The following is a 57,671-nucleotide window of genomic DNA, read 5'->3' on the forward strand; positions in this document are numbered from 1 at the left end:
TTTTAGTGCTATTTAACAGATGCAAGTTAATGGTATACTGTGGAGGTTGCTAGGTAATTAGGTTTGAAAATGGTTCGATGATTTTTAATAAGTTAGATACTAATAACTATGAATTATTTGGAGGTTTTGCGTTGTTTAAAATCAATCTTATTACAAATGTACAAGGAGGGTTATATGATATTCTTTTGTTTTTCAAGTAAAGATCGTCATGCCATAGTGGAAGCGATACTTTACCACATTAGGAATTATCGAATTCCCGTCTGGTATGACCGTGATCAGATGCTTTTGGGAGACGAACGTAATTATAAAAATTTTGTTGAAGGAGTAGAAAATTCTTCGTACGGAATTATAATTTTGAGTCCAAATTCAATTCAGTCTCATTGTGCCAACGAAGAAATTGATTTAATGTACGATAAATATTTAAATGGTTCGATGCACATTTTTCCAATATTCTTTAATCTTTCTGCAAATGAAGTTCCCGAAAAATACGGATGGATGAAACAATTAGTCTACAAAGAAATACTGCCTTCCATTGACGTTTATTCAACGTGTAATCATATCATTTGCAAATTTTTATCAGACGAGCTAATACAACATGAAAGTCAAAGCTTAATTTCATTAGAAAAAAGAATGAAATCAATAAAATGTGATCTTTTTATCTTGAGTTTAATTCAATCTTATTTGGAACTTGATGAAAAAAATTTCAATTCTCGAATAGCTTTATTGTATGCGGGTTGTTGTTATATAGAGTTTAATTATGATTTGCATACAATCCCTTCTTACTACACAGCAGGCTTCAAAAAGTTATTTAATGAGACTAAGCTTTCATTAAAAGTCGATCTAAGAGATATATTAATGATTGAGAGTCTCTTCTTATTATTGGTTAGCACTGTTGTTATTAGCAGCTTCACTGAGAATGTGTAAAATAAGTTTTGCTATTGCTTCAGGGTCTTTTTCTGTTCTTAAATTATCTATTGTTTTAGAAAGGTAAGGATATTCATTTATATTTTGTTTAACTTCGTTCCAGATCACTTCTGCCTCGTAACCAGTGCTTCCAACCGGAATTATAATCATGTTGCGTTCTTTTGCAATTAAAAATTCTTGATAAACACCTTCGCTATAATGCCCTGTTTTTTCAACAGAGCCTTTTTCAGTCGTGCTTCTACTTTGACCGAATAAAAATATTGCTGCACTACAATCATGTTGCATGTTGATTCTATACTCTTGTTTTTTATCTTCCGAAAGGTTCGTATGAAATGGGAAAGGTCTCATAGAGAGATAGTTTTCCTTATTCTGGATCCCTTGTTCCGCCAGATATTGGTAAGAATATCCTGTGATTAAAGTGCCTAATCGTTTCCCTACACCAGTAGATATTCTATATTCGTTTTTAAACAACGAAGTCACCAAAGCAAGAGATAAGTCATCAGATTGAGTCACTACAGATTCTGGAACTTTGTCATATGCACCAGATATAAATACTTTTTTTTCTTTGATCTTATTGTTTAAACTTTTTAATAAAGGAATGATTTGATCCTCTGTTATACAAATAACTTGTATGTTGTATCGGTGTTTAAGATCATTGACCATATGCTCAAATTCTCTATTAGTTTTTTCGTTTACTAGCATAACAGCATAATGAGTGTTACCTTTTCCGTTAAGCAACCGATTTATCGAACTGAGGCAGTCAAGCACAAGAGCATCAGTAAAACTGTAACCAACGAAGAGAAAAGTATTTGCAATTAATTCTTTTTTTAAAAATGTCAAAAATAAAGAATGGCTCTCTTCATAACATTCATAATCATTTTTTGTTATAATCATTTTTTCTGAATCACGAATATCACCATTCAACTTATAAATGTTTACCTTCTCATTTCTGTTGATGTTAGTTAAATTTTTTTCATTATATATCATAGTGTGCTTTATGAGACGACGGGTTAATTCTTGTTCAATTAAAGGATCATAATTTGTTGTCCATATATTATTAAAATTCATATCAATCAACTCGCTTAAAACATTATTTCCTGGTTTGATCTTATCAATTTCATCATTCACTTTTTTTCTTAATTTAGTGTCAGTGTATTTATTGGCATAATATTGAGCTATTTTATATAGATCAGTATTTTCATTAATCTCAATTTCCAACTCAATAGCCAATGGTTCAAATAAAGATCCCCAAGTTACATGTCCAGAGTTTCGAGAAACACCTGATCCAATAAATAATGAAGATTCATTATTTATTGTTTGTTTAGAAAACTCATTTAAGAAACTATTGAGTTCTCGTTTTGTTTCTCTGAGTAAACGATCTGCTACTTCGTTATTTTCTATACTCATTATTAACCTCCAAATAATTCATAGTTATTAGGAGGTTTTTTCCTACATTTTCAGCTTATTTCTCGGGTTAAACTTCGACAAAACATTCTTCTTCCTTTTAATTGAAACCTCCGTATAAATCTCCGTCGTACTCACGCTCGAATGCCCCAAAATCTCCTGCACCGATCTTAAATCCGCCCCATTATCCAATAAATGCGTCGCAAACGTATGCCTTAACGCATGCGGCGTCGCCGTCGGCGTAATCCGCGCAGAATCGCGATACTTCGAAAAAATATCCTCAATCGAATAGATCGTCAGCCGATTCCCGTATTTGTTGATAAAGAGTGCATCATCCTGCGGAGCCAGCCTGTCCCTCACCTTCATCCAACTCCGTAATGCCCCCACGACCTCTTTACTCGACAAATACAAAATCCGCTCTTTACGCCCTTTACCGAAAATCAGCAAAGTCCGCTCTCCCACATTCAAATCCCGCAGGTCAATATTGACCAACTCCCCGATCCGAATCCCCGTCGAAAATAAAAGCTCAATAATCGCCAGATTCCGAGTCGCGATCAGCTTCCGATAGTCCGATTTAAGCATGATCACATCATACTCAATACTCCGAAGCAACCTCTGCACCTCATCAATCGGCAGCGTCTTCGGAATCCGCTTAGCCTTCTTAAACTTAGCTCCCAGCGAAAATTCAGACATCTCCCCCAGCAACTCTTGTTCACGCAAAAACTTAAAAAACGTCTTCACCGATATGTATTTTCGTTTAATCGTCGTATCCTTCATCGTGCGCAGACCAATCAATTCCATGAAGTAGGCATGCAACACCTTATGATCCACATAGAGATGATCATTCCGTTCACACCATGCAATGATCAAATTCAGGTCATATTGATAAGCCTGGACGGTAGGACGGGACAAGTTTCTTTCTACAATCAAGTTCTGCGAATAGCGATCTATGTAACTCCGAAATAAATTCAGCTCCAAACCCTCGTCTACCATCTTCGTTCATCCACTTCCCTCTTATGTATACGCGCATCAACTTGTATCTTAAGGGGTACGGGCTTTTTACTCAAATCCAATATATCCCACTCAATCCTTATTAGGTCTATCCTTTGAAACAAATGATCCGTGACAAGAGTAAACCACCGATAAATTCATTACATTTGCATGTTGAAATCGCCACCTCCCCCTCTCACCCAGCAGCGATCCCATTTCGAACCGAAGCGCCTTTGTTCATTCCCCTCACAACGAAGCGCAGGTCGAAATCGGATCGCTGCACCCACCGTGACATTTCTCACATCCCCCGCTCGTCAATATTGATAAAATTAAAAGTTTTAGATACCACATCTTTTACTCGCACACAATGGCTCGAAAGGGTTTTTGTACTCTTTTTCACAAAATTGCCGCAAATCTATGACTCCTTCTTGAAATACCTCTTTCCGATCACCGTTTCGTCAAAAAGCCCCGATATACTGGACTCAATTCACTTGATAAAAATGAAATATGGAGAACGGAAAGGAGATTTACCGCATGGTCGTCGATACGGTGTTGTGGAGCAGGTTGGTCACAGGGCTAACGCTGTCTTTCCACGTTATTTTCGCTACGATCGGGGTCGCGATTCCGCTGATGGTGTCCATTGCCGAATTCGTGGGTATCCGCAAAAAAGATAATCATTATACCTTGATGGCAAAAAGATGGACAAGGGGATTTGTCATCTCCGTCGCTGTCGGGGTCGTGACCGGTACGGCAATCGCTCTGCAACTGGCGCTCGTCTGGCCGAACTTTATGCAGCTTGCAGGCAATGTCATCGCGCTGCCGCTGTTCATGGAAGTGTTCGCCTTCTTCTTCGAAGCGATCTTCCTCGGCATTTACCTGTACACCTGGGATCGTTTCCGCAATCCTTACCTACACTGGCTGTTGACCGTTCCCGTCGTGCTGGGAGCCGCGATGTCGGCGTTCTTTATCACGTCGGTCAACGGATTCATGAACCAGCCGGAAGGCTTTATCTTCGAAGGAGGTCATTTTAGCGCCGTCCACCCGCTGCAAGCGATGTTCAACGAAGCGACGCCGTCCAAAGTCTTCCACGTACTGACTTCGGCTTATATGACGGGCGCTGCGTTGTTGGCTGCCGTCGCCGCGTTCTCGATGCTGAAAAAGGGCGTAACCGAATATGCGAAAAAAGGGCTCAAGCTCATGATGACCGTCCTGCTCGTATTCAGCTTCCTGACCGCGCTCGCGGGCGACGTCTCGGCGAAATTCCTGGCCGAGCATCAACCGGAGAAACTGGCTGCGGCCGAATGGCATTTTGAAACGGAAAAAGGCGCTGACCTGATCTTCCTCGGCTGGCTAACCGCCGAACGCGAGATCGTCGGCGCGCTGCATATTCCGAACGCGCTCAGTTTCCTGGCTTTCAGCGACTTCAACGCCGAAGTGACGGGGCTGGACGAATTCCCTGTCGACGAACAACCTCCGCTGCTCGTGCACTATCTGTTCGATGCGATGGTCGGAGTCGGTTTCGCGCTGCTTGCGATGTCCGCAATCTTTTTCCTGCTGTTGTTCTGGAAAAAACGCAACGAGCTCAACCGATGGATGCTGCGCGCGATCGTGTGCGGTGCACCGCTAGCCTTCCTCGGTGTCGAACTAGGCTGGTTCTACGCCGAAGTCGGCCGACAACCGTGGATGATCCGCGGCTATATGCGGGTCGAAGAAGCCGCGACTACTTCGCCGAGCATCGTGTATCTCTTTTTCGTATTCCTGCTGCTCTACATTTTGCTCGGCACCATGTGCGTGATCGTCCTGCGCCGACTGTTCCGCGATAACCCGGCCGAAGTCGAATTCGAAAAAGCCGCAAAGACCAAAGCAGACGCTTTGCAAGCGCAGGAACAGAAAGCAGGTGACGAGGCATGAGTTATGAAATTCTCGGGATCTCGGTCCTTTGGATTTTCCTATATGGTTATCTGATTGTCGCTTCGATCGATTTCGGCGCCGGGTTCTTTGCTTTTTACGCCCGCATCACCGGCAAAGACCACTTGATCAACCGCCTGATCTCCCGCTATTTGTCGCCGGTTTGGGAAATCACCAACGTCTTCTTCGTGTTCTTCTTCGTCGGTTTGATCGGATTTTTCCCGGACGCGGCGCATTATTACGGCTCCGCCCTGCTCGTTCCGGGCAGCATCGCGATCATCCTGCTGGCGATCCGCGGTTCGTTCTATGCGTTTGAAAACTACGGATCGAAGAAAAATATCGTTTTCCTATTCCTGTACGGCGCGACGGGCTTGCTGATTCCGGCTTCGCTCTCGGTCGCGCTGGTGCTGTCCGAAGGCGGCTTTATCGTCGAAAATAACGGCGTCGTGACGCTGCAATATTTCGAACTGTTCACGAGTCCGCTCGCTTGGAGCATCGTGGCGCTGGCCGTTACTTCCGTATTATTCATCAGCGCGTCGTTTCTGGCTTTCTACGCGTCACGCGCCGAAGACCAGCCTGCGCTCAACCTGATGCGCGGCTACGCGTTGTTCTGGAGCACGCCAACGATTATCGCCGCGTTCACGGCCGTCTTGTACCTGAGCCAACACAACAATCGCCATTTCCAAAACATGATGGATCTGTGGTGGCTGCTCGGCTTATCGGTCGTCTTTTTCCTCATCGTGCTATGGCTGCTCTACAAAGGCCGCCGTTACGGCTGGGCCTTCATCTGCCTGATGCTGCAATTCCTGACGGCGTTTTTCGCTTACGGGATCGGGCATTATCCGTACATTCTTGACCCGTACATCACCATCCAGGGCGGGGCCACGCAGGAAGCAATGGGCATCGCGCTCGTTGTCGTGTTCATTGCGGGTCTGCTGCTGCTGATCCCTTCGCTGGCACTGGTCTTCCGGCTGTTCCTGTTCGATGCGGATTATGTAAAAGGCAAAAAATAAGCCGTTGATCTGATTAAAAAAGGAGGGACTCTCCCGTGAAAAGGGGCGCTAAAAGAAGATCGAACCGCAAAAGCGGCATGCTCTCCGAACTGATGGCTGCGCAGAAAAAACGCACTTCCATGCTTCGGCTCATCTCATTAGCACTCGCTGCAGCGACGATCGGACAAGCGGTTTTACTGGCAGAATCGGTACAGCGCGTGTTTGTGGAAAATGCTCCGCTTGCTTCGATGATCGTTTTGTTCGCGGCTTTGCTGGCCGTGATGGCCGTGCGCACCTGGTTGGCCTACGCCAACGGACGCATCGGGCTCCGAATCGCGGCGGACGCCAAGCGTGACTTACGGGCACGGCTGCTGCGTTCATTGGCCGCCAATCCGCTGCTGACCGCCCGTCAAGGCCAAACAGGCGGCAAAGTCAGCGTGACGCTCGATGCCGTCGACGAAGCCGATAGTTATTTTAGCCAATACACGCCGAAAATGGCCGAAGCTTCGATTATTCCGCTGCTGATTCTCGTTGCCGTGTTCATTCTGCATGTGCCTTCGGGTCTGATCCTGCTGTTCACGGCGCCTTTTATTCCGTTATTCATGGCGCTGGTCGGCATTCAAACCAAGCACAAGTCGGAAGAAAAATTCGAGCAGCTCGCCCAATTTTCCGGGACCTTTCTGGATTCGTTGCAAGGTTTGGTGACATTGAAGCTGTTCGGACGGGCCAAACGCCAGGAACAAGAAATCCAACGCAGCAGCCTGTCTTACCGCGACGCGACGATGAGCATTTTGCGCGTCGCGTTCACCAATACGTTCGCGCTGGAAACGATCGTGATGCTGGGTATCGGGATCGTGGCGCTGGAATTGGCATTACAGCTTGTCGTGTTCCAAACCATGCAGTTCCATACGGCGTTTCTGATTCTGCTGCTCACGCCCGAGTTTTATAATATGCTCAAAAACATGGGTACGGCGTTCCACGGCGGGCGTACGAGCCTGGGGGCGATTCGCAATATCGAAGCGGCGCTGGCGGCAGACGCTCCGGCTTCGTCGCAATCGAATGCTTCAGCATATTCGGAGATTTCTGCTGACGGTTCCGAATCGACCAACGCTAACCCAACAGGCGATCGCGACAACGTGATTCAATGGCCTGTAGGGAGAAACGCCAAAGCCTCCTCCGCCACACCGCCCGTTATCGAATTGCATGAACTTGCTTTCGACTACGGCGCGGACACCTTTGCTCTGAACGCCGGATCGTTAACCATTCAACCCGGCAAACAGGTCGCAATCGTAGGCAAAAGCGGCTCCGGCAAAACGACGCTGCTCCATCTGATTGCGGGACTGCTGCCTCCTTCATCCGGCGAAGTCACGGTGAACGGTCAGCCTCTTACCGCAGGAGCAGGCGAGGAAGAATGGTTCCGGAACGTCAGTTATATCACGCAGCACCCGCATATTTTCTCGGGCACGTTCGCCGAAAATATCGCGATCGGCGCAGACCGCGACGTCTCCCGGGAAGAAATTGTTCATGCCGCCGAATCCGCCGGACTGGCTGCGCTCGCGGCTGAACTGGAGCACGGCTACGATACAGTCGTCGGCGAAGGCGGCAGAGGATTATCCGGCGGCGAAAAGCAGCGTTTGGCGCTGGCCCGTGCTTTTCTGAAACGTCCCACCGTGCTGCTGTTCGACGAACCGACGACGGGACTCGATCTGCATACCGAACGCGTACTGATGCGTGCCATGAACGAGTTGTCGCGCAAAGCGACCGTCATCACGATCGCCCACCGCCTGCATACGATCCGGCACGCGGACGTTATCCTGTTTATGGAGCAGGGAACGTTGATCGGCAGCGGCACGCATGACGAACTACTGAAAAGCTTGCCGCAATACGCCGAGATGGTGGATATCGGACGTCAGGGGGTCGGATCATGAACGAACGCTCTATTTTTCTCAAAGCCATGCTCCAAGAACGCAAAGACATTTTACTTTCGATTCTGGGCGGCTTTATAGCAGGCATTTTCGGGGTTATTCTGTTCTCGACCAGCGGCTATCTGATCTCGAAAACCGTCTTCGTCCCTCCGCTGTATACATTGATCATTTTAACGTCACTGGTCAAAATACTCGGACTGGCGCGCGCGGCAAGCCGTTACGGTGAGCGACTGTTCTCGCACCGGGCGACCTTTTCCCTGCTGAGCCGTCTACGTACCGATTTCTTCGGCAAACTGGTTCCGATGACGCCGCGCATCCTGAACCGTCAGCGCAGCGGAGATCTGTTGGCACGGATCGTCGGGGACGTCGAAAGCTTGCAATTTTACTTCTTGCGCGTGGCGTATCCGCCGATTATCGTCGTATCGGTGTTTCTCGCCACGGTGATTTTCGCTTCCTTTTTCTCGATCTGGATCGCCCTGCTGCTTGTCGTCGGCATGCTGATCACAGCGTTCGTTGTACCGGCTATCGTGCGCGGCAGCCAGCGTAAAGCAGACGGGCGCGTACGTCGGCAACGGGCCGAACTGTCCGCCGAGACGACCGAGATGCTGCAAGGTTTTATCGATCTGAAGGTGTACGGTCGTCTGAAGCAGCGTGAACAGCAACTGCTGGCAACCTCCAACGAACTGACCGATGCCCAGCAGGAAGATGCCCTACGACTGCTGCGCGGACAATCGCTGCATAGCTTTATGACGTTTTTCGTATCCTGGGGCGTGTTGGTGCTCGGGGCGTATCTGATCGTGCAAGGGTCGATGGCTGGCGTGTTTCTGGCGATGTTGATCATGGCTTCGATGACTGTATTCGACGAATCCGGCGCGATGGCGACGCTGCCTGCTTACAAACGGGACAGCGAATTTGCAGCGAAGCGTCTGGCGGAGACTTTTGACGAGGCAGAAGAAGCGAACATCGAACCGCCAGGAACGTTGGATGGTAGCCAAGCGATCTCGGTCGAACTAGAAAATGTCACGTTCCGCTATGCGGAAGACTGGCGTCCCGTGCTAAGCGAAGTCTCGCTGAAGCTGGATGCCGGATCGAAAACCGCGATTGTCGGACCCAGCGGTTCGGGGAAAACAAGCGTGCTGGAACTGCTGCTTAAGCTGCATGATCCGACGCAAGGTCAGGTACTGTTGAACGGAACGTCCGTAGCAGACCTGAACGACGAAGACCTATGGCGCAAAAGCAATGTGGTGCTGCAAGAAGGACACTTTTTCCGGGGAACGATTCGGGAGAACCTGCTGCTCGAAGACGAATCGCGCGATGATCAGGAATTGTCCGCTGTGCTGGAACAGGTTGATTTGCCAACCAAAAAGCTGGACGACCTCGTGTTGGAAAAAGGCGAAAACTTATCCGACGGCGAAAATCAGCGGCTGGCGATCGCCCGCGCGCTGCTAAAATCCGGCCGACTCTGGTTGCTGGATGAACCGACCTCCTCGCTCGATTACGTGACAGAACGCCGGGTGTTGAATCTGCTGCTGGAACGTTCGAAGAACGATACGCTCGTGATGGTGAGTCACCGCCTGGCGGGATTGGAGCAGATGGATCAGATCATCGTGTTGGATCGCGGAACAATCGTGGAGACCGGGACGTACAACGAACTGTTGGAGCGAAAAGGCTACTTCTACGAGATGAAAAAGTTGGAGCAGCAGATGGTAGGAGAAGATTTTACCGACCGCGAGAGGGAAAGTGAAGCTCGTCGATCCGGTTGAGAACGAGCATTAAAGTAACGAGACAAAAAAGCGCGACTCGGCTAACGGATCGTATGTCCGTTACAAGCCAAAATCAACCCCTTCCGCAAATTTAACGGATCGTATATCCGTTAGCCGCTTTTTTCGCCGTTTTTTCCGTCAAAATCAAGCCAACTCCTGCTCTAAACGTCACCTGAATCCGTTAGAATTTTCAAATCCTCAAAAACAGCTTTTAAGCGTCGTCTCGATCCGTTAAAGTTTAACGAACGTGACAGCGGCAGCGAAACCGCACGCTTCGGCTTGCTTCAGACCGATTGCGTGCTCTTTCCTTTTTTAATCAGAGATACGGTTTATGAACTCGACCGTGATGTTGCACGATTCAAGACCAGAAGCCCGAACCTTCCTTCGCGGAAAGTTCGGGCTTCTTTTTCATGCCGATTTTTTAGTTAATACCGGTCAATGTCCGAAATTCTCTTCTTCCGGCACGTCCGTCTCCAGATAACGGATAAACTGACGCAGGCGGCCCGCCAGTTCGCGGGAAATCTCGCCTTTCTCGAACAAACGCTGCACGTGGTCACGCTGTTCCTGAATCGCGGCGAGACGTTCTTGCATCCGCTCTTCCCGTTCTTCGCGTTCTTCCGCCGTTTCTTCCTCGATCAGACCGAAATCGGCTTTGGCGAGACGGCTAATCAACTGGTTGTAGCCGTCGGTCAGACGCTTCGCTTCGGCGCGGTTAAAATCGTTCGTTCGTTTGTTGATCGCTTCGATCGCGGCCTGCGCCATGCGCGTTTTGGCAGTCTGAAGCGAACAGTACGCGCGCTTATCCGTCAATTCGCCGCGGCGACCTCTGGCGAACAGGGCAGCGGCGAAGCGGCCGATATCAGCCGCCGGAGCCGTAACCCGCGCTTCCAAGCGACCCGGAATACTTTCTTCGATCCGGGCGAGATGCTCGAAGATCGGAGTCGCTTCTTCCTGGCCGAGATCGCCGTCCTGCACCATTTTGCTCAGTTCCCTGCGCTGCGCGCGAATGCCCGCGTACATCAAGTCGGCCTCGCGGCGCGGCGCTTCGGGATCGGACGCGTAAGCGGTCGTCGCTTCTTCCATCCGCTGCAAATACTTCGTGAAATCTTGAATTTCCGTCGCGGCGACGCCCGAACGGCCTTCGTCCAGTTCGTCCTGACCGATCCGCTGCGCGATCGCGCTCAAGATCCGGCGCTTGAGCGGCTGTTCGGCCTTCGGCGCTTCGGCCGCTTCTTTACCCGATAACAGCGGCAGCAAGATGCTGGCCGCCAGCAGCGTGAACAAGATGACGCCGGCCGCCAGGAACAAGATCAGATTGCGTTCCGGGAAAGCCAAGCCTCCGTTCAAAACAAGCGGAATCGAAAACGCGCCCGCAAGCGTAACGGCTCCGCGCACGCCGGACAAAGCCGTTTGCAGCGCCGCTTGGAACAGCGGCTTGCCGGTACGCCCGAGTCCGCCGCCCCGACTTGTGAAAAACCAATACGCATAGATCCACAGGAACCGCAGCACGATCAGCCCGACCGATATCCAGGTCACGTGCCACAGCGCGCCGAAGCTGCTGATGGCCGGATCTTCGAAGACCGTGCCCAGCACTTCCGGCAGTTGCAGGCCGAGCAGCACGAACACCAGGCCGTTCAGCACGTACAGGAAGACCGACCAGGTGCTGTTCGAGACGACTTGCAGCTTGACGCGTACCGACTCGGCGCGGTCGCGCTCGATCGCGTGCACGACGCCGCCCGATACGGCGGCAAGAATACCCGACAATCCCAGATGCTCGGCGACCAGGTATAGCACGAACGGCGTGACGAGCTGAATCAATACATGCAGCGTCTCGTCTTCCATGCCCAGACGGCGCAGGAATACCCGAATCCGGATCACGATGAAAGACAGTACGGCCCCGATCAGGAGACCTCCGACCGCGATCAACAGGAAACTGAACGAAGCCTGATAGATCGAGAACGCGCCCGTTACCGCGGCAGCCACGGCGAACTTGAACGCGACGAGACCGGACGCGTCATTGACCAGCGCTTCGCCTTCCAACAGGCGCATGATGTCTTTCGGCAGCTTGATTCGTCCGGCGATCGAACCGACCGCCACGGCATCCGTCGGCGACAAGATCGCCGCCAAAGCAAATGCCGCAGCCAAAGGAATGCTCGGGATGACCCAATGAATCAAGTAGCCGAATACGATGACGGTGACGAAGACGAGTCCCAGCGCCAGCAGCAGGATCGGCGCTCTGAGATTCCACAACTCGCCTCGCGGAATAATCCGGCCGTCGTTAAACAACAGCGGAGCGATAAACAAAACAAGGAATAACTCCGGTTCCAGCGGCACATGGATATGCGGCGGAAGCAGTTCGGCCGCAACGCCGAGACCGATCTGAATGATCGGCACGGGAACGAACGGAAGGAATCGGTTGATTACGTTCGAAATCCCGATGATCGCGAGCATGACCAAAATACTGATAAAAAGCTCCATGCGGCATTCGCTCCTTTGGATGGGATAGGCCGCGAATACGGGCAACGTCCCGTATTCGCGGTCAGGTACTATACATTCGGACCTCAATCAATGCTGTTTACTCCTGTCGAACTTGATCTTTTAACGCGGCAATACCCGATGCACGGCCTTCGCCAACTCCTCGGCAACGACGTCGACGCCGGAAGCGATCTCCTCGTCGCGCACGCCGGAGACGTTCAATTTCAGCATCGCTTCGGCGCGAAACCCGGACAAATAGTGGCCTTTCGCGCTTTCTGCATGAATACAGCGGCTGCGCAATTTTTCCACGGCCGAAGACAAAGCAGCGGGAGCCCGCGGCAGAAGATGCGTATGAATGCCGCCCGCGGCCGGAAGCGGACCCGTCAAAACATCGGGGTACGCCTTTTTCGCCCGCCGAACAGCTTCGCCCAGCAGTTCCGAGCGCCGACTGTATCGGTCGCGGATTTTTTCCCGGTGCCTCGCGAACATGCCGCTTTTCAAATACAACTCCAAAGCGGCCTGCGACAGCATCGAGCTATCGATATCGAGCAGCTTTTTGTAACGTCCGAACGCTTCCGCCAATTCGCCCGGCAGCACCGCGACGCCTACTCGCAGACCGGGGAACAGGATCTTCGAGTAGCTTTTCAAATAAATAGTTCGCTCGGCCCGATCGTACGCATATAGCGGATCCGACTTCGCGTCCTGCTCCAGATCGGCCATATAGTCGTCTTCGACAATATAAACGCCGTACCGCGCAGCCAATTCCGCGATCGCTTCCTTCTGCCTCCGGGTATACGAGCAGCCGAGCGGATTATGGAAACGGGGAATCGTATAAAAGAATTTGATCCCGCCGCCCCGAAAAATCCGTTCCAGCTCGCCGAGATCGATACCGTCCGCATCCCGCCTGATCCCGACAGCCGGAATGCGATGCGCCTCCAAATAATCCGTGAACAACGGGTAGCTCGGCTGCTCAACCAAAACGGTCTTGCGCCCATCCGGGAACGGCATGCCCGCAAGCAGCGTCAGCGCCTGCTGCACGCCCGAGGTAATGAATATTCGCTCCGGCTCCGCAAACACCTGATAATCCGCCAAATGACGCTGCATTTCCTTGATCAGCGAAGGAAGCCCTTTTGGCGTTCCGTAAATAAACAGCTCGTTTCGATACGTATCGATCGCTTTGTTCAGGCACTGTTGAAAGTCCAGATACGGGAAAATGTCCGGGTCCGGCGCGGAACGAACGAAGTCGATGGTCTCGCTCGGCCGTTCTTCCTTTTCCGCGCTGCCCAACACGTAGTAGCCGCTTTTCGCCGACGCGTAAATCAGATGAGAACGTTCCAGCTCGGACAGCGCACGGATCACGGTGCTTTTGCTGCACGCATAACGTTCGGACAAGGTTCGGATCGAAGGCATCTTGTCTCCTTCCTTGAGCGATCCGGCGATCATCCGTTCCAACTCGTTCAGCAGCTCCATGTATTTGTACATCCGCGACTTCCTCCTTTCAATCTGTACCGGTACAGATCATGAATATGTACATTGTAACATGGGATCGCCGTCTTTAAAATAAAGATTACAGATGCGGCCGCGTCATAAGATCTGAAAGCTCGGAGGTTAAAAAATTATGCCCAATCCCTCGGTTAAACGTGCCTATGCGGCCGCGAGCGGTAGTGCTCTTATTATCGGCTTCTCCTTTTTATTCGTGAAAATTGCTCTGCAAACCGAAGATCCTCTGGATATTTTGGCTTATCGTTTTCTGTTTGCTTTCATTGCTGCTACGCTGTTTGCCTTTCCGGGTCGAAGCGGCGTGCGAAAAATTCGAAGCGGTGCTTTGAAACTGATTCCTTTGACCGCTTTATACCCGATCGCGTTTTTCAGCTTCCAAACGTTCGGCCTGCTTTATGCGACTTCCGCCGAGGCCGGGATGATTCAGGGTGCGGTTCCCGTATTCACGCTGCTGCTGGCAGCCCTTGTTCTTCGTGAACGTACGGGCAAAGTGCAAATGTTGTTCACTTTACTGTCGGTTGCCGGGGTTGCTTGTTTGTTTGCCGGACGCGAAGGCGCGGCGTTCACGGCCAGCATCGGAGGCATTTTGCTCATCGTATGCTCGGCCTTCTCGCAAGCCGGCTACAATGTGTTGGCGCGTCGCCTCAGCCAGAGTTACACGCCCAAAGAATTGACTTATTTCATGAACGGGCTTGGTTTTGTCGGCTTCGGGCTGTTGGCGGTTATTCGACACACCGCGAGCGGTACGCTGCCGGAACTGCTTGCACCTCTGTCCTCGCCTTCGTTCTTGATCGCTATGCTGTATCTGGGCGTGCTGTCTTCGCTGGTGACTTCGTACCTGTCCAACTACGCGCTTTCCCGGATCGAAGCTTCGCGCATGAGCGTCTTCGGCAGTCTGTCTGCTGTCGTCGCCTTGGCTGCGGGAGCGTTGATCCTCGGCGAACAAGTCGGTCTGGCTGCTTTACTCGGAGCGGCGGCTATTGTGGCAGGCGTAATCGGAGCCGCGATGGCGGGACGCAAATCGAAAGGCTCGTCCAGCGTTCCAAAAAGCGCGAGCCCGCATTCTTCCAACGGAGACTGAGACAGCACGTGCCTGGTCAACGCTAAAAGCAAATGCGGAATGCATATCGTGAAAAAAAGCTGTTCGGCGATTCGCTGTGGGATAACCCCTCCAGCGAAAGCCGTACAGCTTTTTTTCAGTCTTCCAGTTTGGTCGTGCCCGTACCCGAACCGTCGATACTGAGCGAGACTTCGGTTTTATCCGCTTTCGGAGCGCCGGGGTACCACGGATTCAAATGAATCATCACTTCGCTGACATTGGGATGGGTCGATAGAATGGCTTTTTTGATCTTGCGAATGACGTCATGCCCCTGCTGAATCGTCATCTGTCCGTCCACGCCGACCCGCAGGTCGATAATGATGTATTGGCCGTGTTCGCGAGCCCGAATGCGATCAATCCGCTTGACTTCTTCCACGCCGCGAACGATGCTTTCAAGCGCCGCAAGCTCTTCGGTCCCGATTGCTTTTTCCATTAAAATATCGATCGACTCGCGCGCCATGTCCGCTGCCAGCTTCAGCACGAGCACCGCCACGATAATCCCCGCGACCGGGTCGGCGTAAGACAGCATCGGCATGTTCAACGATTGTCCGAGCAAACCCAGCCCGATCCCGATCACCGCCGCGCCCGACGCATATACGTCCGCCAAATGATCCTGCGCCGTCGCGATCAGTCCCTTGCTATTGACCCGACGACCGATTCCGATGGTATACACGTACAGCCACAGCTTCCAGATCAACGATACGACGGCAGCGATCAGCGCCACGATATGGGCTTCCGGCATCGGTTCAAACAAAGCCACAATCGAATGATACCCGACGTACAAGGCTGCCAACAGTAAAATGGTCGCGACGACGCTTGCCCCGATCACTTCTGCTTTACCGTGTCCGTACGGGTGGTCCTCGTCCGGCGGACGGCTCGATATTCGCATCGAACCGAGCGCCGCCGCCGATGCGATCACATCCCCCGCATTATGCACGCCGTCGGCGATCAATACCGGGCTTTTGAACAGCAACCCCACGACAATCTTGATGATCGTGAGCAGCACATTACTGATCAGGCTGATCCACGCCGCGAAGATCGACTGATTTTTCTCCTGCTCCATAACTTCTTCCCTCCGTCACTTTTCTTGCCTTAAGGAAACAAAAAAAGTTCGATCTGTTGTAGCTACTCGAACTTTTGCAAAAAAACGCGATATTCTATTGGTTCCTCGTTTGATTTCTTCATGATTCTGCTCCGAACACTTTGAATTTGTATAGATCGCGGGCTGCATATTGAGCGCGGTGAACATATCCGTAACCTGTCTCAAATAGACGTCAAGATTGTTCATTATACGTCATCGGGAGCTGTTTGGGAATCCTTTTCTTGGTTTTCTGCATCTTTACAACATACGTCAAAACTTATATACTTGCTCAAGTGAAAGAACCAATCATCCTACCTTTAGAAAGGAGTCTTCATGTTCGAAAAAGTAGAAAAACAAACATTGTCCGGCCAAGTCTACGCAAGACTGGAACGGCTGATTACGAACGGCGAATGGGAGATCGGCAGCCGCATTCCGCGGGAAGCCGACTTGATGGAAAAGCTCGGCGTCAGCCGCAATACGCTGCGCGAAGCGATTCGCGGGCTCGTTCAAGTGGGATTGCTGGAAACGCGTCAAGGCGACGGAACCTTCGTCACGGCCAGCAGCGAACTCAGCGCGATTCTTCATAAACGCATGAGCCGCTCGTCTGTGATCGAAGCGCTCGAAGTCCAACATGCTCTTGATCGCGAAGCGGCGGCGCTGGCCTGCTTGCGTCGTACCGACGAACAGCTTCTTCAAATGGATCAGTATTCCAAGCAGTGCTTTGAAACGATTGAGCGCAACGATCACGAAGCTTACCGGGACGCGGATTGGCTTCTGCATCGGACGATCGTGGATGCTTCGCATAATCAACTGCTGATCGATCTTTACGAGAATCTGTTCGAAAAACTGCAAATCTCGTTCTTCTTCAACCGCTTTATCCCGGAGCGTCATTCCGAAGTCGGTCACCCTGCGCTGATTGCCGCGATCCGAAATCGCGATGCCCGAGCCGCAGTGAGTGCCGTCGACCATTATATCGCGCTGTTCAAGTCTCCCCACGAAGAGACGGACGGCTCTATGCTATTGAATTTATCTGGAAACGGAGAATAATCTAGTTATGAAAAAAAATGAATTTCTGCGCACGGAAGACGCGTCGAACCGCGTCTACTATCTGCTGCTGATCGGCATCCTGCTGGTCGCGGCGAATCTGCGTACCCATATTACTTCGCTCAGTCCGATCATTGATACGATACGAGGCGCGCTGTCGCTGTCGAGCACGACCGCGGGCTTTTTAACCACGCTGCCTCTGCTTGCTTTTGCTTTGTTATCGCCGTTCGTAGCGAAATGGGCACGGCAGTACGGAGCTGAACGCATGATCTTCGTATCGCTCGTCCTGATCGTGATCGGCAGCCTGTTCCGTCCGTTCGGCGGCGCCGTGTCGCTGATGGCGGGTACCTTCCTGATCGGTCTGGCCGTCGCGGTGTTCAACGTGCTGCTGCCGAGCATCATCAAGCGGGAATTCCCGCAAAAAGTCGGCGTCATGACCGGGCTGTACTCGATCATGATGGGGATCTTCGCTTCGGCAGCCGCAGCGCTCAGCGTACCGATCTCGAATACGGGCATGGGTTGGCGCGGTTCGTTGTTGATCTGGACGATCTTGTCGGTCATCGGCCTGATCGCCTGGCTGCCTCAGCTCGCCCGTAATACGCGTGCTGCCAATACCAATGCGCCGGACGTGCCGAAGCGCAGTATCTGGCGTTCGCCGCTGGCTTGGATGATCACGGTGAATATGGGCATGCAGTCGTCCATCTACTACATCATGGTCGCCTGGATGCCGAATATGATGCACGCGCAAAATCTCGATCCGGTCGTGGCCGGGTACATGCTCTCGCTGTTCCAGATGCTGATGATCCCGATCAACTTCATCGCGCCGATCGTGGCTTCGAAAATGAAGGATCAGCGCATACTTATTATTATGACCTCGGCTTGTTATATCGTCGGCATTCTCGGCTTCTTGTTCGCGAGCGGTTCGCTGCCGATCATTATTGTCGCGATCGTATTCTTCAGCATCGCGGGCGGATTCTCGTTCAGCTTGATTATGATGTTCTTCTCGCTTCGCACCACGAGTGCTTCGGAAGCAGCCGATATTTCGGGGATGGCGCAATCGGTCGGTTATTTGCTCGCAGGTTGCGGGCCTCTGCTGTACGGGGCTTTGCATGATGCGACAGGCGGATGGACCGTGCCGTATTACGTGATGTTCGGCATTACGGCGGCTTATCTGTTGACAGGGCTGGTTGCGGGTCGAGGCGGAAAATTCGTGCATGAGTGAGTGAGAGGAAGTCCTGTTCGTTTGGAAGGAAGCTGGGGGCGGCGGAGGGGGAAGTTCGTTCAAGACGCTGTCTCACTCGGAAAATGAACGGATTGAATAAGGAATTTTCCGAGTTCAAAGGCGTCTTTCACTGAACTTCCCCCTCCGCCGCGAGCTTCGCCGCGAAAAGGCCTTTCCTCTTTGGGTTAAAGGGAGGAAAGAAGGGATTAAAGAATGATTGATTAGGGTTGATGAATTTGTTAGTTCATCTCGATAAAAAAGGCTCGCCTGCGAAAAGGATATTCGCGGGCGAGCCTTTTTGGATGGTTGCCATGGATAACAACGGCTTCGTGTTACATGCCTGATTGATTTTTATAGTTTCTCAGAATCATTCCGCCGGACGGGTGCATGCCGATTTTTTCGTAGAAACCTCCGAGCTCGGCATCGCACATCAGATCAATCATGTAATGTCCGTTCAACAACTCCAGCATACGGCGAACCAATTCCTGACCGATGCCGTTGCCTTGATACATGGGAATGACTTCGAGCAGCGGAATATACGCGCTCAGCACGCCGTCTGACAGCGCGTTGATAAAGCCGACCACTTTGCCGCTGTTTTCTTCCACGGCAAGTACCACATGAGACGAACCGTGCAGCAAGCGAATAAAATTCGGATAGCTCGGCGGGTCCGGCCAGCCTTCGAAAAACCCCTCGGCCAAATCGGATTCGCTGATGTTATCGAGGGTGGTCAGATAACGGATCTTCATGATGGACGCCTCCAGTTTCTGTTCGACTCGAAAATCGCCTATGCTTATAAAGAATACCCCATACAAACGCATTTATCTCCTTTTCTCCCCTTTAACATTGACGCCGCCCGCAAGGCTTGCGACAATGGAAGGAATCAAGAAACCGGCAGGGGCGGAGCGTCCGGCGGGCGATCATTTCATAGAAGGATGGTTAGCGATGAATTATTCCAAAGGCACCAATTATGCGCTGCATACGATGCTCGATCTGGCTGCGCGCAAACCGGGAGTCAAGATTGGCGTGCAGGAACTGGCGGCTAGACAGAACGTCTCGCCTACCTATCTCTCGAAAATCCTGACCAAGTTGGCAAAAGCCGGTCTGGTCGATTCTTACTCCGGCGCGCAAGGCGGCTATTGCCTGCGCCGCAACAAAGACGATATTTCTTTCCTCGATATCATTCAGGCGATCGAAGGCAATACGCCGCTGTTCAAAGGGTGCGAATCCAACGGTCCGGGCTGTCTCGTGGAGTCGGTCATGCGGGAATCCGAACGCAAGATGGATGATCATCTGCGGGCGACCACGATCGGTCAGCTTGCGGACAAAATGGCTGCCCATCTCGCCGAGCACGGAGCCGTGTCCAAGGAAGATTAATGCTTCACACATAAGGACTCCATTGCATTTTGGCGTTCCTATCAAAAAGATCCGACCCGGTTTTCAAACAGCGGGGCGGATCTTTTTTTGTTGATTTCGTCATAGACGATACCGTCAACGAGCCGCTCTCCATGCCTCCAGCAATTCCGCCACCGTCTCCCACCGCTCGGATCGATCCGGCGAAACGGCTCGCGTCGCAAGTTCGAACAACGCTTGCCCCGCTTCCCACCGCTCGCGGGAACGATCCGTTTCGCTGCCGAGCAGACAGAACGCCATGGCACCCATTCCGTACACGTTCGTCCTCGAATCGATGACGGCTCCCAATTCGTACTCTTCCGGCGACATAAAGCGCGTAGATCCCCACATCCGGCCCATTTCGTTCGTATACGGCGCCGGACTGTAAAAATCGATATCGCAGACCGTGATTTGTTTGCGTTCGAAATCATAGATCAGGCTGCCGTCGTAAAAGTCGATCGCGACATAGCCGAAAGCCTCCACATGAGCATGGAAATCCAGGATACGTTCCACCGCGTCGATCCGTTCTTCGATCGGAAGCCTGCGGAATCTCGAAATCGGGGAAGAAGGAGAGTCGTCGCGTCGCAGCAATTCGCCTTCCGCCCATTCGAACAGCATCGCATACCCGTCTTCCGTTTCGAAATGGTCGAGCAGCCGCACAAGCGTCGGATGCTCCAATATTTCGTACGCATTGGCCCCTTGCTGCAAGCGACGCACGGCATCGATAGGATGTCCCTCGTAATCGGCCGTTGCCGCTCCCGCATATTTGACAAACACCTGCTGATCTTCAATCTTCAATCCGAAAGCGATATTGCCGGAATCTTGTCGATCCCAGACGCGGAAAACAAGACCGAACGGTGCCAACCAATTGAAATCATGCGGACGCCGCAGCAAAAAGGGAACGCCGTCGATCCGCTGCTCGATCAATCCGCCCAGCGGATCCGGTTCTGCGGCACGCTGAACGCTGACCACCGTACCGAATACCGCGACTGATTCCGCCGAAGATTCGGGCTTCACGCTTTCGCCAAGCGGCGGCAGGACCGGAGCGAACGGCCCTGCCCCTCCAGCTTCACCGATCGCCAACGTCACCTGCGGAACATTCGGATCGAATTCGGGCGGTGCAGGCTGAGGTTCCGTCAGTTCTTCCTCCTGCTGCTGCATTTCGTTATCCGTCAAAGCGATGTCGGCATTTTCCGAAATAAATGTCGGTTCCGCAAGCTCTGTTTCTTTCATTTCCAGCAGGCGCTCCTGCACCCGCCATTCATCCCGAAGCAGCGCGTATACGCATTCGTCTTTCCATTCTCCGTCCACGGTGGGCAAGCTTTGACGGAAAAATCCTTCCATCCGCATGCCCGTCTTCTCCAGCAGCGCGCGCAAAGCCAGATTTTCCGGCGGACAAGTCACCGTGAGCCGATGCAGGCCGAGTTCTCCGAACGAGTGACCCAGCAGTGCGCGGAACGCTTCACTGGCATAACCGTGCCTGCGGTAGTCCGAACGAATGCCTACGCCCAGTTCCCCCGTTAGCGGCTGGGCGCCCGGTCGGCAAAATACGTGCCCCATCACTTCGCCGTCCTCTTCCGAGACCAGTGCGTGCAGATACGGATCAGCCGCCATGTCGCGCAGCCGTTGTTCCGTATAAGCGCCTTCCGGGAAGCTGTCCGCAATGCCTTCATCCTGCAAATAAGCCAGCAGGCGCAACCATTCGCTTTGCGCAAACCTTCGAATCTGCATACGCGGCGTGCGGATCAAGGCTTCCGGCAACGCTTCGTGTTCGACGGCTTCTTTTTCTCTCTCCATCTTGTCCCCTCCCCTGTACAAATAGGCTTGCAGCTTCGACAATCAAGGCTCGTTGCCACCCGGCCTTTAGTCTTCGACTTTCCGATAGCGCGTGTAAAAGAAGCTTCGCCGCATGCAGCGGATATCCTGCTGACGACTCGGACTTCGTCCTGCATATCTTCAAACCTCGTTACGGGGTTGCTTCGGGCGGCGAAACCTCCGGCGTCTTCCTCTTCTTCGTCGCCCGTTCGAAACGGTACGCGATTTCGATCAACAGAGGGTCGGACATCGCGGTTCCCGATAATAAAAGACCGACGGGACGGCCCGATGCGGTATAACCGGCAGGTACGGACACTAACGGGTAGCCCGCGCGCGCGGCCAGATCGGCCCCCGAAGAATCGGCGAAGGCCAACGCGTGCACCTCGTACTGCCTCAACGCCAAGTCTATCCCTTCCTCGCCTGCACGGCGAACGCCGCGCTCTTTGCTCGTTCGATACTCCTCGTCTTCCAGGCTGCCGCCGTCCCGCTCGGACTCTTCCAGCAGATGCTGACCGTAACGCAAGCATTCGCTTTCATTTTCCCGGTTAAAAGCAATGACTTCGCCGAGGTTCGCGGGTACCGTGCCTTCGGGCTGCGCGGCGAGAAAAGCGTCGATCGCGCTTTTGAATTCGCGGCGCATGACCGTTCCGTCCCATTCGTCGTTGTAAGCCGGCATGTCCAAATCGCGTACGATTTCGATTCCCGCAGCTTGCAAACCGCTCAGCGCCTGTTCGAATACGACCGCCGTTTCTTCGTCGAGTTCGTCCGCAAGCTGTTTGGCCACGCCGACTTTGAGCCGGACGGGCAGCACGTCGCGGCCGGGAAGAAACGAGATCGGACGCTGCGGCAGCAGCGTGCAGGCATCCGCTTCGTCGCCGAACGCCATTGCTTCCAGAATCAACGCGGCATCCAGTACCGTGCGGGCGATCGGGCCCAGCGTGTCCTGCGTCAGCGTCAGCGGAACCACCCCGCTGCGGCTGATCAGGCCCACCGTCGGTTTGATCCCTACGACCGATTGATACGCGGAAGGATTGACGATCGAGCCCGATGTTTCCGAACCGATCGCGCCGAGGCAAAAGTTGGCCGATACGGCGGCGGCACTGCCGCTGCTCGATCCGCCGACCGGATAATCGCCGTACGGATTATGCGTTTGCCCGCCTCGCGAGCTGTAACCGGACGGCATTTCCCGCGACATGTAGTTGGCCCATTCCGTCATGTTCACTTTGCCCAGCAATATCGCGCCCGCGTCTCTCAACTTGGCTACGGCGAAAGCATCCTGCTTGGCCCGGCGGTCTTGAAGAGCCAAAGAACCGGCTGCCGTCGTCATGCGATCCGCGGTATCGATGTTGTCTTTGAGCAGGATCGGCACGCCATAGAGCGGCAAAGATCCCAGCTCGTCAAAGTTGTCGTCCAACTGTTTGGCAAGCGCCGCGGCATCCGGGTTGATTTCCAATACTGCGTTCAGTTTGCCGTCCAGCCGCTTGATCCGGTCGAGATACGCTTCAGTCAGCTGTACGCAGGTCCAGTTGCCGCTTTGCAATTTTTCTTTGAACTGTTCAATGGTCAGCTCCAGCAGGTCTTTATCCGTGATTTCTTCCCGATCATGCGCCGCATTATGACTGAGCGCATTGCGGTTGGCGTTTTCCGAAGCGGTCGGCACGTCTTCATTCTCGCCTTTTTTCATCCGCAACTTGAGCTCCAGAGGCTTCAACTCGCGCTGTGGCTGTAACTTGGATTGCGAACCTTTCCATCCGGAAGCCGCTTCCAAAATGGAGGCGAGATCCTGACCTTCGGGATTGGCGACATCGACTTGAGGTTTTACGACTTCGTTCTCGACCGGAATGCCGCGGGGATCGGGACCTTTATTGCCTTCGGCAGCTCCGGCTTCGCCCGAAGCGGACGGTTTCGATTTTTTCTGCATGGATCGGCGACCTCCTTTTCAACCCCTGATTTAATCCCAGACCTCGTTCAGACGATCCGCGTAAAAAGCAATAGCCTTCTGATAACTCTGTACCCCTATATGACTCGAATGATCGGCAATTTCTTTCAATAATAGCTCCATTGCTTCAGCGTGCTTCCCCCTATTATGCAGAACCATCGCCAAAAACACGTGCAGCTCCCGATGCTCGGGGTATTCGGCAATCGCGGCGCGCAGCACCTTTTCCGCTTGCTCGTACTCGCCGAGCACCCGGTACGTACTTCCCAATCCGAGCAGCGCTTCCGCACGATCCGGTTCGCGCAGTCCCGATTCCAAGCTGCGGACATAATACGGAACCGCTTGTCGCTCCAGCCCCAAATTGTCATGCGTCGAAGCCAGTTCATACAGCAGCTTGGCCGATTCGCCGAACTCTGCCAGCAGCTCAAGCATCCGCGACCGAGCTTCTTCGCCCCGGCCGTCCCGGCGAAGCTGCACGGCGGCGTGCAGTCTTTCGGATTGCGTTTCTTCCGTCGGCATCCGCGTCCCTCCAATCATGTCCTAATCTTTCTTTATTAAATGTTAACACGGCGACTCCGGGAATAGTTTGAATTTAAAAAAGCTTCATCGCTTTTCGTATTGAAGCCCTTCGGTTATTCCCCTATGATAAAAAGCGGAAGGAGGTGCTGCGCAGTGGCAAGAACCAAAGCATTCGACCCGAACGAAGTTCTGCTCAAGGCGCTCGGCGTGTTCGGCAGCCGCGGCTACGAAGGCACTTCGCTGCCCGACCTGCTTCAAGGATTGGGCATCGCCAGACAAAGCCTATACGATACGTACGGCACCAAAAGAAACTTGTTTTTGGCGGCCGTCAAACATTATATGAATAGCAAATCTTCGGATTTGTCGGAGCTTGCCGAACAGCCCGGAACGGCGCAAGAACGGATCGGCGCCGCCTTCGGCAGCATCGTGAACGTGCTCGACGATCCGGTTCTTCGGCAGGATTGCTTCATTATCAGCAGCGCGATCGAGCAGGCGCCGCGCGACGCGGAACTGGCCGCCTACCTGCGAGATAACGACCGGGAAATGGAGCAGGCTTTCGCCAAGCTGCTGGAACGGGGCCGAGAACAAGGGGAGCTGACCGCAGGGACGAATATTGCGGAACTGGCCTGCTTTTTGACGCACGAACGCAATGCGTTGGTCCTGACCGCCAAGCTGGGAGCCGATCGAGCCAAGTTGGAAAGCATCGTGCGCATGATTTTGTCCGTGCTGCGATTTTCGTCGAGCAACGTCGAATCGGCTTCGCCGGACATGCGGGTTCCCAACGATTAAGACGCTCCGAGAAACGATGAAAAGCCGCCGCTTATCCCGAACAGCTTTCGGGGCAAGCGGCGGCCTTTTCGTTTTGGATCGATCCATTCGGCGTATTCGGCATAGATTCGGCCGTACTCAGTTTTGTCCGATCGGCTGTTCCGTTTCCGAAACGGCGAACGCGGTCAGATGATCGCGCACGAACGCTTCCAACGAACGCGGCTCCCGTCCCGTCACGAGCAGTACCGTATCGGTCGCTTGATCTTCAATGCCCTCCTTACGAATCCGCGTATCCAGATGGGCCAGAAAAGCCGCATAGTCCTCGGGCACGCCAGCCGCGATCAAGCCGCTGCGCAGTTCTCGCTCCGTGATGTCCGCATGACGGATTTCGCGGCCGCTGATGCGGCCGATAATCTCCGCAGCTTCCGCGTAATCTATAGGCCGAGGGCCCGTGATGATCAGCTGTTCGTTAAAAGATTCGGGACGAACCAACGCTTCCAGGCCGACGGCCGCGATGTCTTCCGCATCCACGAAGCCTACTTTGCCGGAACCCGTCGCGGTCAGAATCTGTCCGGATTGCCGAAGCGTCGCGGCGTGCGCCGCTTCGCTGAAGTTTTGCATAAAGTAAGAAGGGCGAAGCACTGCCCATTCCGGCGCGTTTTCCCGCAAATAGCGATGGACCGGACCGAAAACGGGATCGGTTTCGGATACCGAAGCGCTGGACAACAGGACGAATCGGCGCACCGACAGCTTCAGCGCTTCTTCGATAAACGGAATCATAAGCGCGGACGGGTTCATGCCGACCGGAGCGACCAGATAAACAGCGTCCATTCCGGCCAGCGCGGGCCCGTACGCAGAGAAATTTTCCCAATCGAAAGCGGCGTGTTCGGAGCGTTCAACCGGATGCTCGGGCGCGCGGCGTCCGGCGGTGCGAACGATATGGCCTTTTTGCGAAGCAAGCTGCGCGATCCGGGAAGAGGTTTTTCCCCGACCTCCGGTCAACAGGATTCGAACTTGGGAAGGATGGGATACTTTCGTTTTGTCGGACATGGTGCATTCTCCTTTGAATGGCGGTTTATTTTAATTTTCAGCCAAGCGAAGCGGGTTCCAGTAATCCTGATAACGGATAATTTTGTCGCCTCGCAGCTCGATTACGGAAATGTACTGTTGATCGTAAGGCTTGCCGGACTCCAGCATTCTGCCCCGGCCTTCGAATTCCGCCGTGAAGACCGGACCGTCCGCCGAACGATGGATGACGGGTTCCGAAAACGAAGTGATCTCGAACAAGCTTTTCAATGCCGACACATGCGCTCTCAGTTCTTCTTTGCCGTTCAAGCGCGCCGCATAAGATTCGGGGGCGTAAGGAAATTCGAAACGCACTTCCTCGTCGAACAACTCCAAAAAGGCTTCAAGGTCTTGATGCAGGAAACTTTCTCTGAAAACGGACATGATCTTTTCGGCTTTCTCGCGGGTAACGCTCGTCATCGGACTTCCTCGCTTTCTTTTTGCAGTTTGATGTTCGGTAGTTTTTCGTTTGTCGTCGGGTGACGCGATAACTATAACCTTTTCCGGACTGATTAGTCAAATATATTTTGACCATTCAGTCCGGAAAACTCCAAAAAAATTCCGCCTTGCATCGAATAGACTTCGAAAAAGGCGGAACTGCGCGCTTTGCTGCTATCTTGGTTTGTTTATTGACAGTCGAAAACTTTCTAACCGCGTCCTTCGTTGATCTTGCGGATGATCTCAAGCGGAATCTTCGGAACCCGATCGTAGGTCAGCAGCCCGTTGATTTCTTGTTCGACATCGGTGAGCTGCGTATAGCAATACCCCTGCACCAACTCCGACTTGAGCAGCGGATCGATCACGTTGCGCAGCCGCTGCTCGAAATCGTCATCGCTGGAGGCCCCGGAGTAGCCCCAACCTTCCCAGTCGCTTTTTTTGTAGGCAATGCCGCCGAATTCCGTGACCAGGATCGGCTCGCCGCGATACGCATAGCCGTAAGCGATGATCGGATGGCCGCCGGGGATCAGACTCAGTGCTTTTTCCGCGTCGTCATAGCGTTCTTCGAGCACTTCGCGCTGCCACTCGTAATCGTGAATCGTGATCAGGTCGCTCGTCGTATGCTCCCAGCCGTCGTTCGAGATCACGGGACGCGTCGGGTCGAGCGATTTGGTCAGATACACGAGGGCTTCGGAATGATGCTGCTGAACCTTGTCCCTAGCCAGATCCGGCACGCCCCAACTTTCGTTGAGCGGCACCCAGACGACGATCGACGGATGGTTGTAATCGCGGTCGACCGACTGTATCCACTCCCGGGTGAAGCGCTCCACGTATTCGTCCGAATACGCGTATGCGTTAGCCGCTTCGCTCCACACCAGCAACCCCAGCACGTCGCACCAGTACAAATAACGCGGATCTTCAAGCTTTTGGTGTTTGCGCGCTCCGTTAAAGCCCATTTCTTTCGTCAATTCCACGTCCCGCCGAATCGCGTCATCGCTCGGAGGCGTCAGATTCCCGTCCGGGAAATAGCCTTGATCGAGCACCAGCTTCATTTTGTACGGCATATTATTCAGGCAAAGCTTACCGCCTTCGACGGAAATTTTGCGCATCCCGAAGTAGCTGTTCGCGCGATCCGTCTCCTTGCCGTCTTCGGTCAGGATAAACGAAATATCGTACAAGCTTGGATTCTCCGGAGACCACCAGGTCTCGCGTTCCTGAGCATTGAACGGGTGCAGCCCGATCGCGTGACGCACCGTTCGGCTGGATATCGTGTACGTTTGCTCCGTCACGGGCTTCCCTTTAAAAGAAATCAAAACACTCAACCGCAAAGCTTTACCCGGCGCGAAATTCGCGATATAAGGCACGATTTCCACGCGCCCCCGATCCATGTCCGGCGTGATTTTGACCTTTTCCAAATAAATCGGCGCTACCGCCTCCATCCACACCGTCTGCCAAATTCCCGTGGTACGCGTGTAGAAAATGCTCGCCGAATCCTTTTTCCAAAACTGCTTGCCGCGCGGAAGTTCCAAATTCAAACTCTCGTCCAATGCCTGAACCACGAGCGTATTCGGCGTGCCGTCCTTGTTCAAGGCGTGCGTGATATCTGCTTTAAACGGCGTATGCCCGCCTTCGTGCCGTGCCACGAATACTCCGTTCACCCAAACCTTCGCTTCATAATCCACCGCCCCGAAATGCAGCAGCACATTCTTCCCCGCAAAGTTCTCCGGCACCTCAAACTCCCGGCGATACCAAACATTATCATGAAAATCAGAATCCCCGATCCCGCTCAGTCGACTTTGAAAAGCAAACGGCACCTGAATCTTCTGTCCAAACGATGTCTCCCCTCGCGACCACTCCAACCCTGCTCCGACATGGTCGTCGTCAAACGCGAACTCCCACTCCCCATTCAAATTCGCCCAAGCTTCCCGCACAAACTGCGGCCTCGGATGCTCCGCTCTATGCATCTCCTGCTTCGTGCTCATTTTTATCGCTCCCTTTTCATTAACTTTTGAGTTATAAAAATAACGCTTACATCCTTCGGAAACAGTATGCTTGATCCGATCATTCAAGTCAACTAAAAGTTGATAAGTTAACTTTTAAGTTATATAATCTTTTTATATCTGGTTTTGCTTTTCCCTTCCCTTTCTTCTATCGAGCTTTTCGATTTTGAAAAGGAAGGTTGTTCGCGCAAGCCTAAGGCGGAGGGGAATTCTTGTGTAGGAATGGAATGTTCGCCTTTGAAAACGGAAAATAATCCTACAAGTATTCAATCGAAATTTTCCGTTTTCAACACGCGACCGAAACAAGAACTCCCCGGAGCCGCCACGCTTTCGCAAACAAGACTTTCCCATTGAAAAGGAGAAAACGATGAATATTCCCGTCACCCTCACCAATATGCCTCTCCTCGAATGCTTCGCATCCGAAACCCGCGTGCGCATGATCGAGCTGCTTGGCGAACGTCCCATGAGCGTCGGCGAGCTGGCCGAAGTGCTGGAACTGTCGTCCGCGATCGTCACCAAGCACGTTCAGAAAATGGAAAGCGCGGGACTGCTCACGTCCGAAAGCGTCACCGGCACGCGCGGACGCCGTAAGCTATGCAGCCTGGCGGTGGACAGTCTGGTCCTGAACTTCCGTTCCCGACCTTCGGAAGAGCAGCGCAGCGCCTACGTCGTCTCGATTCCGGTCGGCCAGTACGCGGATCACGAAGTGCAGCCGACCTGCGGCTTGGCTTCGGAAAAGCGCCTGATCGGCATGATGGACGATCCCCGCTACTTTGCCGATCCGCAGCATGTCGGAGCGCGGCATCTTTGGTTCGGGTCCGGCTACGTGGAGTACCGAATACCGAATTATCTGGTCGGCACGCAAAGCGTACGCGAACTAGCCGTCACGTTGGAACTCGGCTCGGAGGCTCCCGGCTATAACGCGAATTGGCCGTCGGATATCTCTTTCTACCTGGGCGGTGTACATGTCGGAACCTGGGTTTGCCCAGGGAACTTCGGCGGCACGCACGGGCTGTATACGCCGGAATGGTGGGATGAGCAGAGCAGTCAGTATGGTCTGCTGAAGACGCTGTCCGTTCGCGAAGACGGAACTTTTATGGATGGTCTCAAACTGTCAGACGTTACCGCGGCCGATCTCGGAATTTCGGCGCCGGGCAGTACGGGGAAACAGCAGGTCAGAAAAACCTCAGCCTCGACAAGCCGCGATATTTCGCTGCGCATCGAAAGCCGATCGGATGCCGCCAATCCCGGCGGCGTCAGCTTGTTCGGCCGAGGCTTCGGCAACTATGACCGGGATATCGAGATATCGGTGAAGTTTTCGGATAACGGCCGGGAAGTTCGATCTTAGCCGAAAACTTCGTGCCCTTTGGGGTTGAACCGTCAATCACGAACTGAATTCATAAAAAACATCCATTTCCACGAAGGCCGCGTAGAGTGAACCTTTTAGGAAACGGATGTTTTTTTGAGCTACATGTAATCGGCCGACCGTTCAAAATGCTATTTGATCGCGAAGCAACCTCAAATGAAAGTGCCGACTCTCCCTGTTCCGTACTTTCATGAGGGTAGGCAAGGCCCAAAAACCAAATCCCCGCCATTTCATTTTCTAACGGAACGAGATGACGCTTAAAAGCCCTAATTCGGCCTTTTCGCTTTTTAACGGAACGAGGCGAAGCTTAGAAAGAAATCCTGTTCTTTTTCGCATCCAATCAAGGAAGTTTTGGCGGTTAAGCGTCTCTGTGTTCCGTTAGAATTTCAAGTAGCATGGAAAAGCGCTTTTAAAGGACATGCGTTCCGTTAGATACGTTTGGGGCGTTGCTTTGCGTCCCCGATCTCCGCCACGGCCATTGCCTCGCATCCAAGGTCATTAGCCGCTTTTCTCCGAACGATACTGTCCCGGCGTCATTCCTTCCTGTTTGCGGAACAACCGGATAAAATACGAAGGCTGGTAACCGACCGCTTCGGCGATCTCGTTGACCTTTAGATCGGTGGTGCGCAGCAGCTCGCGAGCGCGTTCCAAACGCAGGTTCATGACGTAATCGACGAAAGTCTGGCCGTACGTCTGCTTGAACGAGCGGCTGAGCGTATACGGGCTGACGCCGAAGCGTTCCGCGCAGTGCTCCAGCGAAAAATCTGCCTTATAGTTGCGCTCCAGTTCGTCCCGTACCTTTTCCGCCAAGCGATCGGCTTCGATGCCTTGACGTTCTTCAAGTTCCCTGCCGTAAGGCTCCAGCACCCGCGAGCGCAGGAAATCCGCGACGGCTTCCGGCCTGCGCAGTTCAAGCAGCCGTTCGTACAGGCCGGCCGCTTCCAGTCGGACGCCGTTTTCCAACATCGCATGCAGCAGGCTGCCGAGCAGCTGGAGCGCGCCTTCGTGCAGTTCCGACTCGGAAGAGCTGCGCTCCGACAGTCTCGCGACGAACTCGCGGATTTGTCTGCCCGCTTCGTCGGTTCGGCCCAGCCGCACTTCTTGCAGCAGTTCTTTTTCCAAAGCGAACGGGTAAGCGGTCCCGCCGACCGCGCCGGGCAGCAGTTCATCCAAATGCAGCACCCGGCAAGATTCGGTCGCCGGTATGCCGCGCAGCGCGCTTCGCAAAGCTTGCAGCAGTTCCGGCACATCCAGAATGCTTTGCGCTTCGCCGGCACATAAAACCGTCCGCAGTCGCAGCACGTTTCGCAGCGTGTCGGCCATTTCCTGCGCCGTTTTTTTCATATCCGAAATTTCTTTCACGCTTCCGGGTTCCTGCGGCTCTTGCGCATTCGCCGGGTAACCGACAGCTGTTGCAGAGACTGCCGAACCCTCCGCCGCAACAGGAACCAATACCGCCACGCTGCCGTCATGGAAATTGACGATCTCCGCCCGCTCGCAACGTTCCTCGATAAACTCGCGCGCCACGTTTGCCGCAGCGAACGTCATCAGCAGCTCGTCTTCTTCGCGAAATTGCGATTCCGGCGGCGACAGCACGCCGACGCGGAGCAAAAATACGGCTAACCGCTCGCTTCGTTCGATCCGCCAACCGAAACGCTCCAACCGAGATAACAAGTCCTTTTCGCCAAGCAACCCGTAATGACCTTGCATCCATTGCAGCAAAAATCCGGCCCGAAGCTCGGGATAGGTCTGCTCCAATCTTCGCTCGGCTTCGCGTTTGGCGTCGGCTAATCCTTTCCAACTGTCTTCGATCGAGCGCAGCTCGTCGTAAGCGCGTTCGTTCGGTGAACGGTAAGGCGACGATCCGTCCGCGATAGCCGTTTGTCGTGATTTCCTTTTTCCATGACTTGCAACTTCCGGCTGTACGGGCTGTCCATGACCGTCCGTCTCGCCCAACGCTTCCGCCAGCTGCCGGATCGGGCGATGCAAGCGGCGCGAAGTGAACCAGGCCAGCACCAACGCAAGTCCCATGCCCGCCAGACTGACGCCGAGCAGCGAACGCGACAACACTACGACCGGACGGGTCAAAGCTTCCAGCGGCGAGACGGTCGCATACGTCCAGACCGTTCCGGCGCGCTCCAGCGTGCTGTACGAAGCCGAATACGTCTGCCCTTGCCATTTGAACAGGTATGAATCGCTTTCGCTGGCCCCGGCCTCAATCCGCTCGTCCAACTGCCCGCGCAGCGTCTGCTCGAACATTTGATCCTCCGGCATCCCCTCTGATACGCGGATAATCGGCTGGCCGTTTTCGGCATACAGATACGAAGAACCTTTCTCGTCAAACGCGGCTTCACGCACAAACGCTTCCAGCTTCGTTCGATTCAAGCTGAGCAGCAGCGCGCCGTAAGACGGTCCGTAGCCCGGAAGCTTGCGCACGAGCACGATCGAACCGGCATCCGACGCGTTCCAATGGAAGTCTTCCGTCCAATAGATATCCCGTTTTTCTTCTACTAGATTTTGAAATCGCTTACTTTCTTCTCCGAAAGGAATCGTCTGCACGCCGCCCCACTCCGATAACAACAACGGCTCGCTGCGGTTGAGCAGCAGACGGGCTTCTTCCAAACGAGGATATGTAGCTTTCATCAGGCCGAGAAAACTGTATAACTCGTTCGTGCGGTTATAGTCCAACGTCAAATTCGCCCGCTTCAAATCGGCATCCAACCTCGGATCGAGCGACCACTGGCTGGCCGACAACTCCAGCTGCGTGAACAGGTCATCCAGCCGGGCCGACGAGCGCTCAACAAGGGTCCGATGGCTGTTCATCACTTGGCGTTCGACATGTGCCGTGCCGAGCGCATACGAAGACAGGGCAATCACCGCCGTCGGAATGCTCGCCATACAGAGCGCCAAAATCAGGCTATAGCGATAAAAGCGACCTCGCCTTTCCCGGCTCCGTCCGCCCGGCAGCTTTTTTGCCCATTCCCGGATGCTTGCCATCGTCTTCGCCCCTTTTCCGATTTTCCTCTCTGTCATCGTCTCCCATTTTAAGGGAAAGCGTCTTCAAACCGCAACAGCTTCCGAAATCGGCGCATGACCGTTCCGGAAGCATTGCAGGCATGAAAGGCCGTTTTCGTTCAATTATGGCTATGACCGTCGCAAGATCCCCAAATCCGGACCAGTCGCGCATCGCGTTTTTCGCGGCCTCCGCTTTCTTTACGAAGCCGCTTGACGTTGCGCGTAAGCTTCGTTCAACTCCTCCGTAATCTTTTGCAGATCCGTATTGGTCTTCAGTTTCTCGACAAAATCATCCCACGCCGATAAAGGCAGCTTGCCGAGCACGATCTTGGTTTTGATATCCTGAATATCTTTGCCGAGCTCCGGTCCGGCCGATACGTTCGTTTCCGAATACAGCCCGATCGCTTTGTCCGGCATGCTGATCTTCGCGCGTTCGTCGATAATCTGCTTGTTGCGCTCGAAAACGTCCTGCGGCATGCCGCTGCGGTAAGCGCGAAGATAAGGGTCGTATTGGATAAAGACCTGTCCGAGCGCCTGCGAAGCGACGATATCCGCTTTGGCTTGTTCGGTCACTGTTTTGATCCCGTTTTCCTCGTCGTAATGCACGCCTTCCAGGCCGTAGCTCGCCAGCGTCCCGCCTTCTTCCGACGCGCCGTAGTCCATCAGCTCAAGCAGCTTCTTCATCTTGTCTTCCGGCACGCTTTTCGGAATCAGGAACATCCCGAAAAATCCGCCGTCTTTGTTCACGTAGCCGTTCATGGATACAAGAGGCAGGAAGTCGGCGTCCGGGTTGCTTTTGCGCTGGGCTTCCGTCGGTTCCCAAGCCGCTTCCACCGTATTTTGCGAAGCGCCCGCGCGGCCCGCGTTCAATTGGTCTTTGGTCTGGCTTTCTTTGAGCACGGCTAAATCTTCGGAGATCAGGCCGTCCGCGTACGCGTTGCTCAGCCACTCCAGCGCTTCGCGCATTTCCGGCATCAGATTGACATTGACCAGTTTGCCGTCCACGTCTTTCCAATCTCCGTTATTTTGGGTAAACGCGCTGACGATGCCGGAGTAGGTGCCCATATTGCTTTGCGTAACCAGCCCCGTGAAGCCGATTGTATCGTCCTGACCGTTGCCGTCCGGGTCGTCTTGCGTAAACGCGCGCAGCGTCTCGTACAGTTCATCGGTTGTCTGCGGCACGTCCATACCCAGATTGTCCAGCCAGTCTTTGCGCAGGAACAGGAACGATCCGCCGTCGACCGGACGCACGCGCGGGATGCCGTAGTTTTTGCCGTCAGCCTGCTTCGTGTTGATCCAGGATTCTTCGGGGAATTTTTTGAGATTCGGATAATCGTCGAGATAAGGGGTCAGATCCCAGAAAGCGCCCTGCTGCACCATCGTGCGAAGCTGCGCCGAGAACGCGTCGTCGACCAGCATCAGGTCCGGCATATCGCCTGAAGCCAACGTCACGTTCACCTTGTCTCCGTAACTGTTCGGCGATACCCAGGTGATATTCAGATCGGTGTTGGTGCGCTTTTCGAACTCCTGCACCACGACATTGTCCGGGCCGGGCGGTTCGGGCGTAAAATACATCGACATAATGCTGACCGGCAGCGGACTTCCGTCTTCCGGCACGCCCGACGCGGAATTGCTATTGCCGCAAGCCGCTGTCAATAGCGATAACGTTGTAACGGCTGCAAGAATCGCCTTCATTCCCGTTCCTTTTTGGCTCATGCTTCAATCTCCCCTTTATATTCATGATGATTGTCGAGTGCGAATTTCGTTATTCCTTGACCGAACCGACCATGGCGCCTTTGGCGAAGTGTTTTTGCAAAAACGGATAAACCATCAGGATCGGCACTGTCGCGATGACGACCGCCGCCATTTTGAGCGTTTCCGAAGGAATCTGCTGCTCGGCGGTCATCTCGGCGGCGGCGGTTCCTCCCGAAGCGGTGGACGAGTCGATCAGCATGTTTTGCAGCAGGACCTGAAGCGGTTGTTTGTTAAAATCGTTGATATACAGCAGCGCCGTGAAAAAGGTATTCCAATACGCGACCGCGTAAAACAATCCGAACGCGGCGAGAGACGGCAGCGACAGCGGCAGAATGATGCGCCACCAGACGCCGATATCGTTGGAGCCGTCGATCCGCGCCGCTTCCTCGAGACTCGGCGGGATACTGTCGAAAAAGCCTTTCATCAGCAGCACGTACCATCCGCTCGTCAGCACCGGCAAAATGAGCGACCAGATGCTGTTGATCAAATGCAGGTCGCGAATCAGCAGGTACGGCGGGATGATGCCCGGATTGAACAGCGTCGTCAGCAAAATCAGCAGCAGGATAAACCGTCGTCCTTGCAAGCGTCTTCGCGACAGCGCGTAAGACAAGCAGGACGTGACCAGCAGGCTGAGCGCCGTGCCGACCGTCGCCAGAAACGCGCTGTTGCCGATCGCCCGGATAAACGCGTCGGTCGACAGTAAGTATTTATAGGAGTCCAGGCTCCATTTTTGCGGAAAAAGAGTGGCTTTGTTACGGATAAACTCCGACGGATCGGTAAACGAGACGACCAACACGTAATACATCGGGAATAGCGTCACCAATCCGATCACGGTCAACAGCAGCATATTAACCACGTTGAACGTCCGATCCCCTTTATGTTCGACCATTCTTTCTCTCCTCCTTTCGCTTCATGCCCGGCAAATGCTCAATACACGCCGTCCTCGCCGAACTTTTTCGCCAGTTTATTCGCTCCGATGACGAGAATCAGACCCACGATCGACTTGAATACCCCGACCGCCGTACTGAAACTGAGTTGGCCTTGCTTGATGCCGAGCCGGTACACGTACGTGTCGAACACGTCGGCGACGTCGGAGACCGCGCCGTTCATCATCAAAAACACCTGCTCGAAGCCGACGTCCATAATATGACCGATCCGCAGGATCAGCAGAATGATGATGACCGAACGGATGCCCGGCAGCGTGATATGCCAGATCTGGCGGAATCGTCCGGCTCCGTCGATCTTGGCGGCTTCGTTGAGCTGCGGATCGATGCTCGCCATCGCCGCCAAGAACAGCACCGTGCCCCAACCGGCGTCTTTCCAGATCGACTGTACGGTCAGCAGCCCCCAAAAGTAATTCGGATTGGTGAGAAAATCAATCTTGCCGAATCCGGCGGCGGCCAGCAGTTGATTGATGATCCCTTCGCCCGTCGACAGCAGCAGGAACGTGATGCCGACGATGATGACCCACGACAGGAAGTGCGGCAGATACACGATCGATTGAATCGTCTTTTTTAATTTGGTGCCGCGCAGCTCGTTCATCATGACCGAGAGCAGAATCGGCAGCGGGAAAAAGAAAATCAGCGACAATAGATTGATTGCCATCGTGTTGCGGAACAGAATGAGGAAATCAGGATTCGAAAAGAAACGTATGTAATGCTCGAAGCCTACCCACTGACTGGCCCACATGCCTTGATACGGCGAATAATTTTGGAACGAGATCAGAATTCCCCACATCGGCACGTACTTGAATAACAGGAAAAAGACGATGCCCGGCAGCGCCAGCAAATACAGGTAGCGGTCTCGCTTGATACCGTTCCATACGCTTCGTCTGCGTTTTGCGGCCGGACTTTCTTTGTATGCGGTTTCAATTTTGCTTCCGCCGGCTGCTTCGGTTCGGGATGCCATGTCCTTTCCACCTCCGTCGTCTGGTTTTCCGCCCTGCGATTTGGAGCTTTCGAAGCGGTTACCGACAGCATACGCAAGCGCCGGATTTCCGGCAATCGACGCTTTTTGCGCGGGGAAGTCGGTAGGCAGCAAGGCGTGGAAGCATAAGGCTTCAGGGAAATGCAAACATGAAAAAAGCCCGGATTTCCGTCATGAAAAGCACGAATTTCCGGGCATTGACTTTTTTTGCAGAGGTACGAAAACAGCGTAACAGTACGGAAACAGACGACTTATCCTTAAAAATTCTGCTTACGCAGCCTTAACCGTGCACACAACCCGATCAATGCCATAAACTCATCACATCCCGAATTTTCCTGCTATGCGCAAGCACCCCGTAATTCATCCAAGCAAAAAAGTCCATCTCATGCACGCGACCTGCTTGTACGGCAGGCAACCGTTTCCAGCATGGATGATTCAACAGTTGACGTTCGTCACCCGCTTGGCGGTTCTCCGACTTGTCGAACACGATGAAGAGATGATCGGCTCCGAGCAACGCCAGCTCTTCCGGATTCAACAACCGATTGCGTTGACCCTGCGGCAAGCGCCGAACCATTTCCGGCGACTTCAATCCCAACGCTCTATACAATAAGGGACCCGTATAACCGGACTGCTCCGCATAAAGTATAATCGACCGGGCGGTAATGCGCAGACAAGCGACGGTGCCTCGGGAAGCCGCCCCTCCCGGGACAGCTGCCAAGCGCGATTTTGCTTCTGCCGTCTCCTCTTCGTACCGACTTAAAGCTTGTTCGGCCGCAGCTTCGCGGCCGAACAGGGCAGCCGTTCCTCGCAGCTTGTCCGACCATGCTTCACCCGGTTGTTCCAACAGAAAACGCGGGGCGACGCCGGATAGACGATCCAGGCTCCAACGCTCGAAGCCGTCGTCGAACAACAGCAGTTCGGGCTTCAGGCGCGAGAGGTCTTCGCGCGTGCCGTTCGCGACATCGAATGCCGGCACTCCGCCGAGCGGCAGATATTCCTGCACGCCCCAGGCACGGTGGCTATACTGCGCAATCGGCATAATGCCCAGCGCGAGCAAGGCATCTTCGAGATACGGCGCGAACACGCGCACTTCCTGACGCTGCAAGCGCCGATAACGCCCCGGCGATAAACCGGAGAGCTGCTTAAAGCGCCGACTGAAATAATACTCGCTGCTAAAGCCGATTCGCTGAGCGATCTCGCTCAACCGATCTTCGGTCGCCGACAGAAAATGTTTGGCTTGCCTGATCCGAATCTCGTTCAAATAATCGAGCGGAAGCTTGCCCGTGAGGTCTTTGAACAACTGCGTGTAGGCCCAACGCCCGATGCCTGCCGAAGCAGCGAGTGCTTCAACGGTCAGCGATTCGCGATATTCAGTCTCCATCCGTGCTACGGAACGCTTCACGGCTTCGCGACTGTCCGTTCGATCGGATGTCATTGCGGATATGCGATTCGTTCCGGCTCCTTTTTCGACTGCGACCCAAGAATGCTCTTGTCGGCGACGAACAGCAGCCAACAGCAGCTCCTGAAACGCAATTTGCCGTTCCAACGCCTCTGCCGCTCCTGGATGCTCGCGAATTTCATGCAAGCGCCGTGCCCGCTCCGCGCAAAACGAAAACGGCGAAAAATCCAATACACCGCTGAATGGCAATGCCGTATCCGGCGGTACCGGTCTTCCGTCAGCACCCAACATACAAAAGCGCAATCGGTAAAACGACAGCCCTACGCCCTTTTCCGAACAAGCCGTTTCAGTGTCGAGACGATCCTCGTGCCGGAAAACATTGGATTGCTGCGGCTTTTTTCCGCTTAAAAGGCCCACCAGCAAACGACCTGCCTGAAGCGACCAAGTCTGCCCCTCAAGCTCTACCGTTCCGTTTCCCTGGATAACGACCCACAGTTCCGCTTCGTTTCCCTTATATTCAAACTCTGATTCTTCAAAACCGATTTCTTCATACCGAATGTCCGTTAACATATATGTACAAGGCACACGCTCCACTCGCCAGCCCACCTTTTGATGATAATCGTTCTCACTCAAGTCTGGCGCTAGTATACTCCTTTCCGGGCTATACGGCAATCGGTTGGAGGGAATTGCGTTTGCTGCTTAACTATTGTAGGTTCAACACAAAAAACAAACCACCGAGAGTACCCCGGCGGCTTGTTTGTCCGTTGACTTTACCCCTTTTCAAAAATCCTGCTCATCGTATCCGATTAAGGAGCCAAATTCTTCATCACGTCTTCAAACTTCATCAGATTGGCTTGGATGCCGCCGGACTGCCAATAGGAGCGCTCCACCTTGTAGACATGGCCCTCCTGCACGGCTTTGAGCGATTGCCAGATCGGGCGGTCCAGGATCTTCTCGGCTTCTTTGTTCTCGTCCGAATCCCAATCTCCGCTGGCCGGAAAAATGAAGATATGGTCCGCGTCAAGATCGGCCAATCCTTCTTCGGAAATAATCTGCTGGAAGTCTTCCATATCGCCGACTAACGGATGCGGAGTCAGTCCCAGTTCACTGAAAAGCGAACCGGTAAACCGATTTTTGATCCCGAACAACGCCATCGTTTTCTCGCCGCCGTTCAACCGCACCACCGCAACGGTCTCGTCGCCCACGCTTTCTTTCAGCTTCGCTTTGTCGTCCGTGACGGTCTGTTCGTACTTCGCCAGCACCTCTTCGCCTTTCTCGGGAATGCCCAGCGCGTCCGCCACGGCTAGCAGTATCTGTTTCGAATCCTGCAACATGCTTTCCGGCAGTCGGTAGGTGGGAGCGATTTTCGAATACGTCTCGTACGCGGCTTGATCGACGCCGCCGTCGACCATGATCAGATCCGGCTGCTGCGCAAGCAAAGCTTCCGGACTTCCGCTGATGTCGAACCGCGGCACGTCCAGGCTCAAATAATCCTGAATGCCCCAGTTCGGATGATACCACTGCACCACGGGTTCCACGCCGAGCGCCACCATATAGTCTTCCAGATAAATGCCGGCCGGACGCTTGGGATGAGCGGGAATGGTCACGTCTCCGAATTCGCCTTTCACCACGCGAGTGTCGCCTTCCGCTGCTTGTGTATCGCCTTCGGCGGAGTTTGTTTGCGTGTCCTTTTCTGTAACCACCGTCTGCGCAGCCGTCGTATCGTCCGCCGCTGCGGTTTCCGTTTTCGCGTTGGCTCCGCAGCCCGCAAGAGCCGCTCCGAAAGCCAAAATCAACGCTAACACGCTTGTCTTGATCTTTGTCGATTTTCTTTGTCTCATTCCGTATATCCCCCAATTGAGTTTCATTCTCATTCGCCTGTTCCTCATTCTAGCTGTGACTTTTGCGGGACACAATGCACATCGGGGGCAATCTTTTTGCACAAATGGGGTATTCATGCGATGATGCGAAAAAGCACAGCATAAAAAATCCCGATCGCGCACGCATGCGGCAATCGGGATCACGCTGTGCATGAGGCCGTTTCGACTTCTTACTCGTCCAGTTCGCTCAACAAAAAGGCGTACAGCTTGCATTCTTCGAACAACAGCAACCTTTCGCCTCGGGCGTCGTTGGTTACGGTTTGAATTCGCTCGCCATTTTCTTTGACGAAAACGATCTCTTCTCCCGGAATCAACCGCCCCGGTTCCTCCTGACGCAACAGCGTGTAACGGTCGTGTTCGTGGTAGCCGTTGTCCATCAGGAAACGGTAACCGTCGGTCACGATCAAGGCCGAGCCGGATCGGTTCGGATCGAGGAACGATACGTTGGGGCGATCCGCCGGACCGGACAGAGCGCACAGCTTGAAGTCCGCATAATAATAAACCCAGACTTGTTCGTCCGATACCACGTTCAGCGCATAGCAGTCCGCAATATCCGCTTCGCTATTCGTGAATACGCGAATGCCGTTGCGATCCCAGGCGATCAAGCCGCTTTCCCCGACCGGCCGTTCCCAACCGTAATTCCCGAATACGCCCTCATCGAAAAAGCTCGTCCAGATCAAACCGCCCGGCGTCGTCTGCACGTCCTGAATGCCGTCTCCCAGCAAAAAGCGCCGCTGCGGCCGGCCTTCGTGACTGAACACGGCGGCGTTTAAATCATAATTGTCCCGCCCGTAATAATAGCAGCGGGCACCGACCAACAGCAGCTCTTCGCCAAGCGGCTGAACATAGCTGTAATGGAACGTCTCGCCTTCGATCAGGATCTCCCGCACGCGGGCTTCGCCATCCCCTTTTTCTGCGGGCAAACGAAGATCGACGATCAACACTTTATACGTCGGACTCCGCTTCAATTCGGTCTGCATGAACGCGCCTCGATCGCGCTCCGGCACTTCGTCGATCAGCAGGAGATACGCTCGATCCTCATATCCGAGCTGGACCGACACCATGTTCCAGCCTTGCAGTTTTTCGGCCAAATCCGTCACCGGAAATGCCATAATTCGACGCAGACCCGTCGCTTGCTTGTTCTTCATTTTCTGTTCCTCCGTTCGCGGGCGCCTTTTGGCAGGCAGGGTTTATTGTCTTCTATTGTGTACCCGCAAACGGGACGTGAACAGGAGGCAAGTATGGCGGTTCGCAAAAAAAGCTACACCATCACCCGTTTCAACCGGCTCAAGTATCGGCTTCTGACCAGCAGGAAGTATACCGCTTGGGCGATCAGGAAAGCCGAAGACGTCATCAGCACGGGCTTGATGATTCCGCGTACGCTGATCATCGTCAAGATCGGGTCCAACACCACGAAAGTCTGGATCGCGGATACCAAGATCGGCACGAAAAAGAGAATGGCGATTTGCAGCGTGGCCGATCGTTTCATCTCGCCGATGCTGAGCCCCGTTTTGGACAAAGACCGGTACATGTCCGCGTCCCTCGACAATTCGGCGTGCAGTTTGAAGTACAGGAAACTGGCCGACGACAGCGAGAACATCAACGCGACGAAAGCGCCGATAAAACTGAATACCGACATGAACTGCAAGCCGCTCAAATAAGAAGCGCCGCGGCTCGAAACCAAGCTTTCGAACGGCTTTTGTCCGCCTTCCCGCCCTTGACTCAGGCGTACGAGTTCGTCACCGATCCGGGCTTCCTGGCCGTTCGGATCGAAAGAGGCGGCGTCCCAAGCGGGAATCCGATAATACGCCTCGATCGTTTTGAATGCTTTTTCAGCAGCTTCCATTTCCCGGTACGCTTCGTCTGGCACAACCAGCAGGGGCAACCACTGGGCTTCGCTGAATACCGGTCCGCCCGCTGCCGTTTCGACTGCGAGCGGCGTATCGACGCCTTCGAATTTCCACCGTGTTCCGTTATCCGGAGCATTTTTCCAGACGAAGCCGTCCGGCATCAACAGCAAAGCGGACGACTTCGAGTCGTTCGGGTAAGCAGGCGTCTGCCAGTCGGATACGACTTGGCTGTAATTGTCGGCGGATACGGCATAAAGGCTCCGTTCGTCCGGGTCGTTTTCCAGTACGGCATTCACTTTCGCGACTTCCGTGATCTCGTACTCCAAGCCTGCGCTCCGCAGCGTATCCGCGATGATTCGTTCCTCTTCCTCCCTATGCTCCGCGTCGCGGTAATAACTGACTTTAAGCCCGTAAGGGTCGTTCGCGTACGACTCTTTCGCCTGCTGCGAGAGCGCCACCGCGAAACCGGCGCTCATCGACGCCACCGATGTGACTACCGTGACGAGGAACAGCATTCGGGCATTATCCTTGATTTTGTACGCCAGCTCCGAGATCCACAGCAAATTGGTTCCTTTCCAAACGAAAGCGCGACTGCGCTTGAGCATACGCATGCATGCGACCGAAAGCTGCGAATAGAAAAAGTAGGTTCCCGCGATACCGGTGCCGGCCGCGACGAAAATCGAAGCGGGATTCACTTCATCCGTGCGCAGCGCGAAATATCCGGCAGCAAGCAGGGCGATGCCGAGCAGCACGAGCCAGATCGATGCTTGCGGCTCGCTTTTCGGCTTGGCATTTCCTTTGATCAGTTCCAATACGCGATGCTTGCGCACGAACAGCAGCGTCAGCACCGAGATCGCGAGGAACAGCAGCGCGAACGCGCCCGCCGTCAGCAGCATCGCTTTAAGCGGCCAATAGAACGGCAGCGTCTCCTTGCCGGCGATTTGCGACGCCAGCAGCAGGAACAGCTTGGACAGCAGCAGGCCCGTGCCGATCCCGCTGACGATCGCCCCTGCGCCGATCATCATATTTTCCAGAAAAACAAGTCGATTCAGCTGCGAAGGCTTGGCGCCGAGCATCAACAGCAGCCCGAATTCCTTGTTCCGCGACTTCAAAAAAACGCTGATCGAATACAAGACAAAGAAAAACGCGAAGATAAAAATAACGTACTCCGCCGCCTGCATCCCCGCCTTCGCCATCCGATGGATCTCGCCGGACACAATCTGCGGATGAAAAATAAACACGGCGAACGAGAAGAAGATCATCACCATAAACGCGCTGCTGAGGAAATAAGCGAAATACGCCCGCGCATTGCGCTTTACATTGTTATACGCGAATCGAGGAAAGTTCATGCGCGTTCCCTCCCCAGAAAGATAACGTATCGATAATTTTTTGGAAAAAGGCTTGCCGGCTTTCTCCGCGATGAATTTCGGCCGCCAGACGTCCGTCCTTGATAAACACGATCCGGTGGCAGTAGCTCGCCGCCTGCGGGTCGTGAGTAACCAGCATGACTGTCGTCCGTTCGCGCCCGTTCAGGCTTTCCAGCGATTCCATGACGATCCTCGAAGCATTGGAATCCAGCGCGCCTGTCGGTTCGTCCGCGAGCAAGATCGACGGATTGGTAATCACCGCTCGCGCAATCGCCGTACGCTGCCGCTGCCCGCCCGAAATCTCGTAAGTGCGGCTGTTCAGAATTTCCGCGATGCCGAGCCGGTTCGCGATCCGGTGCAAGCGTTCGTCCATTTCTTTCAGTTTCATGTTGTCGAGCGTCAGCGGCAGCACGATGTTTTCTGCTACGGTGAGTGTATCGAGCAGGTTGAAGTCCTGAAAAACGAAACCCAATTCGCGGCGCCGGAATTTCGCCAGCTCGTTGCGTTTCATCGCGTACGGGTCCTGTCCGTTGATCTTGACCGTGCCGGAGCTCGGCGTATCGATGGTGGAAACCATGTTGAGCAGCGTCGTTTTCCCGCTGCCGGAAGGTCCCATGATCCCGACGAATTCGCCCTGCGCGATCGTCAGATGGATATCCGTCAGCGCTTGGGTGGATACTTTGCCGGAATAGACTTTGTTCAGGTTCCGTGCTTCCAAAATGTTCATGCGTTTCTCCCCTTTCCCTTTGCTTCCCAGTCTAAGCGAACGCGCGCGGGGACAACCATCGATTCTTCTTAACGCCGCCTTACATCTTCGTTAAGGTTATGTTCGGAAAAAGCGGCAGCCGCTTCGCGGAACACGATCCGCACCGTCGTTCCGGTTCCCGGCTGCGATTCCAACTCGACGCCGTGATCCAGATTCCGGCAAATTTCGCTCACTAGATAAAGCCCCATTCCCGTCGATTCTTTGTACTGCCGTCCTCTCTGCCCGGTAAAATAAGGATTGAATACCCGGTTGAGGTCTTCCGGCACGATGCCGATCCCTTCGTCCGAGATCTCAAGGACCTGATTCGCTCCCCGGCGGTAAGCCCGAATCCGCACCTTTTTGCCGACGCCTTCGGTATAATGCGCCGCATTGGTCAAAATTTGTCCCAAAATAAACCGCAGCCATTTGCGGTCAGTGTAGACTTCGGTTTCTTGGTCGATCTCGATAACGGGCGAGATGCGGCGTTTGATGAACAATCGGCGCTGTTCGGCCAGCGCTTCGCGAACAGGCACGGCCAGAACAACCCGTTCCACGGCCAGATCCTGTTCGAACCGTTCCAGGCGAGAGGTGTAGATCACCGTCTCCAGACCCTGGCGCAGCCGATCCAACTCCTCGCAGACGCTGTCCGCTAAATCTTCGTCTTCGATCTCCTGCGCGGACAATTGCAGCACGGACAGCGGCGTCTTCATCTGATGCACCCAGCGTCCGATAAACGTCACGTGCCGCTCCATCGCGCTGCGGCGCGCCGCAAGCTCTTCCTCGTATTCGCGGTCGTAGACGCGGATCATCCCCGCGACCGCCTCGGCCAGCGGCGCTTCGCCGAGCGTCTCCAACCGTTCGCCGCGCGGCACGGAAGGATCGGCGAGGCGCCGGTACATGCGCCGCAGCGTAATACAGCGATAAGCCAGGTAACCGGCCAGCGCCGCCGTGCTCAGCAGAAGGCCGTACAGCATGACGGAAATCGGCCGATTTTCCCCGCTGAGCCAATAAAGCAGCGAAACGAGCAGCGCTTGCAGCATAAAAAAAGAGATGAGCGGAATATGCTCGCGCCAAAAAAGCTTCATGGCTCGCGGCCCGCTTCGTTCTTTTCGGAGTCAGGCACGCTTAATACATATCCGGCTCCCCGAACCACTTCGATGCTGGCCGTCGCGTCCAATTCTTTCAGCTTTTTGCGCATCCGGGCGACGTAGACGTTCAGCGTGTTGTCGTCGATGAAATGATGATCTTCCCACATCAGCCCCAGCAGGCGGTCGCGGCCGACCACCCGGCCTTCCCGGCGCATCAGCGCGTCGATCAGCAGCGTTTCCTTCTGGCTCAGCTCGGCCGACCGCTCCCCGCAGACCAGCGACAGACGTTCGGGATACAAAAGAAGTCCGCCCGCCTCCACCTTTTTCTCTTCCGGCCCGGCCGCGTATTCGCCGTAAGCCCGGCGCAGATGGCTGCGGATTTTCGCGAGAACGATCTCGTAATGAAACGGCTTGGTGATATAATCGTCCGCTCCGTTTTCCAAAGCCATCACCTGATCCATCTGCCCTTCCCGCGCGGAGATAAACAAGATCGGACACACGGACTCCGCCCGAATCTGTCGACACCAGTAAAACCCGTCGTACTTGGGCAGGTTGACGTCAAGCAGTACAAGCTGTGCTCCCGATTCGCGAAACGTCTCCGTAATTCGTTCAAAATCTTCCGCCACTATAGCAGGGTAGCCGTATTTTTCAATATTCAAGCGAAGCAGTTCTGCGATCTTGGGATCGTCTTCGACAATCAGAATGGTATACATGTTGAGGTCCCCTCTTACTTTGGTTTAACTTCCTTATGTAGACGACATGAAGCTTCCTTTTCCACGCAAAAAGCGGCGAATAGCTCCGACAACTCGGAAATTCGCCGCCTTAGTTCATCTAACTTCAATCGTTATTTGGAAGGCATGCGTCAACCTGCTTCGGTCTTCACTTTTCCAATCCCACGGAGCGGCAAGCCTTCGCAAATTCCTGATACGTCGCATACCGTCGCTCGCCTGTCCAGGCTTTCTCCGCCATGGCGCGCAGCGGTTCGCGAATGCCTGAAGCGACCGCCTCCACCGTCTGCATCGTGGGCTTGTCGGACCAGACCGAGAAAGAGCAGCCCAGCAGTCCGGTCGGGAAAGGGGTTGTCCATTCCTGCGGCTCGCCTTCGGCAATTCTCGGCAGCACGCCCGGACTCCAGCCTTCGTATACCTTTTCCCCTGTTGGATATTTGTAACCCGCATGCTCGCCGAGCACATAATAGAAGAACGCATCGTTGAAATTGATTAGCTCGTGGCCTTTGTCCAAGAACGTCTGCGCGAGCGCCATTTTCCGATCCCATTTTGTCCAATAGGTAATCTGCACCGACGTCTTGAACGCCACCTTCTGCTCCAAGCCTTCGCGGTATAAGCCGTCATTCCAGACACGCACCGTAAAGCCTTTTGCTTCCAATCGCTGCGCAACGTTGTTCAGATAAGCGACGTAGGCGTCCACGCCCGTTCCGCCTTCGATTCCCAGCTTCTCGCGCGCATGCCCGCCGAGCTGCGGATAATCGTCAAACTTGCTGAATTCGATGAATTCGTCGCCGCCGATATGGAAATAAGGGCTGTCCGCGAACAGTTCGGCATACTCGTCGACCAGATCCATCACGAAGGCCACCGCCTCATGGTTCGTGATATCGAGCGCGCCTTTGGCGATTTCTCCGGCCTTGTTTTTAAGCAGCCATTCCGGACGATTGCGCAGCGCCCAACCCAAATGTCCCGGCGAATCGAGCGAAGGAATCAGCGTAATGCGATGTCTGCGTGCTTCCTCAATAATCTCCCGGATCTGCACCTTGGTCAGGTAACGCTCCGACATCACCTCGGGATGGCGTTCGCTCTCGAAAGTAAAGCCTTCATTTTCGGAAAAATGCAATTGCAGCGTATTCAGCTTCAGCTTGGACATCTCCCGAATCCGTTCCAAAATCCATTCCTGCGGATAAAACTTGCGCCCGATATCCAGATGCAGCGCGCGTTCTCCCATGATCGGTTCGTCCTCGATCGCCCCATAAGCCAGTTCGCATTCCGTCGAAGACAGCAGTTGATGAACGGTACGCAGCCCATACAAGGCCGAACGAGCGTCGGAGGCGATCAGTCGGACATACTCCCCGATCTCCAAACGATACGCTTCGGAATGCGTCGTACCAGGAACCGTTCCCAGCTCGATCAGCAGATCGCCCGATTTCGCTTCACGCGGCAGGCCGAGCCTTGCCGGAGCCGCAAAAACGCCCAGTTCCGCGAATGCAACGCGCAGCGTCTCGGCGGCTTCCAGTACGCCGTGCAGCTGACTTTCGTCCGCTGAGGCCGATTCCTGTCGGGATACGAGCAACGCGGAATTGGCTTCGGGTCTCCAGCGTCCTTCTTCGGTTTTTAAATGTCGCCTGGTTCCGGGTACTGTAACGCTTTCATAAGCTTGTATGTTATTCATCTTTTCACCTCTTGGATTGGGAATGGATGACTCTTTTCCGTTAGTATAGCGCTTGATCGGGAATTTTCCAAAACTGTTTTCGGGAAGATCCTGTTCGTGGGGGAAGCATGGGGCTGCGGGAGAAATTCGCCGTGTAGCTTCGTTTACAGTCAAAACCTTTTGGAAGACGTTGAGCCGTCCCTGAATTGGGACGGCTCATACGAAAGGAAAAGTTTAGTTAAGGATTAGCCGAGTTTGAAAACGAAATAGGCGTAAGGAGCCAATTCGGCGGAGCCTCGGGAAAGGTCCTTTAATTTAGATTCGTCGGAGCAGATGGCGCAGTCGGCGTCGCTTAAGCGTGCGCGAACATCGGAAGGAAGTTCGACCTGCGTTGCGGTACGGGAGAAATTGAGCACGATCAGCCAACTTTCTTCGTCGGTTTCGCGCAGGTAGGCGTAGATGTGTTCGTGGTCGTCCAGGATCGGTTCGTACGTTCCGAGCGTCAGGGCCGGATGATCGCGGCGCAGGCGGATCATTCGGCGATAAAGATTCAGCACGGAGTGCGGATCGTTTTCCTGCTCGGCGGCGTTGATTTCGGATTTGTTCGGGTTGATGCGCTGCCAAGGCTTGCCTGTGGTGAATCCGGCGCCCGCTTCGTCGTTCCACTGCATGGGCGTTCGGCTGTGGTCGCGGTTTTTTTTCAGCACGCGGCGCAGAATCGTCTCGGGGTCTTCGCCTTGTTCATTGACCCTTTGGTTGTAATAGGCCAGCGCCTGCTGTTCTTTGATATCTTCGATCGTGTTGAAAAAGTGCGCGTTCGTCATGCCCAGTTCTTCGCCTTGCAGCAGGTTGGGCGTGCCGCGCAGGGTCATGAGGAAAACGGCCAGCATTTTTGCCGATTGTTCGCGGTGGTTCACGTCGTCGCCCAGATAGGAAACCATACGCACATGGTCGTGATTGCTGAGGTACAGACCGATCCAGGCTTCGTCATGCAGGTCTTTGAGCCATTTGCGCATGATGTCTTTGAGGTGGCTCAGCTTCCACGGCTTGGACTGCCACATGTCTTGCGGATCATCGCAAATTTTGGACGCTTCGATCATCAGGATCAGATCCAACTCGCGACGTTCCGGCAGCGTATATTTTTCGACGTCTTCCAATTCGACTTGCGACGATTCGCCCATGGTGAACACTGGGTATCGGGAAAATACGCGGTCATTCAATTCACGCAAATATTCATGAATATGCGGGCCGTTTTTGTAAAAATGCTCGCCGCTGCCTTGAAGCCGTTCCGTATCGTCGGTATCGGGGAAGCTCATGTCTTTGGACAGCACATTGGCCGTATCGACCCTGAAACCGTCCGTTCCTTTTTCCAGCCAAAAATCCATCGCATTAGCCATTTCTTCTCGCACCTTCGGATTGTCCCAGTTCAGGTCCGGTTGATGGGCAGCATACGTGTGGAAATAATACTCGCCGCTTTCTTCATCCAGCTTCCAGGCGGAGTCGCCGAGGAACGACGTCCAGTTGTTCGGAGGATTTCCGTTACCGTCTCCGGCTCGCCAAATATAGTAATCCCGATAAGGATTGTCTGGGCCCTTCAGCGCTTCTTGGAACCACGGGTGGTCACTGGAGGTATGATTCGGAACGATCTCCATCACCAGACGAATCCCTCGATCATGCAGCGCTTGGAGCAATTCGTCGAAGTCTTCCATCGTCCCGTATTCGGGATGCACTTTCCGATAATCGATCACGTCATAGCCATAATCCCGGTTTGGAGAATCGAAGATCGGGGACAGCCAAACCGCCGTCACGCCGAGGTCGGCAATATAATCAATCTTCTCTAAAATTCCTCGCAAATCGCCGATCCCATCCCCGTTACTGTCATTAAAACTGCGAACATAAATTTCGTAAACGATATTTTCTTTCCAGTGCATATCCGTTTGGAGTTGCTTCATTGACTGGGCTGCATCTAGTTGTTTGGACATGTTGTGCCTCCTTATGAAAACGCTGATTCGACAATAGTAGAGCCTGAATTGCCGACTATGTATGTTCTATTACCCAAAAAACGTAAGTAACTATTATCTTTTCTCGGACGAAAAGATTTCAAAAATAACCAACACAAAAAAGGCGTACTTTCCATAGCGAAAAGTACGCCCTACCCAAAGCTACAACGATCCACTATATTCCGCTGCCCGCCGAAGAATCTCCTCGCGGTATCCTTTTTCAAAAGCAAGGCCATGATCAGCCGCTACCTCGACGATCCTGCCGCTTTTAACCCGTTCATCCAGCCAATCGGACACGAAGCCCGGAGCATAACCCCCTGTCGAAAAAGCCCCTCCCGGACCGAATACCAACATTTTGTCATACGCAGCCAGATAATCGTCTCGTTCAACGGCTCCTTCCGCATTCGCGTACAAAAGAAATTCCAAGTCATACATCAGATGGGATTGGGGATCGGCATGCAGAGCAAAGAATCCTTTCTCCTCAATGATCGACTCGGCCAATCGCCTGATCGTCTGTTCCGCTTGCGGAAAGATCGAATCTGCCGAGACGCACAACTGCTGAAGCAGCGGCGTAAACGGAGCATGGCGCGCTTTTTCCAGATCGAACTGCTTGTCGTCTTCCGAAGTATCATAGACGTCTTCGTGCACAAGTCCGCGAATAAAGGCCTCAAAATCCGAAGCCAAAAAAGTACGCACCGGTTCTTCCCCTTCTCCGACTTCCACGTCCACATGAATGACCTGCGGCTCGCCTTCAGGTCCGCACTGACTGTAGTCGAACATGATCGCGTCATGTCCGGCCGAAGGGCATTCGCCGAATACGATGCCGATGTCCGGATATCCCCAGTTGTCGATCATATGGCGACTGCCGAGCGAATCCGAATCGATCCCCCATTCTCCTCCGATGCCGCAGATCGCGCTAATCGCGACATAGCCGTCGTCTTCATCCATCGGAAAACAAACGTTGACCGGGCTGCCGCCGTTTTTGGTACGAATCAGTTCAATATATGATAGGGGCAACTTGTAACCGAGCAGGCGTTCCGTTTCCGCGATCCGCTCATTCGTCACTTCTTCAGAACTGGTATATCCGTCGTATTCATCCCAAAAATTAGTCAAATCAAAGTCCTGAAAATAAGTACGTTGCGACAAGTCTATTCCTCCATTCGTCAAGTTTGCTTGCACGCCCTAATTCTGCGACTTTTTCTTATCCTATTCAGTGTACGCGAAATAAGGCCTGCCGGGTAAAATAAGATACCCGACAAGCCTCGCTATTCGAGAGCGATTCTTTATGAAGCACTTTCCTCGCTGGATTTCCCGCATAACGCCGTACACTCGCGGAAAGCCGCAGCCCGGCAACCCGCACAGCCCGCTACGCTAACGTGTCGGGACAATGCAGCATCGATCGCTTCTCCCGTATGCGCAAAGCAAGCCTGTTCGCCCAATTCCGCAAGCAATCCCGTCTTTTCCAACATTCGGCGCGGCTGCGATTGAAGACCGGAGAGCAGCAATGTCCCTCCCGAAGTCCGAACCCGCTTCAGCAAACCTTGCAGCGAAGCTTCGCCGGAAGCATCGATCAACGGCACGCCGCCCATACGAAGGAGCAACGTTTGCGAAGGGTCGTGGGAAGCCATAAACTCAGAAGTCTCGAACGGATTCTTTACCCCGAAAAACAAAGCCCCGCGTACATTGAAAATCCCGAGCTGCGGACAGTCGCTTTCGGCGGTGACGCGTCCTGTCGACACTTTGCCGTGTCGGCTGTCGCGATCCGGCAGCACTTTGTCGAGCCGTTGCTCCTCTGCCATCCGTTTGACAAACAGCAATACGGCCAAGGCCAGACCTACTTCGACCGCAGTCGTTAATGTCGTGAACACGGTCAACGCGAAAGTCACGACCAGCACGATCGAATCGCTATTGCGAAGTTTGAACAGCTTGGCGAACGGTTTGCGCTCGCTCATATTCCAGGCCACGATCATAAGGATCGGAGCCATGGCGGCAAGGGGAATAGCCGAAGCGTACGGCGCGAGCAAGACCAGCACAAGCAGCACGACCAAGCCGTGAATGATTCCGGCCAACGGCGAGACGGCTCCGTTTTTGATATTGGTTGCCGTGCGCGCGATCGCTCCGGTTGCCGGAATCCCGCCGAACAACGGAACCGCCATGTTCGCGATCCCCTGCCCGATCAACTCGCGGTTGCTGTTATGCCGGGAGCCGCCCATGCCGTCTGCGACCACGGCGGACAACAGCGATTCGATGCCGCCGAGCAATGCAATGACAACAGCAGGGCCGATCATTAGACGCATGTTTTCCCAAGATAACTCCGGCAGTCGGAACGAAGGCAGAGACGCCGGAATATTGCCGTAAGCCGAGCCGATCGTCGCCACTTTTCCGTTCATGAACAAGACGGCGACAAGTGTCGACAACAACAGACCCACCAAGGACGGCGGCACTTTAGGCAAGAAACGAGGCACGAGCAATAACGATGCCAAACACACTCCCGCCACGATCACCGCGTAAATATTTAACGTATCGATATGAACGGCCAGTTCCTTCATATTGAGCAGAAAGCTTTCATGCCGCTCCAAGCCGCTCAAACCCAGGAAGTTCCCGATCTGTCCCGCAAAAATGGTCACCGCGATCCCTGCCGTGAATCCGACCGTGACCGGCTTCGGAATAAATTTGATCAAAGTCCCCAGCTTGAATACGCCCATCAGAACGAGCAGAACGCCCGCCATGAATCCGGCAACCAGCAGTTTATCGTATCCGTACTGAAGCACGATTCCGAGCAGGATCGGAATAAAAGCTCCCGTCGGCCCGCCTATTTGGAACTTCGAACCGCCGAGCAGCGAGATTAGCACCCCGGCGATAATCGTCGTATAGATGCCCGTTTCCGGCTTGACGCCCGATGCGATCGCAAACGCCATACCGAGCGGAATCGCGATGATCCCGACGATGCAGCCCGCGATCAGATCCCGTCTCAAGTCGCCTTTTCCGTACCCTTCGAACCTTCCCCAACCCTTGAACATGACGCAGACCTTCTTTTCTTTTTTCTCGTGAACCGACGCTTTCTAACGTAACACAGCAGTCGGAACGGGAATATGAAAAAGATCAACGAGCCAAGCGCGCAATTCGACTCGTCGGCTGCAAAAGATCGGATTCCGGGGTTTGGGATATCGGCCTTGCCTAATCGGAACGTTTTTTACGGCTGCACGAAATCGATGACTTCTTGATTGAATTTTTCTTTTTCTTCATAGAAAGGAGCATGTCCGCTATTTTCGAAACGAACAAGTTTTGACGTCGCTACGATTCCGTGTGCTTCTTCGGCAGCCGGGAACGGACATACTTGGTCGTGAACCCCATGCAGCATCAGCGTAGGCACGCGTATCGTTTCAAGATCGGAGCGAAGATCCTCGCTGCCGATCGCTTTTACCGTTTCGATCGTGGCATGAACGTTCGCCTTCATCCCCATCTGCCATAGCCAGTTTTCGATCCCTTGGGAAGGCAGGGTATGGAAAAATCCTTTAAACATATTCGTCAGCGTTTGCGGCCGATCGGATTGAAGCCCGGCGATCAATCCGTTTACTGCTTCTTCGGGAAGTTTGCTCAACGTCGCGGCTCCGAACAGCATCAATTTGGACACTTTATATCCCTGATGCCTGCCCATATACCTCGTGACAACGCCGCCTCCCATCGAAAATCCGGCCAGCGTAACGTCTTCAAGGCCGAGCTGGTCGATCACCGCCTTGATATCGTCTGCCATGCGATCATAGGTGTACCCGTGCAGCGGATGATCGGAACGGCCGTATCCCCGCAGGTCGATTCCGATAAAACGGATACCGTGTTGAGGCAGTACCGATTGTTGATATTCGTAGATCCGATGATTGACGGGCATTCCGTGCACGAATACGACAGGTTTGCCTTCCCCTGCATCTTCCACGTAAAGAGTGACGTTATCCTCGACCTTGACATAATGACCGTTAGCTGTGTGCAGCATGACGTTTCCCCCTTGAAGAAGTTATTGGCTTACGAACTTCCTCATGCTATCATCGATTTATCCATTTTAAAAACGAAAAAACACGATGGAATCCATTTGTTTTTTCGATACCTGGAAGCTTGCAAGACAAGATATTAGGAGGAAAAATCATGTTGGAGACTTTGGAAGGACGGTCGCTGCTTACTTTTTTGGCCGTATTGGAAGAAGGGAATTTTAGCCGTGCCGCAGAAAAGTTGGGTTATGTGCAATCGACAGTGACTTCGCAGATCCAGCTGTTGGAGCAAAACTGCAATCAAAAACTTTTTCACCGGCTTCCGCGCGGCGTAAAGCCGACCGAAGCCGGCGAACAGTTTGCGCGTTATGCGCGCCAATTCGTGCAGTTGGGCCATTCGCTCGAAGAAGCTTTGGAAAATTTGGATCTTCCTCGAGGCACGATGCGCTTAGGGGCGTTGGAGTCTTTTTTGGTGACGCGGATGTCCGGTTTCATGCATGATTTTTTCACGGAATATACCGACATCAATCTGCTGCTTGAAACGGGGTTTCAAGCAGACATCGTGGATCAGGTCCAGTCTCACGCTCTTGATTTCGGAATCGTGCCGATGGACCCGAAACAAGACGACTTGATTTTCGAACCGCTGATCGACGAAGAAATGATCGTGGTCGCCTCCAAGCACCTGGCCGATCTGATCGAAAACCAAGGATGGGACCATATTTCGGGGATTCAGGTGATCGGTTTCGGTTCCCGATGCGTCTATCACACGGAAGGACTCAAACTATTGAGCGAAATGGGGCTGCCTGCCGGTATTCATTCGAACGGATTTGCAAGTACGGAACTCGTGCGGCAGGTCGTAACTTGCGGACTCGGCGTGGCTCTCGTGCCTAAAATCTCGATGGCGCAAGAACTCGCGCAAGGCAGCGTCGTTCCTCTTCCGATGCCCAGAAAAATCACCTTCGCTCACGGGATCGTCCGGCACAAAAAACGCGTATTGAACACGCCCTCCAAAGTTTTTTACCGAGAAATCGTCGAATACTTCTCGAACGCTTCCGCTCCCTGAAAGCTGCTCCGATTGAAACGCAAAAAGGCGTCGATACGGACATTGGAATCGCTCATGTCCGTATCGACGCCTTTTTACTCTAACCGCTCGGAATCGGATTGCCTGGTGTATTCGTGTTAACGATCCGGATTGCTGAAATGCACGAACGCGATATCCGGATTCGGAGACTGGCGTGCATCGGCCTGCACTTGGTCGTTTTCCGCGTCGAAAACATCCGGGTTCAACGCGGCGCAATCCACGGTCACGATCTTTTCTTCCCCCGGAAAAAGAGGGAAATAAGCGTCGTCCGCCAGCAGCCGGTACCCGTCCGTCATTTCCTGCGGATGCACATGCAGCGCAACGGCCGTCCCGGAATTGACCACGCGGTAACTCCGGCGCCAAAACGGCAGATCGGGTTCCGTCCGTTCGCCGCTGCGATTCCGTACGATCTCCCGCCATTCCCCGAGCGCTTCCGCGTCCAGCTTCGCTCCGGCCGAATCCAGCGCAGAACGGTACGGATGCAGCCGGCGAGCGGAAAAGACATACAGATTATCCGCCTGCGCGGTATCGATTTTCGCTTCCGTGTCTTCCGCGCGCAGCCGCACGTAAAACAAACCGTCGGCCGTATGCGGAACTTCGAAACGAAGCATTCCCAATTCCGCAACGCTTGCCCCGCCTTCATCCGCTTGTTGTTCCCAGGAAGCCAGTACCGCGCCGTTCGTATCCAGCAGCTCCGCACGGACGATCGCCGAAGAACGTTGCGCATCGCGGAAAACGAATATCTCGCCTTCGAACGTTTCCCCGACCGAATAATCCAGCTTGCGGTAATGAAGCGCGGCATGATTCGGCGCGAACGCGTTTTTCACCCAATAATACGCCATCTTCGGCTCCAAGCCGTAATCGATCAGATTGGTGCAGCCGGCATTCGGCCACGGCTCGTTCAACTGCCAGACCAGACTGCCGCTGTTCCTGAACTGCCGCCTCCGGTTCGCTTCCAGAATAAAACGCAATCCTTCGGCCTGCATCCATTGACTGGCGCGGGAAAACTCGGTCAAATCGCGGAATTCGCCGAACATTTCGGTATCGCGATCGTAGGTATCCCACCATTCTCCGTGATGCCGCCAAACGGGATCGTCCCGCATCGAGGTCGGCTTCAAATGGGGCTCGCTCAAATATTTGCGCAGCGTTCGCGGCGAACTGACGCCGTCCACGCCGAATTCGCTGTGAAAAAGATGATCCGCTTCGCCGTACAGCGAATAATGCGCCGGATTGCCTTCGTATTTCCAATGGCCGTGCACGTCGTGGCTGACCCCTTTTTCCCGCGTGATGTACTGCACCGGACCGGAAGCCGACGTCGGCAGGAACAACCGCCCCGGATCGTGTTCGGCGACTAGTTCGCGCAGCATCGCCAGATTGGGGTCCGCAAACGTGGAAGGACGATCAGGCTCGCTCATCAGCTCGTTGCCCCCGCTCCAGACGGCCAGCGAGACGTGATTGCGTTTGGTTCGGAGCGCGTGCTTTGCCGTCTCGGTCAGCTTTTCCAGGAATTCCGGCTGTTTCGAAGGCTCGTTGTCGATGCCGGAACTGGATTGAATAAACTCCTGCCAGACCAGCAGCCCCAGGCGGTCGCACCATTCGTACAGGATTTCTTTTTCGATCAATCCTCCGCCCCAGACGCGCAGCATGTTCATATTGGCGCGCGCGGCGGCTTCGGTCATCCAGACATATTTTTCATTTTCCACGTTACCGTACAGATGGTCCAGCGGAGTCAGGTTCGCGCCGCGAATATAGATCGGAACTCCGTTCACGACGAACGTATACGGCAGCGAATCGTCCGGCGCGCCTTCGTTGCGACGATATTCCAGCCGACGGATGCCGGTACGGTGCGTCTGTTCGTCCAGTACGTCGTCTCCGTCCAGCAACCGAAGTCTCACCGTGTACAGCGGCTGCTCGCCGTACCCGTTCGGAAACCACAGCAGCGGTTGCGGAATGTCCACGATAAGCGAGCCGCGTTCTTGGTTGAAAGGCTGTCGCAGCGTTGTGACGATTTCCCCCGACGGCGAAAAGATCCGCGCTTCCAGCTCGCATGCCCCGAACTCACCGTCAGGGATAAACGCTCCGTCCAAAAGATTCGAGACGCTTTCCGCGTCGGCCGCGCATTTGCGGGAAATCGACGCTTTCACTTCGATGCGGCCCCCTTTTTCGTCCGCGTCGGTGAACAGTCCGATCTCGTCGAAGGAAAAAGGCTCGTGCACGCGCAGGCATGCCTCGTCCCATAATCCGATATTAACGAGCCGCGTCGAAAAGTCCCATTTGTAATTGAAGCGGCTTTTCTGGGTAAACGTCTCGGACGTTTTGCCGATCTGCCCCATCTCGTCGGGACTGTGCCGCAGCACGATTCGCAGCTCCGCCGTTTGCCGTCCCCGCAGCGCTTCGGTCACGTCGAACACGGCAGGCACGAACATGTTGGCATGCTCGCCCAGCGTTTCCCCGTTCACCATCACGATCGCTTCATAATCTAGTCCTTTGCAGACCAGCTCGATTTTTTTGCCCGGCTCGTCCGGTACTTCGAACACCGTCTTGTACACCCACCAACGGTTTTCGACCCACTCGCAGTTCAGGCTGTTCATGTCCCGGTACGGATGATCGATCCAGCCCGCCGCATGCAAGTCTTTATGCACGCCGCCGGGCACGGAAGCGGGCAGCCATTCGGTGACGCCCATCAGCTCGCTCCCGATCTCCATGCTTGTTCCTTTGAGCGGGACCCAGGGCCAGAAGCCTTTGACCTCCCACTCGCCGTTGAGTATGATTTCACGCATGTTTTCCCTCCGATGAATTCTGTCTGTTCGGGTTTATCCTTTAACTGCTCCGCTCGTAACCCCGGCGAAGATGTATTTCTGCAAAAAGAGATACAGCACCACGGTCGGAATCATGATGATCAGGATGGTCGCGCAAATATAGCCCCACTGCGCTTGATTGTTGCCCGCAAACCGCATGATCGCCGTCGAGACCACGACCAGGTTTTGTTTGGGCATGTACAGATAAGGGATATACAGCTCGTTGTAGATATTGATCGTTTTCAAAATGACGAGCGTTACCGTGGCCGGGGCCAGCAGCGGGAACACGATCGTGCGATAAATGCGGAACAAGCTCGCTCCGTCGATCATCGCGCTTTCGTCCAGCTCGTACGGAATATTGCGGATGAATTGCAGGTAGATATAGATCTGAAGAACGTCGGCGCCCACGAACAGCACGATCGGCGCGTATAACGAGTTGAACAGCCCGAGCGACTGGATCATGGAAAACAGCACGACCTGCGTGGTGATGTTCGGAATAATGGACGCGAACAGGAACAGCGCCAGCACGATTCCTTTTCCTTTGAAATCAAGCCTACCCAGCGCGTACGACACCATGGTGCCGAATACGATATTGCCCAGCAGCGAGACAGCGACGATGATCAGCGTGTTCAGGAACGCATGGCCGATATCCGCCCGTTCGTACACGATCCGGAAATTGTCGAAGTTAAAAAAACTTTCGGGCAGTGCAAACGGGCTGGAATTTTCGTTTTCCCGTTTGAACGCGTTGACGATCACCACGTACGGCGGAAACAACACCACGAACG

At 53.9% G+C, this 57,671-nt stretch carries 42 protein-coding genes and 1 pseudogene (1 of these 43 cut by a window edge); 12 read left to right on the forward strand and 31 right to left on the reverse strand.

Annotation, left to right across the window (positions count from 1 at the left end):
- Positions 1-174: 174 nt before the first annotated feature.
- Positions 175-924, forward strand: a complete 750-nt coding sequence (locus SACSAC_RS24420) for a toll/interleukin-1 receptor domain-containing protein (protein WP_037291049.1) — start codon at positions 175-177, stop codon at positions 922-924.
- Here the strand turns inward: SACSAC_RS24420 and SACSAC_RS24425 are convergent.
- Both SACSAC_RS24425 and SACSAC_RS24430 read right to left on the reverse strand, forming a co-directional pair.
- Positions 877-2,331 (reverse strand): SIR2 family protein, encoded by a 1,455-nt coding sequence (locus SACSAC_RS24425; RefSeq protein ID WP_037291048.1) that lies wholly within the window; start codon positions 2,329-2,331, stop codon positions 877-879. The two genes, SACSAC_RS24420 and SACSAC_RS24425, sit on opposite strands and share 48 nt — an antisense overlap.
- Positions 2,332-2,373: 42 nt before the next feature.
- A complete protein-coding gene (locus SACSAC_RS24430) occupies positions 2,374-3,321 on the reverse strand; it encodes a tyrosine-type recombinase/integrase (RefSeq protein ID WP_051507386.1) in 948 nt (315 codons plus the stop codon).
- A gap of 531 nt (positions 3,322-3,852) precedes the next feature.
- On the opposite strand from SACSAC_RS24430, the gene SACSAC_RS24435 reads away from it, so the two are divergent.
- From SACSAC_RS24435 to cydC, 4 genes are all read left to right on the forward strand, one after another.
- Positions 3,853-5,229: a cytochrome ubiquinol oxidase subunit I gene (locus tag SACSAC_RS24435; RefSeq protein ID WP_037291051.1), complete on the forward strand. Its 1,377-nt coding sequence runs from the start codon at positions 3,853-3,855 to the stop codon at positions 5,227-5,229.
- Positions 5,226-6,239 (forward strand): cytochrome d ubiquinol oxidase subunit II, encoded by a 1,014-nt coding sequence (locus tag SACSAC_RS24440; RefSeq protein WP_037291052.1) that lies wholly within the window; start codon positions 5,226-5,228, stop codon positions 6,237-6,239. Before SACSAC_RS24435 ends, SACSAC_RS24440 begins: the two co-directional genes overlap by 4 nt.
- 77 nt (positions 6,240-6,316) lie before the next feature.
- Positions 6,317-8,146 (forward strand): thiol reductant ABC exporter subunit CydD, encoded by a 1,830-nt coding sequence (gene cydD / locus SACSAC_RS24445; RefSeq protein WP_037293680.1) that lies wholly within the window; start codon positions 6,317-6,319, stop codon positions 8,144-8,146.
- Positions 8,143-9,906 (forward strand): thiol reductant ABC exporter subunit CydC, encoded by a 1,764-nt coding sequence (gene cydC / locus SACSAC_RS24450; RefSeq protein WP_037291054.1) that lies wholly within the window; start codon positions 8,143-8,145, stop codon positions 9,904-9,906. The genes cydD and cydC overlap by 4 nt, the downstream gene beginning before the upstream one ends.
- 435 nt (positions 9,907-10,341) lie before the next feature.
- Here the strand turns inward: cydC and SACSAC_RS24455 are convergent, their stop codons facing one another.
- Complete coding sequence (locus tag SACSAC_RS24455) at positions 10,342-12,384, reverse strand: Na+/H+ antiporter (RefSeq protein ID WP_037291055.1); 2,043 nt, start codon at positions 12,382-12,384, stop codon at positions 10,342-10,344.
- Between the two features lie 120 nt (positions 12,385-12,504).
- The gene (locus SACSAC_RS24460; protein WP_037291056.1) at positions 12,505-13,863 is read right to left on the reverse strand and encodes an aminotransferase-like domain-containing protein; all 1,359 of its coding nucleotides are present in this window, start codon (positions 13,861-13,863) and stop codon (positions 12,505-12,507) included.
- 136 nt (positions 13,864-13,999) lie between these two features.
- On the opposite strand from SACSAC_RS24460, the gene SACSAC_RS24465 reads away from it, so the two are divergent.
- The gene (locus SACSAC_RS24465; protein WP_037291057.1) at positions 14,000-14,962 is read left to right on the forward strand and encodes a DMT family transporter; all 963 of its coding nucleotides are present in this window, start codon (positions 14,000-14,002) and stop codon (positions 14,960-14,962) included.
- A gap of 115 nt (positions 14,963-15,077) precedes the next feature.
- Here SACSAC_RS24465 and SACSAC_RS24470 read toward each other — a convergent pair whose 3' ends face one another.
- Positions 15,078-16,043: a cation diffusion facilitator family transporter gene (locus SACSAC_RS24470; RefSeq protein WP_037291059.1), complete on the reverse strand. Its 966-nt coding sequence runs from the start codon at positions 16,041-16,043 to the stop codon at positions 15,078-15,080.
- Between the two features lie 351 nt (positions 16,044-16,394).
- On the opposite strand from SACSAC_RS24470, the gene SACSAC_RS24475 reads away from it, so the two are divergent.
- Positions 16,395-17,108 (forward strand): FadR/GntR family transcriptional regulator, encoded by a 714-nt coding sequence (locus tag SACSAC_RS24475; protein ID WP_037291061.1) that lies wholly within the window; start codon positions 16,395-16,397, stop codon positions 17,106-17,108.
- 7 nt (positions 17,109-17,115) lie between these two features.
- Complete coding sequence (locus tag SACSAC_RS24480; RefSeq protein WP_051507387.1) at positions 17,116-18,327, forward strand: CynX/NimT family MFS transporter; 1,212 nt, start codon at positions 17,116-17,118, stop codon at positions 18,325-18,327.
- Positions 18,328-18,659: 332 nt separating this feature from the next.
- On the opposite strand, the gene SACSAC_RS24485 is transcribed toward SACSAC_RS24480, so the two are convergent.
- Positions 18,660-19,073: a GNAT family N-acetyltransferase gene (locus tag SACSAC_RS24485; protein ID WP_037293685.1), complete on the reverse strand. Its 414-nt coding sequence runs from the start codon at positions 19,071-19,073 to the stop codon at positions 18,660-18,662.
- Between the two features lie 196 nt (positions 19,074-19,269).
- Here SACSAC_RS24485 and SACSAC_RS24490 point away from each other — a divergent pair, with 196 nt between their 5' ends.
- Positions 19,270-19,701, forward strand: a complete 432-nt coding sequence (locus SACSAC_RS24490) for an RrF2 family transcriptional regulator (protein ID WP_037293686.1) — start codon at positions 19,270-19,272, stop codon at positions 19,699-19,701.
- A 114-nt stretch (positions 19,702-19,815) separates the two neighbouring features.
- Here the strand turns inward: SACSAC_RS24490 and SACSAC_RS28535 are convergent, their stop codons facing one another.
- From SACSAC_RS28535 to SACSAC_RS24505, 4 genes and pseudogenes are all read right to left on the reverse strand, one after another.
- Positions 19,816-20,640 carry a serine/threonine-protein kinase gene (locus SACSAC_RS28535; RefSeq protein WP_037293687.1) on the reverse strand — a complete coding sequence of 275 codons (825 nt, stop codon included), beginning with the start codon at positions 20,638-20,640 and terminating at the stop codon, positions 19,816-19,818.
- Between the two features lie 432 nt (positions 20,641-21,072).
- Positions 21,073-21,513 (reverse strand): annotated as a pseudogene (locus tag SACSAC_RS28540) (GNAT family N-acetyltransferase); the annotation flags it as partial.
- Between the two features lie 169 nt (positions 21,514-21,682).
- The gene (locus SACSAC_RS24500) at positions 21,683-23,452 is read right to left on the reverse strand and encodes an amidase family protein (RefSeq protein WP_245608695.1); all 1,770 of its coding nucleotides are present in this window, start codon (positions 23,450-23,452) and stop codon (positions 21,683-21,685) included.
- Between the two features lie 30 nt (positions 23,453-23,482).
- Positions 23,483-23,986 (reverse strand): tetratricopeptide repeat protein, encoded by a 504-nt coding sequence (locus SACSAC_RS24505; RefSeq protein WP_037291062.1) that lies wholly within the window; start codon positions 23,984-23,986, stop codon positions 23,483-23,485.
- Between the two features lie 153 nt (positions 23,987-24,139).
- Between SACSAC_RS24505 and SACSAC_RS24510 the strand changes: the two genes are divergently transcribed.
- A complete protein-coding gene (locus tag SACSAC_RS24510) occupies positions 24,140-24,775 on the forward strand; it encodes a TetR/AcrR family transcriptional regulator (RefSeq protein ID WP_051507388.1) in 636 nt (211 codons plus the stop codon).
- Between the two features lie 117 nt (positions 24,776-24,892).
- Here SACSAC_RS24510 and SACSAC_RS24515 read toward each other — a convergent pair whose 3' ends face one another.
- The 3 genes from SACSAC_RS24515 to SACSAC_RS24525 form a co-directional block, all read right to left on the reverse strand.
- Positions 24,893-25,804, reverse strand: coding sequence for an NAD(P)H-binding protein (locus tag SACSAC_RS24515; RefSeq protein WP_051507389.1), 912 nt, complete (start codon positions 25,802-25,804; stop codon positions 24,893-24,895).
- A 30-nt stretch (positions 25,805-25,834) separates the two neighbouring features.
- Positions 25,835-26,239 carry a nuclear transport factor 2 family protein gene (locus SACSAC_RS24520; RefSeq protein WP_037291063.1) on the reverse strand — a complete coding sequence of 135 codons (405 nt, stop codon included), beginning with the start codon at positions 26,237-26,239 and terminating at the stop codon, positions 25,835-25,837.
- Positions 26,240-26,466: 227 nt separating this feature from the next.
- Entirely contained in the window at positions 26,467-28,239 is a 1,773-nt protein-coding gene (locus tag SACSAC_RS24525) for a glycoside hydrolase family 2 protein (protein ID WP_037291064.1), read from the reverse strand.
- 385 nt (positions 28,240-28,624) lie between these two features.
- On the opposite strand from SACSAC_RS24525, the gene SACSAC_RS24530 reads away from it, so the two are divergent.
- Positions 28,625-29,605: an ArsR/SmtB family transcription factor gene (locus SACSAC_RS24530; RefSeq protein WP_037291065.1), complete on the forward strand. Its 981-nt coding sequence runs from the start codon at positions 28,625-28,627 to the stop codon at positions 29,603-29,605.
- A gap of 516 nt (positions 29,606-30,121) precedes the next feature.
- Here the strand turns inward: SACSAC_RS24530 and SACSAC_RS24535 are convergent.
- The 16 genes from SACSAC_RS24535 to SACSAC_RS24610 all read right to left on the reverse strand — a co-directional run bounded on the left by SACSAC_RS24535 (position 30,122) and on the right by SACSAC_RS24610 (position 53,015).
- On the reverse strand, positions 30,122-32,620 hold the full coding sequence (locus SACSAC_RS24535) for an AraC family transcriptional regulator (protein WP_037291066.1): 2,499 nt from the start codon (positions 32,618-32,620) through the stop codon (positions 30,122-30,124).
- Between the two features lie 216 nt (positions 32,621-32,836).
- Positions 32,837-34,354, reverse strand: a complete 1,518-nt coding sequence (locus SACSAC_RS24540) for an extracellular solute-binding protein (RefSeq protein WP_037291068.1) — start codon at positions 34,352-34,354, stop codon at positions 32,837-32,839.
- Positions 34,355-34,403: 49 nt separating this feature from the next.
- Entirely contained in the window at positions 34,404-35,282 is an 879-nt protein-coding gene (locus tag SACSAC_RS24545) for a carbohydrate ABC transporter permease (RefSeq protein WP_037291070.1), read from the reverse strand.
- 38 nt (positions 35,283-35,320) lie between these two features.
- The gene (locus SACSAC_RS24550) at positions 35,321-36,301 is read right to left on the reverse strand and encodes an ABC transporter permease (RefSeq protein ID WP_084778594.1); all 981 of its coding nucleotides are present in this window, start codon (positions 36,299-36,301) and stop codon (positions 35,321-35,323) included.
- A gap of 319 nt (positions 36,302-36,620) precedes the next feature.
- Entirely contained in the window at positions 36,621-38,312 is a 1,692-nt protein-coding gene (locus SACSAC_RS24555; protein ID WP_156951092.1) for an AraC family transcriptional regulator, read from the reverse strand.
- A 212-nt stretch (positions 38,313-38,524) separates the two neighbouring features.
- The gene (locus SACSAC_RS24560; protein WP_084778598.1) at positions 38,525-39,559 is read right to left on the reverse strand and encodes an ABC transporter substrate-binding protein; all 1,035 of its coding nucleotides are present in this window, start codon (positions 39,557-39,559) and stop codon (positions 38,525-38,527) included.
- A 209-nt stretch (positions 39,560-39,768) separates the two neighbouring features.
- Complete coding sequence (locus SACSAC_RS24565) at positions 39,769-40,746, reverse strand: hypothetical protein (RefSeq protein ID WP_051507391.1); 978 nt, start codon at positions 40,744-40,746, stop codon at positions 39,769-39,771.
- Between the two features lie 113 nt (positions 40,747-40,859).
- Positions 40,860-42,797, reverse strand: coding sequence for an FtsX-like permease family protein (locus SACSAC_RS24570; protein WP_037291071.1), 1,938 nt, complete (start codon positions 42,795-42,797; stop codon positions 40,860-40,862).
- The gene (locus tag SACSAC_RS24575) at positions 42,772-43,542 is read right to left on the reverse strand and encodes an ABC transporter ATP-binding protein (RefSeq protein WP_037291072.1); all 771 of its coding nucleotides are present in this window, start codon (positions 43,540-43,542) and stop codon (positions 42,772-42,774) included. Before SACSAC_RS24575 ends, SACSAC_RS24570 begins: the two co-directional genes overlap by 26 nt.
- A gap of 68 nt (positions 43,543-43,610) precedes the next feature.
- Positions 43,611-44,645 carry a sensor histidine kinase gene (locus tag SACSAC_RS24580; protein ID WP_037291073.1) on the reverse strand — a complete coding sequence of 345 codons (1,035 nt, stop codon included), beginning with the start codon at positions 44,643-44,645 and terminating at the stop codon, positions 43,611-43,613.
- On the reverse strand, positions 44,642-45,361 hold the full coding sequence (locus tag SACSAC_RS24585; protein ID WP_037291074.1) for a response regulator transcription factor: 720 nt from the start codon (positions 45,359-45,361) through the stop codon (positions 44,642-44,644). The genes SACSAC_RS24580 and SACSAC_RS24585 overlap by 4 nt, the downstream gene beginning before the upstream one ends.
- A gap of 166 nt (positions 45,362-45,527) precedes the next feature.
- A complete protein-coding gene (locus SACSAC_RS24590) occupies positions 45,528-47,048 on the reverse strand; it encodes a beta-N-acetylhexosaminidase (protein ID WP_037291075.1) in 1,521 nt (506 codons plus the stop codon).
- A gap of 224 nt (positions 47,049-47,272) precedes the next feature.
- Positions 47,273-49,009, reverse strand: coding sequence for a glycoside hydrolase family 13 protein (locus tag SACSAC_RS24595; protein ID WP_051507392.1), 1,737 nt, complete (start codon positions 49,007-49,009; stop codon positions 47,273-47,275).
- 180 nt (positions 49,010-49,189) lie between these two features.
- Positions 49,190-50,173: an SMI1/KNR4 family protein gene (locus tag SACSAC_RS24600; protein ID WP_037291076.1), complete on the reverse strand. Its 984-nt coding sequence runs from the start codon at positions 50,171-50,173 to the stop codon at positions 49,190-49,192.
- A 137-nt stretch (positions 50,174-50,310) separates the two neighbouring features.
- Entirely contained in the window at positions 50,311-52,047 is a 1,737-nt protein-coding gene (locus tag SACSAC_RS24605) for a SulP family inorganic anion transporter (protein WP_037291077.1), read from the reverse strand.
- Between the two features lie 173 nt (positions 52,048-52,220).
- Positions 52,221-53,015, reverse strand: coding sequence for an alpha/beta fold hydrolase (locus SACSAC_RS24610; RefSeq protein ID WP_037291078.1), 795 nt, complete (start codon positions 53,013-53,015; stop codon positions 52,221-52,223).
- 149 nt (positions 53,016-53,164) lie between these two features.
- On the opposite strand from SACSAC_RS24610, the gene SACSAC_RS24615 reads away from it, so the two are divergent.
- Positions 53,165-54,070: a LysR family transcriptional regulator gene (locus tag SACSAC_RS24615; protein ID WP_037291079.1), complete on the forward strand. Its 906-nt coding sequence runs from the start codon at positions 53,165-53,167 to the stop codon at positions 54,068-54,070.
- A 116-nt stretch (positions 54,071-54,186) separates the two neighbouring features.
- On the opposite strand, the gene SACSAC_RS24620 is transcribed toward SACSAC_RS24615, so the two are convergent.
- Entirely contained in the window at positions 54,187-56,868 is a 2,682-nt protein-coding gene (locus SACSAC_RS24620) for a glycoside hydrolase family 2 protein (RefSeq protein ID WP_037291080.1), read from the reverse strand.
- Positions 56,869-56,901: 33 nt separating this feature from the next.
- Positions 56,902-57,671, reverse strand: the 3' portion of a protein-coding gene (locus SACSAC_RS24625) for a carbohydrate ABC transporter permease (RefSeq protein ID WP_051507393.1). 70 nt of this gene lie beyond the right edge of the window; the window shows 770 of its 840 coding nt (coding positions 71-840); the start codon falls outside the window, past its right edge; its stop codon occupies positions 56,902-56,904.

The organism is Saccharibacillus sacchari DSM 19268 (assembly GCF_000585395.1).
Taxonomy (GTDB): domain Bacteria; phylum Bacillota; class Bacilli; order Paenibacillales; family Paenibacillaceae; genus Saccharibacillus; species Saccharibacillus sacchari.

Bases quoted from the DNA above. Each gene is read 5' to 3' on its own strand.
- SACSAC_RS24420 (WP_037291049.1), top strand. From the start codon at position 175: ATGATATTCTTTTGTTTTTCAAGTAAAGATCGTCATGCCATAGTGGAA.
- SACSAC_RS24425 (WP_037291048.1), bottom strand. From the start codon at position 2,331: ATGAGTATAGAAAATAACGAAGTAGCAGATCGTTTACTCAGAGAAACA.
- SACSAC_RS24430 (WP_051507386.1), bottom strand. From the start codon at position 3,321: ATGGTAGACGAGGGTTTGGAGCTGAATTTATTTCGGAGTTACATAGAT.
- SACSAC_RS24435 (WP_037291051.1), top strand. From the start codon at position 3,853: ATGGTCGTCGATACGGTGTTGTGGAGCAGGTTGGTCACAGGGCTAACG.
- SACSAC_RS24440 (WP_037291052.1), top strand. From the start codon at position 5,226: ATGAGTTATGAAATTCTCGGGATCTCGGTCCTTTGGATTTTCCTATAT.
- cydD (WP_037293680.1), top strand. From the start codon at position 6,317: ATGCTCTCCGAACTGATGGCTGCGCAGAAAAAACGCACTTCCATGCTT.
- cydC (WP_037291054.1), top strand. From the start codon at position 8,143: ATGAACGAACGCTCTATTTTTCTCAAAGCCATGCTCCAAGAACGCAAA.
- SACSAC_RS24455 (WP_037291055.1), bottom strand. From the start codon at position 12,384: ATGGAGCTTTTTATCAGTATTTTGGTCATGCTCGCGATCATCGGGATT.
- SACSAC_RS24460 (WP_037291056.1), bottom strand. From the start codon at position 13,863: ATGTACAAATACATGGAGCTGCTGAACGAGTTGGAACGGATGATCGCC.
- SACSAC_RS24465 (WP_037291057.1), top strand. From the start codon at position 14,000: ATGCCCAATCCCTCGGTTAAACGTGCCTATGCGGCCGCGAGCGGTAGT.
- SACSAC_RS24470 (WP_037291059.1), bottom strand. From the start codon at position 16,043: ATGGAGCAGGAGAAAAATCAGTCGATCTTCGCGGCGTGGATCAGCCTG.
- SACSAC_RS24475 (WP_037291061.1), top strand. From the start codon at position 16,395: ATGTTCGAAAAAGTAGAAAAACAAACATTGTCCGGCCAAGTCTACGCA.
- SACSAC_RS24480 (WP_051507387.1), top strand. From the start codon at position 17,116: ATGAAAAAAAATGAATTTCTGCGCACGGAAGACGCGTCGAACCGCGTC.
- SACSAC_RS24485 (WP_037293685.1), bottom strand. From the start codon at position 19,073: ATGAAGATCCGTTATCTGACCACCCTCGATAACATCAGCGAATCCGAT.
- SACSAC_RS24490 (WP_037293686.1), top strand. From the start codon at position 19,270: ATGAATTATTCCAAAGGCACCAATTATGCGCTGCATACGATGCTCGAT.
- SACSAC_RS24500 (WP_245608695.1), bottom strand. From the start codon at position 23,452: ATGCAGAAAAAATCGAAACCGTCCGCTTCGGGCGAAGCCGGAGCTGCC.
- SACSAC_RS24505 (WP_037291062.1), bottom strand. From the start codon at position 23,986: ATGCCGACGGAAGAAACGCAATCCGAAAGACTGCACGCCGCCGTGCAG.
- SACSAC_RS24515 (WP_051507389.1), bottom strand. From the start codon at position 25,804: ATGTCCGACAAAACGAAAGTATCCCATCCTTCCCAAGTTCGAATCCTG.
- SACSAC_RS24520 (WP_037291063.1), bottom strand. From the start codon at position 26,239: ATGACGAGCGTTACCCGCGAGAAAGCCGAAAAGATCATGTCCGTTTTC.
- SACSAC_RS24525 (WP_037291064.1), bottom strand. From the start codon at position 28,239: ATGAGCACGAAGCAGGAGATGCATAGAGCGGAGCATCCGAGGCCGCAG.
- SACSAC_RS24530 (WP_037291065.1), top strand. From the start codon at position 28,625: ATGAATATTCCCGTCACCCTCACCAATATGCCTCTCCTCGAATGCTTC.
- SACSAC_RS24535 (WP_037291066.1), bottom strand. From the start codon at position 32,620: ATGGCAAGCATCCGGGAATGGGCAAAAAAGCTGCCGGGCGGACGGAGC.
- SACSAC_RS24540 (WP_037291068.1), bottom strand. From the start codon at position 34,354: ATGAGCCAAAAAGGAACGGGAATGAAGGCGATTCTTGCAGCCGTTACA.
- SACSAC_RS24545 (WP_037291070.1), bottom strand. From the start codon at position 35,282: ATGGTCGAACATAAAGGGGATCGGACGTTCAACGTGGTTAATATGCTG.
- SACSAC_RS24550 (WP_084778594.1), bottom strand. From the start codon at position 36,301: ATGGCATCCCGAACCGAAGCAGCCGGCGGAAGCAAAATTGAAACCGCA.
- SACSAC_RS24560 (WP_084778598.1), bottom strand. From the start codon at position 39,559: ATGAGACAAAGAAAATCGACAAAGATCAAGACAAGCGTGTTAGCGTTG.
- SACSAC_RS24565 (WP_051507391.1), bottom strand. From the start codon at position 40,746: ATGAAGAACAAGCAAGCGACGGGTCTGCGTCGAATTATGGCATTTCCG.
- SACSAC_RS24570 (WP_037291071.1), bottom strand. From the start codon at position 42,797: ATGAACTTTCCTCGATTCGCGTATAACAATGTAAAGCGCAATGCGCGG.
- SACSAC_RS24575 (WP_037291072.1), bottom strand. From the start codon at position 43,542: ATGAACATTTTGGAAGCACGGAACCTGAACAAAGTCTATTCCGGCAAA.
- SACSAC_RS24580 (WP_037291073.1), bottom strand. From the start codon at position 44,645: ATGAAGCTTTTTTGGCGCGAGCATATTCCGCTCATCTCTTTTTTTATG.
- SACSAC_RS24585 (WP_037291074.1), bottom strand. From the start codon at position 45,361: ATGTATACCATTCTGATTGTCGAAGACGATCCCAAGATCGCAGAACTG.
- SACSAC_RS24590 (WP_037291075.1), bottom strand. From the start codon at position 47,048: ATGAATAACATACAAGCTTATGAAAGCGTTACAGTACCCGGAACCAGG.
- SACSAC_RS24595 (WP_051507392.1), bottom strand. From the start codon at position 49,009: ATGTCCAAACAACTAGATGCAGCCCAGTCAATGAAGCAACTCCAAACG.
- SACSAC_RS24605 (WP_037291077.1), bottom strand. From the start codon at position 52,047: ATGTTCAAGGGTTGGGGAAGGTTCGAAGGGTACGGAAAAGGCGACTTG.
- SACSAC_RS24610 (WP_037291078.1), bottom strand. From the start codon at position 53,015: ATGCTGCACACAGCTAACGGTCATTATGTCAAGGTCGAGGATAACGTC.
- SACSAC_RS24615 (WP_037291079.1), top strand. From the start codon at position 53,165: ATGTTGGAGACTTTGGAAGGACGGTCGCTGCTTACTTTTTTGGCCGTA.
- SACSAC_RS24620 (WP_037291080.1), bottom strand. From the start codon at position 56,868: ATGCGTGAAATCATACTCAACGGCGAGTGGGAGGTCAAAGGCTTCTGG.